Genomic DNA, 56,570 nt, shown 5'->3' with positions numbered 1-56,570 from the left:
CCCCACTTCTACGCCGCCGATCCGCACCATCTGGTCGGCTTTGAGACCGCTCGCACTGGAGAAAACCGCGCTGTACGAATCGCGATCGTCGAACCGGAACTGTCCGAACACCGCGATCATGGTGAAAATTCCGAACAGGCACACCGTGACGAAGACGGCGAGACGCCACACCGTACCCCGTAGGTTTTCTCTCATCCGGATTCCTCTCGAGCGTCGGGTCTGTGGTCACGGGTGCGGTGGCGGCGGTGGCGGCGGTGGTGGCGGCGCCACCGGTAGTCCCGGCGAAGGTGGACCCTGGCACCGGACACTCGCGGGTTCGGGCGCGGCTCTTGTGACTGGCAGATAGTTCGCATAGCAGGGGTGCCCCAGCCCTGGATTCGGGCGGATGTCGATTCCGGTGCTCCAACCGGTGTTTGTGACCAGTGCCCGAACCGGGAAGTTCTTGTGTGCATGGGGAAGTGACCCACAGCTAGGCCGACCATCTGGCCCACCTTTTGCGGCCACGATCGGCAGGTTGTTCGGATGAACGTACGGATCGTTTCCGAGGAGAACCGCCGCGTCCACCAACAGCGTCCGGCCGTTACCTCCCGCGCCTGCGTACCCGCCGTTGTCCAACCACCACTTCGCTCCGACCAACAGACACGTGAATGTGGGTTGATACTTCATCAGCAGCCCCGTCGTCGGTCTCAAGAGATTCACGAGGTCAACGACGTTCTCGGCATTCGGAGCCAGCATGGCCGTTCCGGAGTTGGCTAGTCCGATAGCGTTCAACAGCAGCGCGTCCATCGCCCGCGCCCGATCAGTGATCGAGGCACCCGTGGTTGCCGCCGAATCCAAGATCGACAGGATGTTCTGCGCCGCCTCACCGTAGGTATCGCTAAAGGCCGCCAGTTCACGCCAATTCGCGTTGATCACTTCCGACCGAGCATTCAACGCGGCCAGAACTGAGTTCGCCCCAGCGAATGCTTCGCCGAGCTGTTGACCACGCCCGCGCAGTCCCTCCGCGAGTGCGGACAACACGCCATTGAGCTTGACAGGGTCGATCCTCTGGATGAGTGTCACGAGGTTGTCGAAGACGGTGTTCACCTCGGTGCTCACATTCTGGGCATGCAGCACCGTCCCGGCCGACAACCTGGCCGCACTCGGTTTCTGCGGCAGCGTCAGATCGATGTACTTCGAGCCGAATGCGGTGTTCGCGGTGATCTCGGCACCGACGTTTGCGGGGATGTAGTGCAGCTGAGATTTCAGGATCTCCAGTTCGAGCCGGACTGGGGAATTGCCGGTGCTGACGATTTTCCGGACACGGCCGACGTCGACCCCACGGAGTTTTATCCGTCCACCCGGTTCCATCATGAGACCTGCGCGATCGGATGCGAGCGTCACCGGTACGTACGAGGTGAAGACGCGCTCGAAGGCCAGCCAACACGTGGCGGCATAGGCCACCATGACGGCGACCAAAATGACGGCCCACCAACGCCGAGGGATCCTCTTTTGGTTATCGCGGTTCTTCATTGCGTCATCCCGAGAAGTTGAAGTTGCCCGACGGGCCGTAGATGGCCAGCGAGACCAACAGATTCGAGGCAATGGCCATCACCAGCGAAGCGCGCACCGCCCGGCCGACAGCCTCGCCAACCCCGGCCGGACCACCACTGGCGGTATATCCGTAGTAGGTGTGGATGAGCATGATCACCACCGAACATGCGATCACCAGAAGGAATGACCAGATGAGGTCCGCCGGTGACAGGAACGTGTCGAAGTAGTGGTCATACACGCCCACCGACTGTCCGTAGAGCAGCACGGTCACCTTGGCCGCGGTGAACGCAGTCATCGACGCGACGCAGTAAAGCGGAATGACCACGATGACACCCGCGATGACTCGGGTCGAGGCGAGGTAGGCGACCGACTGGACGCCCATGACCTCTAACGCGTCGATCTCCTCGTTGATCTTCATCGCGCCGATCTGTGCGGTTGCCCCCGCACCGATTGTGGCCGCCAACCCGACAGTGGAGACCATCGGTGCGACCACTCGCGTGTTCAGGTACGCCGAGGCGAACCCCGTGAGTGCCTCGACGCCGATCTGAGACAATGCGTCGTATCCCTGCACCGCCAGTACCGCGCCTGCGAACAGCGTGAGGAACGCGACGATGACGACGGTACCGCCGATCAATGCCAAAGCCCCTGTGCCAAGGCTCATACCAGCAATCGCCCGCACCAGCTCAGCCCGATAGCTCATCAGCGCATGACCTGTGCGCCCCATCGTCTGGGCGTAGAACTCGCCCTGCCTGCCCAGTTCGTCCAGGACGGCGGTGACTCCCCGGAGAGGACGAAGCGCCAACGCACGACCACTGTTCAGCACCGGGGATTTCATCGGTTTATCACCTGCAGTCCGATTGCCGTGGCCACCACGTTGATGACGAACAGCGCCATGAAGGTGTAGACGACTGTCTCGTTCACGGCATTGCCGACACCGGCGGAGCCACCACCCACCGACAGGCCCTTGTAGCACGCGATCAGGCTGGCGGCGAGGCCAAACAGCATCGCCTTGACCATTGCCACGATTACTTCCGGAAGCCCCACCAGCAGAGTGAGATTCGCGACATACGCACCCGGCGTCACGTCCTGGATGTAGACCGAGAAGATGAACGAACCGCCTAGACCGACCGAAGTCACGACGGCAGTGAGCATCAACGCGACAAAGGTTCCCGCGACAACCCGCGGGACGACGAGACGCTGCACCGGATCGATCCCGAGCACCCGCATCGCGTCGACTTCCTCACGAATCGTGCGAGCGCCGAGATCCGCGCACATCGCCGTGGCGGCCGCGCCGGCAACGACCACCACGGTGACGACCGGACCAATCTGGTTCACGGTGGCCAGCGCGGCCCCGCTGCCCGAGAGGTCCTTGGCGCCGATCTCACCCAACAGGATATTGATCATGAACACCGTCAGGGTGGTGAAAGGTATCGAGAGCATCATCGTCGGCAGGAGCGAAACCCGAGCCACAAACCAGGTCTGCAGGAGCAGCTCACGCCACGCGAAGGGCGGCTGCACCGCGAGCACGACGGCATCCAGCGACATGGCGAAGAACTCACCCACGCCGCGCACGGGTTTCACCGCAACAGTGGCGAGTGTCATCAGATCCTCACCTCCTTTTCCCAGCTATTGCTGTCTCCCGGCTTTCCCATTCACTCGGCGGACCGGAGTTCGCACACCGGGCCCGGGAAGCCCTATCTGTGATCAGCTATTTACATAATCTAGCGCCTATCTGGTCATCGGCGCGGCCGAATCTATAATCATGATTATGATTTGCGCCACAGTAGCAAGGCGACTCGCGACATGTCCAGCGCCACCGCGAGTACTGTCTCGCTTCGCGATCACGAGCCAGGCTCAACCCAGCAGGCTGTAGCCCCCGTCCACCCTCACCACTTGGCCGGTGACAGCGGTGAGATCCGGTCCGACAAGCGCGCACGCGACCCTGGCAACGTCGACGGGTGTTACCAGCTTGTGACGCAGGGGCGTCCGCTTTGCGACCTGCTCCAAATGCGGAAGCACGGTAGGCGCTTCGTCGAAGTGCTGGACGTCGTCGATCAAGCAGGGACTGATTCCGTTCACCGTGACACCGTCTCGACCGAATTCCACTGCGAAATAACGGATCATCGTCTCGAGTGCGCTTTTCGCCGGTGCGATGGCGCCGTAGTAGGCGGCATATCGTTCCGATCCCAGGCTGCTGAAGGCCACGATGCTGCCGGCAGCCTCGGCCAGATAGGGCCTGGCGGACAGTGCAATTCCACGAAAGCCGTGGACAGTGACCCCGATCGCGCTGTCGATATCGGCATCGGACAGTTCGCTGAGCCTGCCCGTGACGATCGGCACCGCCGTGAACAGCACCGCGTTCAGGCCACCGAGGCCGTCCACTGCCCGTGCCACCATGTCGGCCGCATCGGTGGCCACGTCACCCTGCACGAGAACCGAGCGTGCGTCCGTATCGAGTTCGGATGCGACCGTCTTCGCGAAATCCTCGTTTCTGCGAAATCCGAGGGCGACATCCCAACCTCGAGCCGCCAACTCAAGGGCCGCTGCTCGACCCACACCTCGGCTTGCGCCTACGACGAAGGCGCACTTCCGCTTAGCCATTGTCTTCCTCCTGTAGCTGGACCATTGGCGCATAGAACTTGCCGCCCGGTACTGGACGGACCGAAAGACAAACCTCGTCCCCGATATTCAGCTCATGTGCGGACGGGGCCTCGTCGCAAGGAATACATGCGATCCGGATCCCTTCCTGTTCGATGAGTTCAACGATGACGATGTAATAGGGCACCTCCGGCCCAGGTACAGAAGAGCGGTCGACACGTATCCAGCTGTGCACTCGTCCCTTCCGTGACACTTCCTCGAAGGACGTCTCCTCACCGCACCGCCGGCACCGCTCCAGCGGCGGATGCATCCAGAGGCGACACACCCGGCACCGGCAGATCGCGAGGCCACCGGCACGGGTAGCGCTCCAATAGCCCGCGGAGTCGGTGTCCGGCATCGGCTGAGGCCAGAGGGCTTGACTACTCATGCCGGCTCCGAGGAGTAGACGATTGCGCCCCCGTAGGGGCCCGCGCCGGCGGTGGCCAGTGCGAGTCGCGCCCCTGCGACTTGACGGTCGCCCGCGTCGCCACGCAGCTGCACCGCCGCCTCATGGTGGTGATTCAGACCGTGTAGATACCCTTCCGACAGCAAGCCACCGTGTGGGTTGATCACCACGTCGCCCCCAAATGTTGCTCGGCCGTCGCGATAAAAAGCGCCGGCTTCGCCCTTCCCACAGAAGCCGTAGTCCTCAACCGTCGCCAGCACCGTGTAGGTGAAGCAGTCGTACATCAGAGCGACGTCGATGTCGCTGGGCCGCAGCCCTGTCCGGTCCCAAAGCCGAGGCGCGGCAACTCTCGAGTACATCGATGTCATGTCCTCCCATCCCAACCACCCGGAGCCGGATGCGGAACTCGCGTGTCCGACGATGTACACCGGATCTGATGCGCAGTCGCGCGCGCGCTCTTCCGACGTGATCAGCAGGGCCACCGCACCGTCGACTTCAAAAGCGCAGTCGTTTACTCGAAACGGTTCGCAGATCCACCGACTCGCCAGGTAAGCGTCCATGTTCAGGGGCTCGCGCATGGCCGCGTCCGGGTTGAGTTGGGCATGCCTACGCTGAGTTACGGCGACCTCACCGAGATCCGCTGATGTGCCTTTACACTCAGCCAGATACCGGCGCGCCCATACCGCGATGAACTGCGGCGGCACGAGCAATCCCGAGGGGGCATCGAACTGGCCGGCGCCGCCGACGGAGATCGCCTCGCTCATCGTCCCGAATCGCATACCAGACCTGCCGTTGAGTGACCTGTAAACGAGAACCGCTTTGCATACGCCGTTCTCCACCATCGCCGACGCATTGGCGATTACCTGGACGGCAAGATCTCCGCCCCCCAGAGGAGCGGACGCCCAGGCGATCTCGTCACGTCCAAGTGCCCACGCGACGTCGATCGGCATTGCCGAGTCGTTGTACTGAAAGCAGGCAACGCCATCCACGTCAGCGGGATTGAAGTCTGCGTCGCTGAGCGCCGTGCGACAGGCGTCGACAGCCATGGCCAACGGCGTCCTGCCTGACGAACGGCTGAAGGCTGTGCGGCCGATTCCGACAATTGCCGTCGTCATCTACGGTCCCGCCGTTTCACGATGTATCCCGCCGATTCGCGGTCGTAGGTGTCTGGGCCAACCCCGCGGGACCGAAGTTCGTTCTTCAGGATCCGGCCCACCGGCCCGCGAGGCAGCGAGCCGGCGAATTCGACGTACCTGGGCACCGCGAAGTACGGAACGTTGGCCACGCAGTGGTCAATGAACTGTTCGTAGGTCAGCCGCGACCCTGGCGCGAGAAGCGCGGTGACCATCACCTCGTCTTCACCGAGTTCGCTTGGAACCCCGTAGACGGCGCAGTCGTCAATGTCTGGATGCGCATTGATTGCCTGTTCGAGCTCGAAGGACGAAATGTTCTCGCTGCGCCGCCGCAGGTAGTCCTTCTTCCGATCGAAGAATGCGATCTCGCCCTTCTCATTCATGCGGCCGAGATCACCGGTGTGGAACCACTGGTTGCGCCACGACGCGATTGTCGCCTCGGCGTTGTTCCAGTAGCCCTCGAACATGACATGCGGTTCGAGGGGCCGACAGACAATCTCGCCGACTTCGCCGGGTGCGACCTCGGCGTCGTGCTCATCGAACAACTTGATGTCGAAGACCGGATTCGGCCGCCCCGAAAAGCCCGGTTCTGGCGGATCTTCGGCTGAGTACAACAACATCGGAACACACTCGGACAGCCCGTATGACAGCACGATACGGATGCCGTAACGGTCCTCAATGGCGCGGTGGAGCTCCTTGGGAACCGGCACCGCGAGGCAGATGCGCACCTGGTTGTCCCGATCACTTTCTGTCTCCGGGAGATTCCACAGCATTTGCAACATCGGGCCCAGGATGGACAGCTGGGTCGCTTTGTGTCTTCTCACACGATTCCAGAAGTCCGACACCGAGAAGTGTTCGTCGATCACGGTTGTCGCACCGCGAAGCAACGGCCCCAATGCTCCTAGGAGCATGGCGTTCTGATGGAAGAGCGGTAGCGGGGTGTAGTAGATGTCGTCCTCGCGGCCGTCCTTTATCTCGTCGATCTGTTGTGCTGCCCGGACGAGGTAGTTGTGTGTCGCGACCGACCCCTTCGAAGGGCCGGTGGTGCCGGCGGTGAAGACAACGGCGTTGTGATCCGTCCACTCCGGCCGGTAGGAGCTCTTGAGCCGAGTGGAGTCGGTTGCCCGAAGCGCCGACATCTGATGCAACGACACCCCGGCCAGACCGGGCAGTGCCCGCGTGCCACCGCGGACGATGACATGGCGTAGCGACTCTATCCGCGGCAACACGTCAAATGCTGTGTCGGCCAGGTGCTCATCGACGACAAAAACCGGCGGTGCCACCACGTTGAGTTGGTGCTCGAGGAACATGCCGGTGTAGGCAGTGTTGATCGGCACGAACACTGCACCGAGTAGTGAGGCGGCGAACCAGGTCGTCAACTGCTCAGCCGAGTTGCGCATCATCACTGCGACACAGTCGTTTCGTCCCACACCGAGCTCGGTCAAACCGTTGGCGACGGCGACGGTCTGATCCCACAGCCGCGCATAGGTAAGTTCTTCGTCGGGAAATATCACCGCCGTCTTGTCCGGATGAGCATCGACGACGGAGTGCAGGGAATCGGGAATGGTCAATCGAGCCGGGGGACGCCATACTGACCGGGCGCTCACCATCATTGATCACCACCTAGGTCAATCGCGCTGTGGAACATGGAATGCTCATTCCTCCTTGCGGGTCTCGCCTGAGCACGCACAGGGCTTGCCGACGGAAATTGTTCACGCTGATGTTTCTCTCACCGGCCGGCGAATTCCGGCCGTCGTCGTTCAACAAAGGAGCGCAACCCTTCTTTGGCATCAGCGGAGCGCATGCAGACGTGTTGCGCCAGTTCCTCCCGCTCAAGACAGTCCTCCAGAGACGATCCGGTCGCCGAATTGAGCAGGTCCTTCGTGATCGAGAGGGCCATGGGCGCTGCGGCGGCCAGATTCACCGCCCATTGCAGGCCCGCCCCTTCGAGCTGGCCCTGATCGACAACTTTGTTGATCATGCCCAGCCCCAGCGCTTCCCGACCCGTCACGGGGGTGGCAAGAAACGCCAACTCCTTTGCCTTTCGAAGCCCGAGTGACTGAGTGAGAAGCCAACTGGCCCCGCCGTCCACCGCAAGGCCGCGCTCTGCGAACGATTGACAGAACGTGGCCGACTCGTCGGCGATGACCAGATCGCAACCGAGCGCCAGACTCGACCCGATCCCGTAGGCGGAGCCTTGCACGCATGCCAGGGTCGGCTGCGGCAGCGCCGCGAGCGCGAGGCACATCTCGGTGATCCGGCGCAAGAACCAGACTCCGTCATGTACCGGAACAGCCGTCAGGTCAATGCCTGAGCAGAATGAGGCACCCTTCCCGCAGAGCATCACGACTCGAATGTCTCGGTCAGCGGCCGCACGTCTGAGCTGCCCGGTCAGCTCGTCAATCATGGTGCCCGTTAGTGCATTCAATCGTTGCGGACGGTTGAGAGCGATCCGCAGGATGCCGTTCTGGCAGTTGTGTACGACGCCGATGTCGTCTGACCGGTCGTTCACTTTCGACCTCCCTGAGTCGGGGTTGTGCGTGAACATGGCTCAACTCCCTGGTTCCGCGAGTGAGCCAATTCTTGGGGCGTGCGTAGTCCTACTGACGTGGTAGCCGATCGCTGCGTCGAGCTGTCTTGTCGAGCCGGTGAGCGCTGCGAGCGCCCAGCCACGTCGCATGAACCGGTGCAGGCCGTACTCGGCCGTGAAGCCGATGGCCCCATGCGTCTGCAACGACGCATCACCGCAGTGTCGGTGGGCGTCTCCCGCCATTGCGTTGGCGACAGCCAGATGCAGCGGATCACCGGTGTCCCAGGCGGCCTCAGCGGCAAGGCTCGCGGATTCGACCGCTACGTGAGCCTCTGCGAGCTGGTGTCGTACCGCCTGAAACGATCCGATAGCGCGCCCGAACTGCCGCCGTTGGGCCACGTGCTGCGTGGCCGCGGTGAGCAGAGCCCGGCCCAAAGCGATCAGTTCATAAGACAACGCGTGGCGGACAAATGCGGTGGTTGCCTTCCACGCAGCCGCAGCGGCGTCCCCCGCCAGCAGGATCCGTGGAACGCCGCTCACCGAGACGTCATACCACCCCAGCGACCCGTCAATACCGGTGATCTGACTGACACGCACGTCTGCTCGCGGATCTAGGTCCACCAACATCATGGTTCCAGATCGCATGACCGGAACGATCAGCCGCTTGGCGTCACTGAACCCGGCGAGCGCAATCCCTCGTGCATTGACGGTATCCGATGTGAGCGTGCCGCATACCGGGCTCAGGTAGTGTTCGGCATCCGCATGCACCGGATGAAGGATTGCCGTCGCCGATGCACCGTCGAGGATCTCGTTTGCCCTGATGTGTGCGGACAACGCGTGCAATGCAACGAGATCGAGGGCTGGCGACGCATCCGCTAGCACCTCGCCCTGTAGGTCGAACATCTCGCGTAGTACCGATTGAGGTTCCTCGTCAACCATGTCGAACCAACCGTCATCCAACAGTCGGGCCTTCAATTCCGTTCCCGTGAGGCCCGTGGCGAAGAGTCCGGCGAGACTCTCGCGGATTACCGCTGCTGCGTCGGGTTCGCTCATGACTTCTCCCCGGGTAGCTGCAGTACTCGGTCGGCGAGGATGGTGCGCTGAATCTCTGCGCTGCCGCCGTAGATCGACGCGGCCCTCGCATAGAAGTAGTCGGCGCGAAGGACTTGGTCGGTCAGCCGGTCGCCGAATTCGAAGGCGGGGTAGTGAAGTTCACGCGCGACCTCGAAGATCGCGTGCTCAGCCTTCGACAACAACAGCTTGTCGACCGAGATGTTCGGGCCGGGGTTGACGGCGTGGGCCAGTTTGGTCAGTGTTCTGCGAGTGGCCATCCGCAATGCGTGAAGTACTCGGTATGCAGCACCGATGCGTTCGGCCGCTGCTGTGTTGACGTCGAGTTCTGCGCTGGCCAGAATCTTGCCGAGAGAGCTGTGTAAGTCCGCCTGGCGTTGCCACGCGTACATGCCCCGCTCCCATTGCAACAGGTACATGGCCGCTTCCCAGCCCAGTCCGACATCACCGATGCGCCTGTCCTCGGGTACCTCGACATCTTGAAAGACGATCTCTGCGAATTCATTGCGACCACTCGCAGCGAGGATCGGCTGCACGGAGACCCCCGGCGCGTCGAGGTCGACAAGAAAGAAGGTCAAGCCACGATGGCGCTCCTCGGGGCGCCCAGTGCGCACCAACAGCAAGCAACGGTCGGCGAGGTGGCCGGAACTGGACCAGATCTTCTCACCGTTGACGACGTAGCCCTGGCCGCAGCGCTCAGCTCTGCACCGGAGACTCGCTAGGTCGCTGCCCGCCTCCGGCTCGGAGAATCCCTGCGCCCATGTTTTTTCGCCACTGAGAAGTTCCGGTAGAAAGCGCCTGGCCAATGGCTTATCGTACTCAATGACCATTGGCCCGAGCGTTTCCAGCAGAAGCATTGATTCGGGCACTCGTACACCGAAGCGGCAAAGCTCGTCATGCAGAACGCCGCGCAATAGGACCGACCCACCGAATCCGCCGATGTCCTTCGGCCAGCCCCAGCGGAGCCATCCAGCTTCGTAGAGCAGACGATGTAGGGGACGCAGCTGTTCGTCGCGCGATTCGATGGTGACCGCCGTTGCTTCACGAAAGCCGGACAACTCGGCGCGGTGAGTGGTCAGCCAGTCGCGGAGAACGGCAGCGAACTCTTCGGTGCAAGGAGCCGATGCCAGTCCACCAGCAGTGGTGCCGACGCTGGTCGCGGTCATCGCAAAGTCCCCACTTTGACGTCCCGAAATGCCACACCGCGATCGGGCGACAGCTCACGGGGCAGGCCGAGCACGCGTTCAGCAAGAATGTTCCGCTGGATCTGGTCGGTACCGCCATAGATGGAGGCGGCGAGGTTGAACAACACGTAGTCGACGACCGCGCCGGCCTCCGGTGAGTCCGCCCCCGCTACCGTCGCATCCATCCCGAGGACATCACTGATGATCTCGTTGGCGAGTCGGCTGATGCGACTGGTCTGCAGCTTGCTGGTCAACGCATCGGTGCGACTGGCGGGAGCGCTTTTTCGCTCTGCGCGTGCGCGCATGGCGTTACCTTTCAGAATCGCTTGGTAGATGTGGAGTTGAGCGACTTTCTGGCGTATCGCGGGGTCTCGGTCGCGCCCGTATCTGCGGACCAATCGAAGGACAAGGCTTTCCCCTCCACCGCCGAGTGACATCGCGGTGCCACTGACGCGGCGCCCTGTCGCAAGGTCTCCGGCCCGGCGGTCGAGGTAGCCGGCTCTGCGGCCGCCGGGCACCCCGGATAGGGCGTTGCCACCTTCGCCAAACCCTGAGCGCTCCGCTGCCAGCGTTGTTTGAGCGATCTTCCAGCCGTCGCCGGGCTGACCTAGTAACGCGGTTTCAGAAACAACCGCCTCGGTGATGAAGACCTCATTGAACATTGTTCGTCCGGTGAGCTCCCGCAGCGGTCTCACGGTCACCGCTTCGGCTTGTTCCATTGGGAACAGGAAAAATGAGATGCCTTCGTGCTTGGGAACATCCACGTCGGTGCGCGCCATCAGCAATCCGTAGTCGGCATGATGCGCGTTGGACGTCCAGACTTTCTGACCGTTGATGACATATTCGCCTTCGCGGCGTACTGCGCTGGTTTGTATCGCTGCCAGGTCTGATCCCGCACCCGGTTCGCTGAACAACTGGCACCACGCGTGCTGGCCCGTGACGATCGGCCAGAGATACCGCTGTTTTTGTTGTGGGGTGCCGTGCGTGAGGATGGTCGGTGCGGCCAGCGCGACGCCCAGGCCGGCCGGGGGACCCAGCGCACCAATTGCTGCGCGCTCCTCGTCGACGATTTTGGCCTCCGCTGCCGAGCACCCGCGGCCGTACCACTCGAGCGGCCAGCGGGGCAGCCCCCACCCGCTACTCGCGAGCCGTTCCCACCACTGAGCCGCCCTCAGGTGCGGATCCCAGTTCTCCTCAAACCAGGACCGCGCAGCCCGGCGTATCGCATCTTCGTCAGTCACGATGACGACTTCGTCAAGAAGGCGCTGACGATTGCCTTGTGATCGCTGCGGTCGAAGGATTTGAACTCCTCGGCGAACGAATAGTCAAGCAAGCCGCCTGCCGCCGAAATCAGATGCAGGTTGAGTGATCGTCTGGTGGATTGGATCGCTTGTGGCGGCAGTGCGGCTAGACGCTGCGCGAAAGCTACTGCGTGCGAGAGGAGTTCGTTATCGCTGACCACCCGGTTCGCGATGCCCAGTGCGACGGCTTGCTGCGCCGGGATCCGGTCCCCTGTGAGTAGATACTCCTTGGCCCGAAGGAGACTCGTCATGAACGGCCAAGCGAGAGGCCCTCCGTCTCCCGCGGTAAGGCCCACGGCGACATGCGGGTCCGCCATGTATGCGTTCTCGGCAATGAATACCATGTCGCTGAGCACAGCCAAGCTTGCCCCCAAGCCGACGGCCGCGCCGTTCACCGCTGCGACGATCGGCAGCGGGAAGTTGAGCATCTGTTCGACGATCGTTCTGGCCTCGATCAGTAGTCGTGAGCGACGTTCGGGATCGCCTTGCATTTCCTGAACCAGCCGCAGATCACCACCGGAGCAGAACAGTCGGCCGGCACCGGTCATGACTACTGCGCGGGCGTCACCGTCCTCGGCGATGTGTTTCCACACCCACGCAAGGGCGTGATGCAGATCGGCGTCGACAGAGTTCAACGAGTCCGGATGATTGAGTGTCAAGATCCGGATGGGCCCCGACTCCTCGATGACGAGGTGCGGATCGAATGGATTGGACAAGAGGCTCACTTCCGTTCCGGCTAATGGGAGTTCAGTGGTCGCGTCGTCTGGTTCAGGCCAGCCCGCTCGGTGATGGGAGTCCCGGGCTCGGGAAACCTGCGGCTCGCCTCACCGAGGACCTTTTTGAGAATCAAGACAGACCGTCGATAGCTGAGAACCTCGACGCCGTCTTGATTGATACCGCGGGTGAAGCACGTCAATATGCCGGCATCGGGCCGACTTCGAGATTCTCGTACGCCGGTCACGACGCTCTCCGCGTAGAGGGTGTCGCCGACGAACACGGGTGCAGACAACCTGATCTCGTCCCACCCCAGGTTGGCCAATGCGTTCTGGCTGATATCCGAGACCGACATCCCGAGAATCAGCGCAACCGTGAAGCCCGAGTTCACGATTGGTCGCCCGTGCTCGGAGAGAGCAGCCACCTCGTCGTTGAAGTGCAGTTCGTTGGTATTCAGCGTCAACAGGGTGAACCATGCGTTGTCGGCGCCCTGTATTGTTCGGCCGAGTGGATGCCTGAATACATCCCCCACGGCAAAGTCGTCGTAGAAGAGGCCCAGATTTCTGCGGATGACGCTATGCATGACGCACCTCCTGCCTGGGTGTCGAATCCAGGATGTCGTCGGTCACCGTCGAGCCGTCGCAGTTGCCCTGTGCTTTGATGTCGCGAATGACGTCATCGTTGTCAGAGCCGACACCGCCTGCGGGGCGCAATGTTGCGGCTCGCTCGTCGACAAATCGCACTGCGGGATTCGCCTGCCTCACTCGTCCCACGACCGGGTGAGTGAACTCGTCGATGAGGTCGGCAGCCTGAATCTGCGGATGCTCGTGCAGGCTGTCCAGCTCGAGTACGGGGGCGACAGGAATATCCAAGCTCGAGAGAAGGTCAACCGCTTCGCGGGTGGTCAGCGCCCTGACTCTGCGCACCGTTTCGGCGAAGACGTCACCACCGAGCCTGTGGACCCCGACAGTCGGCAGATCGCTTGCGCCTGGCAAATTCAGGCCCTCCGCGAGGCGTTTGAATGCCGCTGCCTTGACCAGGATGAACGCGATCAAGCCGTCGGCGGTTTCGGTGAGCTGGAAGCTCTGTGCGATCGTCGGTTGAGCGTCATGTGGCTCCAGCAAGGTGTTGTTCATCATGGCGTCTGGCCACAGCGTCGCGACAGCCACGTCCAACATCCGCACCTCGACAGTGCGCCCAATACCAGTGCGGCTCCGTTCCAACAGAGCCGCTGTCGTAGCCTGCGCGGCAACCAGCCCGGTGAGCTTGTCGATGATGCCTTGCCGTACCAGTGCCGGTTGTGACGATGCGTCTCTGGCGAGCTTCTGATTGGCGGCGAATCCTGACATCGCCTGGATCACATGGTCATACGCGGGCCGATTGGCATATGGGCCTACGGTCCCGAATCCGGTGATCTCGACGTAGACCAGCTGCGGACGAGCGGCCCGCACTGTCTGCGCATCCAGCCCGAGCCGCTCTGCGACTCCCGGCCGGAAATTGTGGACCATGACGTCTGCCCAGTCCAACAACTCGTGGAGCAGCTCCGCTCCCTCTGACGACTTCAAATCGGTTGCCACGAAACGCTTGGAACGATTGAGATTCGCGAAGTACGCCGACATGCCGTTCCGGGCCGACCCCAAACCGCGGATGACGTCACCTTCGGGCGGTTCGACCTTGACCACGTCGGCGCCCTGATCCCCGAGGATCATCGTGGCCAGCGGACCGGACATGTTCGCCGTGAAGTCGAGTACTCGAATACCGGCCAGGGGTCCCGCGGTCGCGGTTTTGTTCACAGCTGCACCTCGGCCAGCATGCGCTTAGCGATCACTACACGCTGGATTTCGTTGGTGCCCTCTCCGATGCACAACAACGGCGCGTCACGGAAGTAGCGCTCGATGTGACCCTCGGTCGAATAGCCGTACGCGCCGTGTATCCGCATTGCGTCGGTCGCATTGCTCAGCGCGGCCTCTGTCGCGGTCAACTTCGCCATTCCCGCTTCGAGGTCGCAACGACGCCCGGCGTCGAACGTGGCCGCAGCGTTGCGCGTCAACAGTTCGGCAGCGCGGGCGCGGCATCCCATGTCAGCGAGCTTGAGGGCGATCGCCTGGTGCTCTCCGATCGGCTTGCCCATGGTTCGACGGACTTTGCTGTATCGGAGCGCCGCGCGTAGTGCCGCATTGGCGATACCGCATCCACGGGCCGCGACATTGATCCGGCCCAGCTCCAAACCCCCGAGAGCATGGAGGAACCCCTGTCCTTCGCGCTCTCCGAGGAGCCGGTCTGACGGCACTTCGACGGCGTCGAACTCGACTTCCACCGTGTCCACTCCGCGATATCCGAGCTTTCCCAGCTTTGGCCCCGCCAGGTAGCCGTCAATTTCTTTTTCCACCAGGAACATTGACGTGCCAGCGTGGCGTGGTTGGGTGGTCGGGTCAGTCTTGACCAGGACAGCCAGACAGTTGCCGTACCGTGCGTTGGTGATCCACGTTTTGCGACCCGTGATGGTGTATGCAGTATCAGATGTCCGGGTGGCAACTGTTCTGATGGCCTGAAGGTCTGTGCCGCAATCAGGTTCAGTCAGTGCGAGTCCGCCGCGTAAGATGCCGGCCGCCAGCCGCGGCAGGTAGGCGGCCTGTTGGGCGGGCGTTCCGAACTTCTCGATGAGGTGCGCCATCATCAAATGGGAGTTGAGTACGCCGGTCAGCGACATCCAGCTCTCGGAGATCAGCGCGACAATACGGCTGTAGGCGGTAGCAGACAGGCCCAGACCACCGTTCTCACGGGATATCGTCGCACCGAACAGACCGAATTCGGCGAGCTGGTCGACTATCTGGGCCGGGTAGGTGTCGCTGTGCTCAAGCTCCAGCACATGGGGTTCCACCTCTTTGACCAGCCATCTCCTGAGAACCTCCAGCATCGGCTCGACGTCACGGTCGCGCGGTGGCGATTCGGTTTCCGCTGTCATGCGAGAGCCTTCTTCAGGGCTCGGAAGTCGTCGTTCATCTCCTGAGGAAGCGTGAATTTCGACGAGTCGTTGATGTCGGTCCAGTGGTCCCGGACATCTTCGGGCGTCAAGTTGTCGTCCTTTCGGGTCCAGCCCTCGGTCATGGCGACGAAGAACTTCGCCACCCGACCGCCTCCGACCGTGTACACGCTGCCTGTCTCGGCGCACTGTTCGCTCGCCAGGTAGGCAACCAGGGGCGAGACCAGTCCCGGACGGACTCGGGGGCCGAGCGGTCCGATGATCGACTCCGTCATACGGGTGACGGCGAACGGTGCGATGGCATTGGCCGTGATGCCATATTTCGCACCCTCGATGGCGAGGGTCTTTGTCAGGCCGATGAGGCCGGCTTTCGCCGTTCCGTAGGTGGCTTGACCGAAGTTGCCGAAGATGCCCGCCGGAGACGTGGTGTTGAGGACGCGTCCGTACTCCTGCTCGCGGAAGGTCGGCCAGGCCGCACGCGTCACATTGATCGCGCCACCGAGGTGCACGGCGAAAACCGCGTCTACCACGTCCGGGTCCACTTTGGCGAAGCTCTGATCTCTGAGTATTCCTGCGTTGTTGATCACCACGTCGAGCCGTCCGTAATGCTCGACGGCCATGGTGACGATCTCCGCACCGCCTTGCGGCGTCGCCACTGAACTGAAGCTGGCAATCGCGTCACCGCCAAGAGCCTCGATTTCGTTGACCACGCTCTGCGCGGGTGAGGTGTCGCATCCGGACCCGTCGACCGCCCCGCCCACATCGTTTACCACCACTCGCGCGCCGCGGGCGGCCAACAAGAGGGCATGCTCACGCCCCAGTCCTCCACCTGCTCCGGTCACTACGGCCACGCGCCCGTCGAACCTGACTTCCGGCGAGACGGTCACGACACCCGCTCCAAGAGCGTTCCGGTGGCCTCGCCACCGCCACAGCACATCGTCACCAGCGCGGTCTCTTTGTCGGTGCGCTCGAGTTCGTATATGGCTTTTGTCACCAGAACACAGCCGGTACTGCCCAGTGCGTGCCCGTGCGCGATGGCGCCGCCGTTGGGGTTGACCCGATCCGGATCCGGCTTGATCTCCCGTTCCCACGCAATGACGACAGACGCGAATGCCTCATTGATCTCGACGACGTCAATATCGTTGATTGTCAGTGCGTTTCGTTTCAGAAGAAGTTCCGTCGCCGGAATGGGACCGGTGAGCATCAGCGTCGGATCGCTTCCGACCAGGCATACGTCCCGGACGCGAGCCCGGGGAGTCAAACCAAGCTCGGAAGCCCGCTTTGCAGTGGTCACCACAACTGCGGATGCCGCGTCGGCGATCTGCGACGAGCTGCCTGCGGTGTGGATTCCGTCGTCACCGACAACCGGCTTCAGGGCGGACAGCCCCTCCATCGTCGTCGCCCGTAGGCATTCGTCTCGCTCGAAGCGCCGGGTATGGCCTGTCGGTCGGCGATTGTCATCGAGTCGCGGGACATCCACCGCAACCAACTGTGCGTCGAACCGTGAGTCTGCCCAGGCATCGGCGGCACGAGTCTGGGACTTGACTCCCAGTTCGTCGGCGTCGCTTCGAGTGATGCCCCACTCCTTCGCGATGAGCTCCGCGGCCTCGAACTGTGTCGTGTAGTTATGTTGGGCAAAGTACGACCGGGGAATGCCCTTGCCGAACTCTCCGCCGGCCAACGCCGCACCGAGAGGTACCCGGCTCATGACCTCGACGCCACAAGCGACGGCGACGTCGACCACCCCGGCCTTGAGCAGGCCATACGCGAGAGTCAAGGCCTGTTGCGACGAACCACATTGGCTGTCGACGGTGGTCGACGGGACCGAAACGGGTAGTCCGGCGGTCAGCCATGCGGTGCGCGTGACGTTGAAGGCCTGCTGGCCGACTTGGCCGATACAACCGCCCACGACTTGGCCGACGAGCGCGGGATCAATTCCCGAACGTTCGATCACGGCTGCCTGCGCCACGGCGAGGAGGTCGGCCGAGTGCATGGTCGAGAGCGCCCCGTGGCGCCTACCTATCGGAGTTCTCACCGCCTCGACGATCACGACGTCGTCGCCTGGCTGCTTCATGAATTCAACTCTCCTTCTTCGGTCACACCTATCGGGCTCGTCCGATCGGCGATCGACCCAGTGGTGGCAGCGCGGCTTCAGAACTCCGCAAACCGACTGGCCCGAACAACATCTAACTATGAACATAGATAGTGCAGACTCCTTGCATCTGTCAAGCATGTACTGCATGAAAGAGAAGCTCTTGCTATCACGATGCGCATTGATGCGACCGGACCTATAAGGTGGTAGACACCTGCACAGGCTTCGCAGAAAGGAAGAATGCTGAACGATGAGCGGACCATGAGACCCGATCCCAAGCGCCGCGCGCCGGACTTAGACGCCGAGCCGCAAGCCGGTGACGACGGAGGTAAGCGCCCCAAATTGGCCGAGGTGGTGGCGCGTTCGTTGTTGGGGCAGCTCTCCAGCGGCGACCTTGCGCCGGGAGATTCACTACCGAACGAACGCGTGATGATCGAGTCGTTCGGCGTTGGGCGCAGCACGGTGCGGGAGGCGTTGCGGCTGCTCGAGCACCAAGGCGTGATTTCGCTGCGCACAGGCCCTGGCGGTGGCCCGGTGATGCTGGCCCCGGATCCGGAGCGTTTCGGCCGTGCGCTCACCCTGCAGATGCAGTACTTCGGGGTCACTTTCGGGGAGATCGTGGACTCGCGGGTGGTGATGGAGCCCGATATCGTCGCCGCTGCCGCGCTCGCCAGAAACGAACAGGACTTGGCAGCGATGGAATCGCACATGGTCAAGCTGTCGCAGGCGATCCCCGACACGGTGTCATCGCGCCTTGCCTACAGCGACTTCTACGATGCACTGGCCGAAGCCACCCACAACAGCCTTCTTCGTCTCATCTGTATCGTCATTCGACGGATCGGCGACGAATTCCACCGAGAGGTGGTCATGCGCCCGCGCGGCATGCGACGCACCGTGGATCTTCACGAAGAGATGTTCGCGGCGATCAAGGCCGGTGATGCCGACACCGCCCGCACGATCAGCAGCACGTATCTGCAAGAACATCGCCGTTCAATCGAGTCGCTCACGCCGTACCTGCTCGAACGCACGGTCACCTGGTCGATCGGCTAGGCCTTCCATGATCACGGTTTAACCCGTCGGTGGGCGCGCGCACGCTCGCCGCCGCGGTGAGGCCGACGGGTGCGCCCACGTCGACGGGCATTTCGAGGGCAGAATCTTCGCACGATGGAACCGCGGCCCGCTGTCTGCCTCAGCTCATCCGCGTTGACAACACTCGTAATTATGATTATGAATAAATCATGCCCGAGGCTCCTCCCCGCACCTCGACATGGTCGCAGCGGGTCTACTGGTTCGCCGAACAGGAACGCCCGGCCATCGTCACGCCGACCAAAGCGATCTCTGGGCCGAACTTGCTGGAGCGCGTCGGCGGCGCCGCCACGGTGCTGTCAGGGATCGGTGTGCCGGCCGGCACACCGATCGTGGGTTTGATCGACGATCTCGAAACCTCCATCGCGTTGGTCCTCGCCGGGTCGGCACTTGAGCGGCCGTATGCCCCGTTGGGCACTCGATTGACCGCGGCCGAACTCGCGGCGGTCGTAGCAAGGCTTGGCACCCCTGTCATCATCACCACCCCGCGCTGCCGGGCACAGGCCGCAGACATCGCTGATCGAGTCCGCGTCGAGATTGTCGAGATATCGTCACTTCCGGCGGCTTCACCCCCGGCACCGGCCGCGGACCCCGGTGCCGTCGCGGCAATCCTGCACACATCGGGAACGACGGGCGCGCCCAAGGCAATTGCCTACACGGAAGCCCGGCTGACGGCACGCTTGAACACCTGGAACGGCATCGTCCCTCTCGGCCCCCGGGACGTGTACCTCTCGTGCGCATCGTTTCACCATGTCGCCGGATTGGGTGCCGCCACCATGGCGTTGGGCAGCGGAGCGGCGGCGAGCCAACTCGAGCGATTCGATCCCCAGAGCTGGCACGCCTTCCGGACCTGCGGTGTCACCCACGCAACCGTGGTCCCCGCCATGCTCGACAGCCTGCTCAAGCACGGTGTGCTCGCGGACATGCCGTCACTGCGATACCTGATCTACGGCGCCAGTCCCATCGACTCCGGCCTGCTCAAGTCCGCCATGGCCGCTCTGCCTGACACCCGCTTCGTCCAGATCTACGGACAGACCGAGGGAACTCCGATCACGATCATGACGCCGGACGACCATCTGTCCGCCGTCGCCGACCGGCCTGAACTTGGTCGAAGCTGCGGGCGCGCCGCACCCGGCGTTGAGCTGCAAATCGCGGCACCCGACGACCACGGTGTCGGCGAGGTGCTGGCGCGTGGAGATCATCTGTCGGTCGATGGCGACGGCTGGCTGCACACCGGCGATGTCGGTCGGCTGACCGACGATGGCTACCTGCACTTGTCAGGACGGCTGGGCGACACCATCATTCGCGGTGGCGAGAACGTCCGCCCGCTGGAAGTCGAGGCGGTGCTCCGCATGGACCCCGACGTCGCGGACGTCGCGGTGGTGGGACTTCCAGACCCGGCAATGGGCCAACGGATAGCGGCCCTTGTGGTCCCGGCGTCGACCTCGATGCCCGACTGGTCCAGAGTCCGCCGGGCGGCGAGGTCACAACTGGCCGGGTTCAAGCTGCCCGAGGTGTGGTTGACCGTCGACCGCCTACCTCGCAACGCCAACGGAAAGATCCTGCGCCGAGAGGTGGTCGCGGTCTGCCTCAAAGAATCGGCCAGACAGCCGTCCCCCTAACAGATGTCGATCGGATTCATCGAGCCGCAGAGGAGAACATGTCACAACCATTTGAGATGCGGATCGAACTCGGCAAGGTCCGCGAGTTCGCCCGCGCCACTCGCTCCCAGCGGGCCGAGCACTACGACGCGGACGTGGGCATCAGTCCGGTGACTTTTCTGGTGTCGTCCGCCTTCTGGCAGGCACCCGAATCCTCACCGGTGCGAGGCAAGATCGACCTGGCTCGGGCGCTGCACGGTTCGCAGGAGTTCGTGTTCCACGACCAACCGCCTGCGGTCGGCGCCCTCCTGACCGGCCACATGCACATCGGCAATCAGTACGAGAAAGACGGGAAACGCGGCGGAACGATGACTTTCACCGAGATTGTCACCGAGTTCACCGATCAGAACGGAAGGCTGGTCGCGGAAATGACCTCGACACTCATCGAGACTTCACGCCCGGCAGCGGGCTCATGACCTCGGTCGTTTCTTGGGCGGACTTGGCGATCGGGTGCGAAGGCGAGCCGTACTCCGAGCCGCCGTTGAAAATCACGGATTTCGTCCGTTACCAAGGCGCTTCCGGCGATATGAATCCAATTCACCACGACGCGGCGTTCGCCAAAGCGGCAGGATACCCGGCCCCTTTTGCGGTGGGCATGCGCCAAGCGGGTGTTCTTGCGGCGTGGGTGACCAACTGGTTCGGGGCCAGCAGTGTCCGACGGTTCGGAGTGAGATTTCGTGAGCAGGCCTGGCCAGGCGACATCCTCACCTATAGCGGGCGTGTGACCGACAAGCGCGTCGTCGACGGGGAGCGGCAGGCGGATCTCGAGCTGACCTGTACGCGGCAGACAGGTGGTGTGCACCTGGTCGGCTGGGCAACGGTGGTGGTGCCGTGACACTCGACGACGTATAGCGAGGGAAGCCGCAGTTCACCTGCTAAATTGACACCTGTTCTGAAACGTGTTCTATGATCGCCGGTCATGAAGACCAAAGGCGCGCTGCTGTGGGAGCTGAACTCGCCGTTTCGCATCGACGAGATCGAGATCGGTGATCCCGTCGCCGACGAGGTGCAGATCCGCGTACACGCCGCGGGCATGTGTCACTCCGACTATCACCTGACCACCGGTGCCACCCCGATCGGACTGCCGGCGCTAGGCGGCCACGAGGGCGCGGGCGTCATTACGAAGGTCGGCCCTAACGTCACCGGCCTGCAGGAGGGCGACCACGTCATCTTGGCGTTCATTCCCGCCTGCGGCGAGTGTCCGCCGTGCCTGAAGGGCCACCGGTCGTTGTGCGACCGGGGCGCGGTACTGCTCGGCGGCAAGGCCATCGCCGATGGCACCTCGCGCGTGCATGCCGGCACCACCGAGGTGTCGCCGATGAACCTGCTCGGCACGTTCGCGCCGTACATGACCGTGCACAAGGACTCGGTGGTCAAGATCGATTCCGATATCCCATTCGAGACGGCAGCGATCATGGGGTGCGCGGTGCCGACGGGCTTCGGCTCGGCCACCAACGTCGCCGAGGTCCAGGCCGGCGAGACCGTGGTGATCGTCGGCGTCGGCGGCATCGGCATGAGCGCACTGCAGGGCGCGGTGCTCTCCGGGGCCCGCAACGTCATCGCGATCGACCCCAACGACTGGAAGCGCGACCAGGCGCTCAAGTTCGGCGCCACCCATGCCTACCCGTCGATGACCGAGGCCATCGCCCCGGTCATCGATCTCACCCACGGCGTCATGGCCGACAAGACGATCATCGCGGTCGGTGACATGAAGGGCGAGTACATCGAAGAGGCGATGACGCTGACCACCAAGACCGGCACCTGTGTGGTGACCGGCATGGGCTCGATGATGGACGTCGACGTCAAGCTCAACCTGTTCCTGTTCACCATGTTGCAGAAGACATTGAAGGGCAACATTTTCGGCGGCGGCAGCTCACATATTGAGACGCCGAAGCTGGTGGGCCTCTACAAGTCCGGACTACTCAAGATCGACGAGATGGTGACCACCACCTACCGGCTCGAGGACATCAACGACGGTTACGCCGACATGCTCGACGGCAAGAACATCCGCGGTGTCATCACGTTCGACGAGTCGGACTGGTAGCCAGGCGCGCCAGCACCGCCTCGGTCCAGGACCCCACGGCGCGCAACTGCGTCTGCGACATCCCCTCGAACACCACCGAGCGCACCAACTCGGCGTGCCCGGCCGACGCCGCCCGCAGCGCCGCGTGACCGTCCTGGGTGAGATCGGTGGTGGCGCCGCGCCGGTCGTCGTCGCTGCTCGTGCGTGTCACCAGGCCGCGCTCGCGCATCCGCCGCAACTGGTGAGACAACCTGCTCTGCTCCCAGGCCAACACGTCGGCGAGGTGAGTGATGCGCTGCGCCCCGCGCTCGGCGAGCACCACCAGCACCTCGTAGTCGGCCAGCGACAACCCGCAGTCGCGCTGCAACTGCCGGTTCATCGCAGCCTGCAATCGCCCGGTCATCGTCAGGTACCGCCGCCACACCCGCTGCTGTTCCTCGGTCAACCACACGGAATACATGACACATCATCTATGTTGTCGTGTCCAGGGCCACCCACCTAGGCTGGTCCACGATCGGAAGGACCGCGATGACCGCCCCCACCGTCGACATCCGACGCGCCGACGACCGCGCGAAGACGAAGATCTCCTGGCTGGACTCCAAGCACTCCTTCTCGTTCGGCGACCATTACGAACCCGACAACACCCACCACGGTCTGCTACTGGTCAACAACGACGACATCGTCGCGCCGGGCACCGGCTTTGACACCCATCCCCACCGCGACATGGAGATCGTCACCTGGGTGCTGCGTGGTTCGCTGGTGCACCAGGACTCCACCGGTCACTCCGGGGTGATCTATCCCGGTCTGGCCCAACGGATGTCGGCCGGCCAGGGAATTCTGCACTCGGAGAAGAACGACTCGTGGACGCTCACCGGTGAGCGATCCCACGACGAACCGGTCCGGTTCGTGCAGATGTGGGTGGTTCCCGACGAATCCGGGATCACCCCGGGCTACCAACAACTCGAGATCGACGACGAGTTGCTGCGCGGCGGCCTGGTGACCATCGCGTCCGGGATGCCGAAACACAGCGACCAGACCGCGATCACGATCCGCAACAGGTACGCGGCCCTACACGGCGCCCGGATGCAGGCCGGCGACGTCGTCGAACTACCGCAGGCGCCGTTCCTGCACCTGTTCGTCGCCCGCGGTGAGGTCTCGCTCGAAGACGCGGGCGCACTGCGGGAGGGTGACGCGGTGCGGTTCTCGGCATCGGGCGGGCAGCGGGTGACGGCAGCCGAACCCGCCGAGATCCTGGTCTGGGAGATGCATGCGAGGTTGGGTGCGGCGTAAGCGAATCCCGGCGGGCTTGGCCGCAGTCACGCTGTTGGCCGGCTGCGCCGCCACACCGACGCCCGACGACGAGCCGCCTCCGCCGCCGACCGTCGCCGAGGTGGGCGCGGGACTGACGCCCGTGGGGGTGCGGGCGAGTCGCGGCCTGGCGCAGGCCCCCTTCGATGAGGCGCGCGAGGCATTGGTGCCGGCGGGCTGGACGCTGTCGGTGTGGGCCCGAACGCCCGGACCGCGGTTGGCGGCATGGGCACCCGACGGCGCCCTGCTGGTTTCCGTGCCCAGTGAAGGTGAAGTGCTGCGCATGCAGCCCACCGACGGTGACGAGCCGGACATCGCACCACTCCTCGAGGGCCTTGAGCAACCACACGGGCTGGCATTCGTCGGCGATACCCTCTACGTCGCCGAGAGCGACCGGGTCGACACCTATGACTACGTCGACGGCGCGGCCGTCAACAGACGTCCCGTCGTCGACGGTCTGCCCGACGCGAAAAGCGCCGACCTGCGCGGGGCCTACTCGCACGCGCTCAAGAGCGTTGCCGTCGGCCCGGACGGAGCGGTCTACTTCTCCATCGGATCCACCGGGAACATCTCGGCGCGGGACCGCGACGCGACCCCGCCTCGGGCGACCATCATGCGCGTCCCGCCGGGCGGCGGGCCCGCGCAGCCGTTCGCCACCGGGGTGCGCAACGGCACCGGGCTCGCGATCGCCCCGGACGGCTCGGTGTGGACGGCGGTCAACAACCGCGACAACGTCGCCGACCCGCAAACGGGCGAGGTCGAGATGGGTTACGTCAACGATCATCCGCCCGAGTCGATCGCCCGGTTGACGCCGGGACGTGAATTGGGCTGGCCGTACTGCAATCCCGACGGTGGGCCGGCGAATCTTCGGCTGATCCGCGATGTCCAGACGAACGCCGACGGCAGCAAGCTCGACTGCGCGTCGCTGCCGCCGATCGAGCAGAGCCTCGGCGCGCACGCCGCCCCGCTGGGGATGAGTTTCACCGACGGTGTGCTGCCCGCTCCGTACGCCAGCGGGGCACTGGTCGGTGTGCACGGTTCATGGAACCGCAAGCCGCCGCGGAAACCCGAGGTGGCGTTCTTCGAGTGGCGAGACGGCCGGCTGGGCGATGCGCAGACGCTGGTCGGCGGTTTTCAGGCCGCGGACGGCACACGGTGGGGCCGTCCGGTCGCCGCAGTGGCGGGACCGGACGGCGCCGTGTACATCACCGACGATTACGCCGATGCCGTCTACCGACTGGCACCGCCGGGGCGTTAGCGCACCGTGGGCGCGTTCGTCCCCTTGCGACCGGTGATCGCGACGTAGATCGCGATCAGCACGATCGCCACGACGATGCCGACGAGGAACGGAATGACTTCCCATCCACCGTTGGAGTTGGAGTAGCCGAGCTGATAGGTCAGCCAGCTGCCGATGAAGGATCCGAGCGCGCCCAGAGCGATCGTCATGATCACACCGATGTTCTGCTTGCCCGGCATGATGAGTCGCGCGAGCGCGCCGACGATGAGTCCGATGACCAGCGCGCTGATGATGGTTCCGATCATTACTGCTCCTTGATGTAGTGCCGACGCACGCGGATTACCCACTTCTCGATGACGAAACCCCAGTCGTCACCCCCGATATGCAAATGTGATGCATCTGTGACGGAAGTTGACTGTGTGTCTGTTGGGATTACTGTGGTGATCCGTTAACGGACTCCCGTGAAAGGGCAGCCTTGTCGACTCCAGTGCCACACATTCGTCGTTTCGCGGCATCCGCGGCGGCGCTGCTGTTGTGCGCGGTGCTGTCGACGACGGCGGGCGTGCCGACCGCGCATGCGGCGAGCGCCCGCGAGTTGCTCGCCAATGCCATCGCCACGACCCGTGGGTCGTATCTGGTGTACAACTTCGGCGGCGGCCACCCGGCGCCGATGCTCAACGCCGGCGGAGGTTGGTACGAGTCCAACGGCGGCGGCCGGCTGATGATCATCAAGGGGGCCTCCAAACGGTTGGCGCCGCGCCTTCTGGTCGACACGCACACCGGCTATCAGGCCCGCTGCGAGCGTGATCCGCGGGCGCGCACGGGCGAGGGGCTGTTCCAGGCATCCGAGATTTATCCACCCCTTCAAGCCTGGCAGGCGTTGGGGCAACCAACGATTGCGATCAACGCCAACTTCTTCGACGTGCGCGGGCAGAAAGGTGGCTCGTGGAAGTCCACGGGCTGCAGTTCGCCGCTGGGCGCCTATGTCGACAACACCCGCGGGCACGGCCGCGTCAACGCCGCCGTCACCGGTACCGTCGCCTACGCCGGTAAGCAGGGACTGTCCGGTGGCAATGAGAACTGGAAGGCGCTGTCGACGATGATCCTGCCCGTCGGCGGCGCGCCCTATGTGGTTGCGCCGAAGAGCCCCAACGACTATGACGCCGCGTCCCCGGTGATCTCGAGCCTGCTCGACAAGGGTGCGCGGTTCGTCGCGGTGGCCGGCATCGGGCTGTTGGCTCCCGGCGACACCGGACAGCTCAACGACGGCGGGCCCAGCGCCGCGCGCACGGCGATCGCCTATGCCCGTGACAAGGACGAGATGTATGTCTTCCAGGGCGGCAGCTATACGCCCGACCAGATTCAGGATCTGTTCCGCGGCCTCGGCAGCGATACGGCCGTGCTTCTCGACGGTGGCGGTTCCTCGGCGATCGTGCTGCGCCGCGACACCGGTGGCATGTGGGCCGGCGCCGGTTCGCCGAAGGGGTCGTGCGACACGCGACAGGTGTTGTGCGACTCCCGCGAACGCGCGCTGCCCAGTTGGCTCGCGTTCAATTGACCCGGCGGTGCGCCGCCGGTGACCGGTCAGGCGGCCGCTGACCCCTCGCCGCCCGCGCTGCCGGTCACCGAACCACCGCTCACCGGTCCGTCGGGGCTGTCGCTCGGTGAATCGTTGTCGGGCTTGATATTCGACGGCGCCGTCACACCTGTCGAGTTCCCGCCACCCGTGGTGGGGGTGGTCTCGTCGGTCGTCCCGTCGTCTGCGTCGAGGTCGTCGCCGTCCAGATCGATGTCGAGGTCGTCGAAGTCGTCGTCGCCGTCGAGATTCGCGTCGCCGAGATCCCCACCGCCGAGATCCCCATCGTCGCCGTCCACGTCGTCGAGATCGATGTCGCCGATATCGCCGTCGTCGAGATCGTTGTCGTCGAGATCGTTGTCGTCGAGGTTGTTCTGATTGGTCCCGCCCTCGACCGGCTTGCTGTCGTCGATCTTGCCTGTGTCGGAGGGCTTTCCGCTCTCGTCGGAGAATGTCGACATCATCAGCGAGCGCGCGCCGAGGTCGGGGATGTCGGCCGCGCCGGCCGGCATCGTCATCTCCTCGGTCTGGGTCGCCGAGCTCAGGTCGCCGACGAGGCCGCCGAGCAGATCCTCGAGGCCGAGCCCGCCGAGAATGTCGCCGAGGCCGCCGAGACCGGTCAGCAGGTCGAGCAGGCCGGTGATCGCGTTCGGCGTTCCGGGGGTCGGGTTACCGCTGAAGAATTCCTTCTGAATCCCCTGCAGCAGTTGGTTGAACAGCACCGCGGGCACCTGTCCCCAGTTGATGTCGGGGAAAGACATGAACGGGACGGCTTCGCCGGCTTCGGTCAGCGTGCGCTCGTATGCACCGGTCTCCTCGTTGAACACCACATCGGTGTATCCGAGGTTGGTCAGGCTGGTCAGCACCGGCGCGAACGCGTTGGCGACGAGGTTGAACGGGTTGACCGGCAGCGCGCCCAGCGTCGCGAGGTTCAACACGTCAGACGCCAAGTAGAACGGCTCGAGCAGTGGCAGCGTGCTCGCCGGCAACGTGAGATAGATGTTGAGCCCCAACGGTTCTCCCGCCAGGATGTCGGCCAGGATGTCGCCGACCTGGGTGGTGACCTGCTCGTCCACCCGGGAGGCGTCGATGCCGCGCAGCACGTAGGTCGGCAGCAGCAGGGCCGCGAGGTTGTTGGCCAGCGAGACGGGGTTCGGCCACGCCGCCACGTCCGACGAGGGGTGGAACTCCAGGCCGATGTCGAGCAGGATCGGAACGAGGTTCGCGCCGCCCAGGGACAGGCCGGTCTGCAGGATCGGGAGACCACCGTCGCTGGTCACCTCGGTGTCGGGGTTGACGGTGTCGATGCCGAGCAACCCGAACAGCGGATAGGCACGGGCCAGCGGACCGCCGTTGGGCCGGGCCGGGTTGAACAGCAACACCATGGGCAGAACCGTGAAGCTGCCGAGCAACGGATGCGACGACGACTGCGTGCCGCCGGGCTGGTTGGGCAGGTCGGCGACGACCTTGTCGTAGCCGGTCGCGATGGCGAACGCGCCCAGGCCCGCACCGATGGTGACCGGCACCCGCAGGTCGAGCACCTCGACGTTGGGCAGGGTGTTCACCGCGGCGGACAGGATGCCCTTGAGGGTTCCGCCGAGCCCGCCGTCGGGCAGCAGGTCCACCACGTCCTGCACGAGACCGCGGGTGCTGACGTCGAGGTATTCCGAGTTGATGATGTCGTTGGCGACGGAGTTGGGCAGCGCCGGCGTCCACCCGACGTCCAGCCCCAGCAGTTTGAGCAGGGTGAACGCGGGTCCGGCGGTCAGGATGTTGACGCCGGGCACATCGAGGCTGGACAGGTTCAGCGGGTCGCTCAGGTCGATGCCGACCAGTCGGAGCAAGCCGCCGAGGCTGTCGGCGCCGAGCAGCTGCAGGGCAGAATCCAGGACGGGCCCGAGGGTCAACTCGCCGATCGGTCCTAGTAGCTCGCTGACGAGTTGGCCGGTGTCGATCGGGATCTCGTCGAGGATGTTCTGCAGCAGCGGACCGGGTAGCCCGTCGAGCAGGCCGCCGAGCAGGCCGTCGATCACGCTCTCGGGGTCCAGGCCGGCCGCCGCCGCCAGCGCACCGAGGTTGAGGTTGTCGACGATCGCCCGGATGAGGACGTCGGCCGCGGTCTGGCCGAGGTCGTAGCCGACCGAGCCGAGCCCACCGGTGATGTCGGGGATGTCAGCCGGTTGCGGGAACGGGTTGATGGCGGCGGCGAGGTCGACGTCGGCGCCGACCATCTTGCGGTCCTGCGCCTTGTCGGGAAGCGGGGTGGCGCCGACCGTCAGCGCGGTGGCCGTGACGGTGGCGGCGCTCAGGGCCGTGATCTGTTTGGCCCGGCGACTCCGCTTGCGATGCTTGCCAGCCATGTAACCCGTCCTTCCGGTCGCCGCGCCGCTTCGTATTGACGTGACCGTAACACGAACACACCGCAGGGTATGGGGAATCCTGGCAAATTATGGCTTGCGTCGAATTCGCCAGCCACACCGGTAGGCCGAGACGGGGCAACGTACTTAGCCGTCCAAGAGCGTTCGCGGACGGGCTTGAACTCAGGTGCTGCGCTAAAGCGCTTGCACCTGCAACTATGCCGGGTCACCGGCGATATTACCGGCGATCAGGCGATTGTGAGCAACGCGGATCGGACCGCGGCCGCCGTCTGGCGCGCGTAGCCGCCGCCGAACAGGACGACGTGTGCCAGGAGCGGGTAGAGCTGATGCAGGCCGACACGGTCACGCCAGCCGGTACGCAACCGTCGGTGGGACTGATAGCCGTCCAGGACCGCGTCGGCATGCGGGCAGCCGAACAGCGCCAGCATCGCCAGGTCTGTTTCGCGGTGACCACCGTGGGCCGCCGGATCGATCATCACGGCCCCGTCCGGGGTCCACATCACGTTGCCGCTCCACAGGTCGCCGTGCAGACGCGCGGGCGGATCGTCGTCGTCGAAGCGGCCCGCCTCGCAGTGGGCGATGAGGGTGTCCAGGTTGTCCCGAGTGGTCGCGTCCAGGTGCCCGGCCGCCTCGGCGCCCATCGGGGCGAGGCGCTCGCGGGCGTAGAAGGCGCCCCACCGGTCGTGTCGGGTCAACGACATCGGCAGTGGTTGGTGCAGCGGGCCGAAATAGCCCGGACCACTCCAGCCGTCCGGCGGCGCGCCGAACGCGTCGGCGCCGGCGTCATGAGTGCGGGCCAGTCGTCGGCCGAATTCGTGGGCGGCCGCCGGGGTCGGCGTCACGGACGTCAGCCGTTGCAGGGTGAGGCTGCCGTCGTCGTATCCGAGGACCGCAGCGCACGGCACACCTCCGTCGGCAGCCGCAAGCCATCGCAGGCCGGCGGCTTCACAGGCGAAGAACCCGCTGGGCGCGTTGGGGTTTCGTTTGACGAAGCCGGCCATGCCTAAGGTTGACCGGAGACCCGCCGCAACAACCGATCGCGAAGCCGGGTCGGAAGATTGGTCGCGACCGCCACCTGCAGCTTGGGCCCGGCGCCGACGACATAGCGCGCCTTGGGGCGACGGGCGCTCAGCGCCTGCTCGACGACGGCGGAGACCTTTTCGACGGGTACCGCGATCCGCTGGGATACCGGGACCATCTTCTTCATCCCCGCGATGTGCCTGGCATACAGGTCGCGGTGCGCCGGGGCCATCTGCGACTGGAGTTCCTCGACCATGTCGTCCGCGGTGCGCCACATGTCGGTGTCGGTCTGTGCGGGCTCGATCAGGACAACCCGAATCCGCCACGGCGCCAACTCATCCGCAACGCGTCGGCGGCGGCTTCCAGCGCGAACTTGCTTGCCGCGTAGGCGCCGATGAGCGGCATCGACAGCCGGCCGTTGACACTCGAGACGAACACGATGCGGCCTCGTGACTCGCGCAGCCGTGGCAGCACCGCCTGGGTGACGGCGAGTTGGCCGATCACGTTGATCTCCAATTGGTTTCGCCAGTCTTGCGGGCTGACTGTCTCCATCGGGCCGCCGACCACGACCCCGGCGTTGTTCACCAGCGCGTCGAGGCGGGGCGGAAGCGACTCCTGCAGAGCGGCGATGTGGTCGGTCGAGGTGACGTCGAGCAGGACCGACGAGATGCGCTGCGGGTTGCGCTTGGTGATCGCTTCGGCATCGGCGTGACTGCGCACGCCGGCGATGACGTCCCATCCGGCGGCGGCCAGGCGCTCGACGATGGCCCGGCCGATGCCCCGCGATGCGCCGGTGACGAGTACTGACCGCATGGCAAGAAGACTAGAGCGTTTCAGGCCCGCCGGCGTGGCGAGCGTCGCGCCCCGAACCAGAAGATCGCCGCGCTGGCCGCCACCATGCCCGCGGCCAGCGCGATCACCGGCGCGACGGTCACCCGGGTCAGGGTGGCGCCGAGCACCGCTCCGGCGCACATCGTCAACACCACGCCGTATCGCAGCCGTTCGCGCTCGCCGGTGCCGCCTGCCAATCGGCTGTCGAACCCGATCGCGGAGATGGTGCTGGTCAGCACCGTGGTGGACAGTTCCTGGATGCCGAATTGGCGCGCGGTGACGTTCTGGACGCCGAACGTCACCGCCAGGCCCGCGATCAGGATCAACTTCGTGTCGTCGTGGTAGTCGAGCACCCCCGTGCCCGCCAGCACGGCCAGGGTGACCAGGGCCAGCACCTCCAGCGAGAACGTGATGCCGAGCCAGCGCCGGACGTTGCCGTCGAGATGGCGGGCCAGCCGGCCGCCGAGCATCGCGCCGGCCACGAAGCTGACGAACGCGACGAGCGCCGCGGTCAGGTCGACGCCGGAGTGTGGCACGAACCAGAACCCGAGGAAGATGACGTTTCCGGTCATGTTCGCGACGAAGACGTGGCCAAGCACCAACACACTGACCGCGTCGATGAGGCCGGTCGCGAACGTCAGGCTCAACAGGCTGATGACCGTCAACCGTTGGGAGACCGGTGATTCGACGGCCACGGCCGGAGTCGTCCGTCCTACAGTTGCGGCGTCAGGTCGAACGCCGTCACGGTCGACATGCGGGTGATCAGCCACTCCGAATCGTGCCGGGTCATCGTCAGCCGGTAGGACAGATAGCGCAGCGACGGAATGTTCTTCGTGACCGGACTGGTGGCGACGGAGTTGGTGTAGACGATGGCGGTCGCCTCCGTGGGCGTCAGCGTCTCGACCGCCGCGCCCATCACCTGGGTCGTGTTGGTGACCTGCGCCTGCTTGTTCGGCGCGACGATGGCGTCGATGTACTTGCGGTACTCCTCGGCGAAGTCGCCGCCGAGGTAGGCGGCCGACCGGTCCGGTAGCGACTCCATGTCGTCGGGTGTGTAGGTCCACAGCGTCGAGATCGCCTTGGCCGCAGTGCGCGCCACGTCCAGCTTGACGTCGACGGTCGCGCGGTCGACCAGGTACGGCTGCAGGGTCGCGCCCGCGTACCCGGCGGCCCCTACGAACAGCGCCGCAGCCACCAGCGCCGCGATCATCAGCCGCCGTCCGGCGGGCCGGTGCGGAACCAGGACCGGCGGCTCCTCCTCGACCGACTCGTCGGTGTCGGGTTCGGCCGTCTTGGCGGCCCGGCGCGCCTTGCCGACCGGCCGCGGCGGCGCGGGGTCGGGCTCTGCGGCTGCCTCCGTCTCGACGGTCGCGTCCGGCACTGGCTCGCTGACCGTCTTCTTTCGGCGCAGGCCGAACCAGCGTCGCCGCGGCTTGGCGGCGTCGGTGGTATCGGCCGGCGGTTCCGGCGAATCGGGGCCCGTGGTCAGATCACCTGAATCAGCTGGCTGATCTTCCACTGTTGTCCTTCCTTGATTGCCGTTGCCACCCAGCGGTTTCCGCTCTCAAATGTCGTCTTACCGTCCGGTGACTTGCTGCTGATCTTGGTCGCGACAAGGATCTCGGCGCTTCCGTTGTCGTTCCACCGCTGCAAGCCCGCCTCGACCACGGTGCCCGTGGTGGGTTCGGCGCGGGCGACCTGTATCAGGATCTCGTTCTGCTTCTCCTTGAACATCTTCTCGAAGTCGCCGGTGGCCTCGGCGAGAATCCCGTCGGCGTATGCGTTGGCGTGGAATGGGTCCAGCGTGGTGTAGTCGGTCATGAACTCGCGCACATAGCCCAGCGCCGCAGCCGCCTCAACCGTTGCGCGGCGGTCCTTTTCGTGAGCGATCAGCATCAGGGTCCCGGCGGCGATCGCGGCGGCGATCAGCAGCGAAGCGGCGACGGCGAGCAGGGGCAGGCCCCACCGGCGCGGCGGCTTGGGAACGGTGTCGAAGAAGCCGGTTTCGTCGGCTTCGACTTTGCGTCGGGGACTCATTGGCCTGCCACATTCATCAGCGGCTTCTTCAGCACCGTGAGATTGGCCACCCGCCACTGCCCCTCGTCGGACTTCTCGAAATCGACCCGCACCGTGGCGGTGATGAACTTCAGGTCCTTGGGGTCCACGCCGCGCTGGCCCTGCATCGCCAGCAGCATCGCCGCGTTTCGCGGTGTCGCCGAGAGCACCGCGCTGCTGACCGCCCAGTATTCGTTGGACGACGCGCCCGCCTCCTGCACCGCCTGCTGCTGAGCGATCAGCTGCGGTCGGTAGGCGTCGGTGGTCAGCGACTGGGCGTGCGAAAAGTCCTGCTGCAGAGTCTCTTTCTGATAGCTGAGCATCTGCTCGACGATCCTCGGCCCCTGCTCGGCGACCTGCTGGCGCGCGATGTCGACGGCACGCTCTTGGCGATACACCACGAGATAGCTCAGCCCGACGGCCAGCACGCTCACCAGTGTCGCGGCGATCAGCACCCACGCGGTCGGCCTGCGCACATCGCGGGTGGGCCGGTCGACCGTGTGCACCTCGGTGCGCAGCAACAGATCGGCGAACGTGCGACGGCGACGATCCCACAGCGGCCACAGCCAGCCGAGGAACAACGCGGCGGTGTCCAGGACATGCGCGACCTCGCGGGCCGACAGTCGCCAGACCCCGACCGGCGCCCCGCCGCGAGTGCGCACCGTGATACCGCACAGCGCCCTGCCCAGGCTGAAGCCCGTGATCGTCGGCAACAGCAGCCGATTGACCGCCATCGCCAGCAACGTCACCGCCAGTGCGGCGATGTACACCCACCACAGCCAACTCATGAACGTCGCGGTCAAACTGCCGACCGCCAGCGTGGCGAGCACCGCGGCGCCCAGCAGCACGTCGACGGCGAACGCGCCCGCCCGCGCCCGCCACGTCGCGAGCGGCGGGCCGGGCGCCACCTCGGTGATCGGCGCGTCGGCGTCGTCAAGAACCGGGGTAACCGACGTCACGAGGTGACCTGATCCAACCTGGCGACCTTGTAGGTGCCCTCGTCGGGCGCCATCTGCACGCGGAGACGGTAGCCGTGTTCCTGGTCGGCGGTCTCGGAGTTGGTCACCTTCACCCGCACCGCGACCAGCACGTTGAACGAGCCGTCGTCGTTTCGCTTCTCCACCGCCGCGCGCATGTCCGACACCTGCACCGAGACGTTGGCCGCCTGGTAGGCATCGACCAGCACCCCGCTGTAGAGGGTGGCCTGGGCGCCGAAGTCACCGGTCGAACACTCGATGATCTTGGTCTGCGCAGCGCTCATCGCCGCCGTGTCCGGGGCGTGGGTGGCCGCCACACAGTCCTTGGCGGCCTGCACGGCGGCGGCTTCGTCGGCCGCGACGGCCTCGCTGCGCTGGTGGGAGCGCAGCGTCCAAGTGCCCGCCACCGCGGCGCCCACCGCCAGCACGAGCAGCGTGGCACACACGGCGACCGCCCACCCGCGGCCGATCCGAGACGGCCGCCGCGCGTCGGTGTCGCCCTCGGCTGGCTGGGATTCTGCGGAATTCTCTTCGGTCTGGTCGGTGGAAGATACTGCTAACGACTCGTCGGGCGTCTCATCAGCATCGGTGGGGTTCAGCTGGCGGGTGCCAGCATCTCCTTCCATCCGTCGTCTCCTGGGTTGCTCGAGTTGCTGACGTTGTACCTGACGCCGTCAGGCCCCACCACCTCACCGCTGGTCGGGGTGTACACCGCCGTGGCGCCGGGTGGTCCTGGTGCCGGAGTGTAGATGCAGGGGTTGGGTTGTTGTCCACTGCACGTCACGCTGCCGGTGCCCGGCGGGCTGAGCGGGTCGCTGACCGGCATCGTGGACTGCGGCGCGGGCAGTTCGTCGGCCGGCAGTGGGTTGATCCCGTTGTTGACGGTGGGCGCCGGAACCACGCCGCGGCCCGGGTTCACGCCCTGGTCGCAACGCGCACCGGCGGCCGGGCACGACAGCACCTGGTTCGGATCGCCGTACCACGGGTTGGTACCCAGCGGGACATACGGTTCATCGCTGCGGCACTCCATCGGGGTGGCCGCGCGCTTACCCGGCACGTCGACGCACGGGTAGTTGCGCGCCCCGCGAACGACGTTGGCCTGGTAGTCCTTCGGGATCTTGCAGTAGGTCCCGGTGGGCAGCGGTCGCAGGCTGGTGTCGGCCGGCGAGCGCCATTCCGAGGCCGGCAGGAAGCCGGTCAGGCACGGCGGCGGCTGGTTGATCGACAGCGCCAGCGGCAACTGGCCGACGTCCTCGAACAGTGTGCCCGCCTGGCTGGCCGCGGCGCCCTGCGGCAGGATCACCAGCGTCTGTTCCAGCCCCTTGTGGTAGCGCTTGAGCATGTCGATCACGATCGACAGATTGGCCAGGGTCTGCGGCAGAGCGTCCTGCACACCGCCGAAGACGGCGTTGACCTGATCGAGGGTGGGGGCGGCCTGTTCGAGACCGCTGCGCAGCGCGGCGTCCTGTTCGGCCGACTGCGAGGCGATGACGTTGAGGTTGCGTGACCACCGCTCGATGTTGTCGCCGGACTGCACCTGGCTGTCCAGGATGGGCGCCGCATTCGCGATGATGTCGTTGACCTGCGGCAGGTTGTCCTTGAAGCCCTGCGCCAAGACGGTCGTCGAGTCGACGAGCCGCTGCAGGGCCGGCCCCAACCCGCCGACAGCGTTCGAGGTCTCGGTCAGCAGGGCGTCGATCTTCTCCTTGGGCAGCACCGCCAGCCCTTCGTTGGCGGCGTCCAGCGCCGGGCCCACCTCGGCGGGCACGGTGCTCTCGGTGATGGTGTGACCGGGGCTCAGGTACTGGCCCGGATTGCCCGTCGACACCAGGTCCAGATACTGCTCACCGATCGCCGACACCGAGTGGACGTTGGCGGTCGCGTCGGCCGGAATCTTGTACCGGTCGTCGATACTCATCACGGCCAGCGCGCCGTCCTCCGTCGGCTCGACCCACTTGACCTTGCCGATCTGCGTACCGCGGTAGGTGACGTTGGCGGTCGCGTACAGCCCGCCCGATCGCGGCAGTTCGGCCTTCAGCTCGTACTGTCCGATGCCGATCAGGCTGGGCACCCGCAGGTAGTACCAGCCCAGCACGACGAGCGCGACGATCGTCAGGATGGTGAACAGCACCAGCTGAATCTTGATGAACCGGGTCAGCACAGCTCACTCACCCCTTTCCACCAGCGGACCGCCGGGCGCGTTGTGCGGGTTCGGGGTGAACCGCACGTCGGGGATCATCGTCGCCGGGTCACGTCCCCAGGCCTGCTCGAGTGCACGCAGCATGCCCGAGACGCCAGTCCCGGTCAGGATCCCGTTGTCGACGGCCGACAGCGTCAGGTCCACCATCAGCGACACGTTGAGGTAGTCACCGCGCACCACCTTCGGCACGTTCTCGATCGAGAACGGTGCGGTGAGCATCAGCTTGAGCGCACCGACCAGGTACGGCGAGGACCTGCCGAGCTGCTTGAGCGGCCGCTGCAGGTTCTGCAGGTTGGTGTGCAGGTTGTCGCTGGCCGGTGCCAGCGCGTCGTCGGCCGCGCCACTGATCCGGCCGACCGCCACCACCGCGTCGGAGAACAAGTCGCGGGTCTCGGCGAAATGCTTGATCAGCGGCGGGAACTCGGTCAGCACCCGGTCCAGTGTCTGGGTGCGCTGACCCACGATCGACAGCAGCCGGTCGGTGGAGTCGATGGCCCGGGTGATGTCCTCGCGCTGCTGGTTGAGCTCATTGGTGAACGTGTCCAGCTGGTTGAGGAACTCGCGGATCTGGTCGGCCCGCCCGTTGAGGATGTTGAAGATCTCGGTCTGGATCGTCTCGAGGTTCTGCACCCCGCCGCCGCGCAGGATGGTGGCGATGCTGGCCAGCACCCGCTCGGTGCTCGGGTACGCCGAGGCGTTTTGCAGCGGGATCGTGTCACCGTCGCGCAGCGGCTCCGGCGACGGATCCGGCGGCGGCTCGAGTTCCACGTGCTGCGAACCCAGCAGGCTGGTCTGGCCGATCTTGGCCAGCGCGTTCGCGGGCAACTGCACACCGGGCTGCAGATCCAGGGTCAGCGTGGCGACCCAGTTCTTCAGCTCGATCGCGCGCACCCGACCGACATAGACGTCGGCGACGCGCACCCGGCTGTTGACGTTGAGCGCCAACGTATCCGGCATCTGCACGTAGACGGTCGTGGCGTCCGAACCGGTGCCGGGTCCGCCGGGCAGCGGCACGTTCGAGATACCGCGCCATGAACCGCATGAGGTCAGCACGAGCGCGACCGCGGTCAACGCGACGGCCCGTCGCGCGATCCGGCTCCATGTGCGCTTCATGTCATCCACCTGCCTCGGCTGGTAGCGCCGGTCCGCTGGGTGCGGCCGGGGCCGGTCCCGGTCCCGGTGCCGGCATGGGCCCGCTCATCGCGGCACCGCCCGGATCGCCGGGGATCACCCCTGGTGCGGGCGCAGGCGGCGGTCCCGGCTGCGGGTACCACGGTGGCGGCAGCGGGGTGTTCTCGCTGTACGCGTTGGGCGGTCCGGCCTGATGCGGTCCGCCGAAGGTCGGCGGTGCCGGCGGGATCACACAGTCGGGCCCCCCCATCAGTTCCGAAAGACACTCGGGGGTCATCATGTTCGCGGTGAACGGCTGCACATCGATGCCCTGCATTCCCGGCGCGGCGACCCAGCCCTGCTCGTGGTTGCCGTGCGAGAACAACGTGTCGCGCGACCAGATGCCCGGCACGGTGGTGTCCTTGTAGCCGGCCGGCGGCTGCAGCCTGGGCTCGGAGTAGGCGATGTGCTTGGGCAGCGTCATCGCCGACGCGAACTGGTTGACGCCGAAGGGCGGGAAGTTGAACTTGATCGCGTCCAGGATCGGCGCCAGGTACTGCGCGCACATCTCGGCGGACTCCTGGTAGCCCAACCGACTGCCCGCCTGGATCGAACTGCAGACGAACTGGATCGGGTTGGCGAAGTTGTTGATCACCGGGATGCCCATGACGCCGCCGGTGACCGGGGAGATCATGTTCATCAGGTTGGCACCCAGCGTCGGGAACACGTGTAGTGCGGTTTCCAGGCCGTTGCGCGAATCCGGTTGCAGGATCGCGTTTGTGGTGTCCGCCAGGTTGTTGATGTCGTGGGTGAGCACCTCGGCGTTCTCGTCGAGGAACTGCCGGGTGGTGGTCAACAACTGATTGAGGTCACGCAGCGCATTGGCGACTTCGCGGTCGGTGTTGGTGAACGCGTTGGTGAACTGCGCCAGGTTGTCGTTCAGCGCGACGAACTGCTGATCGCTGCGGTACAGCGCGTTGACGAACAGCGCCAGGCTCTTGACCACGCTGAAGAAGTCGTCGCGGCCCTCGTTGAGCGCGAACAGCGCTTCGGACAATCCGGTCAGCGTCTTGTTGAGCTGCTCACCCTTGCCCGCGAAGCCGTCGGCGGCCGACTCGATGATGTCGCCGAACGGGCCCTTGGGCTGCTCGGGGGTGGGCCCCAGGTCGGTGAGGATCTGGCTGAGCGAGTCGCGTAGCTCGTCGTACTCCACCGGCACCTGGGTGCGGTCGAGTGGGATGACCGCGTTGTTCTCCATCACCGGGCCACCCGTGTAGGGCGGCGCCAACTGAATGGTGCGCGACGCGACCAGGCTCGGGTTGAGGATCGAGGCGGTGGCGTTGGCCGGCACCTTGTACTTCTTGTCGTAGTGGAAGGTGACCTTCATCTTGTCGCCCGCCGGATCGATCGAGTCGATCGTGCCGACCTGCACACCCATGATCTGGATCTTGTCGCCGGGATAGAGCGCCAGTGTGTCGGTGAAGTAGGCGACGACGGTGTTGGTCGTCAGCCGCTTGAACAGCGTGAAGCCGACGAACCCGGCCACCAGCGCCAGCACCACGATCAGGGTGCCGATGATCACCGCCGCGCGAGACACCCGCGGCAACTTGAAGTTTCGGACGTTGAAGATCGTCGTCATCTGTTATCCCCCTAGCCCTGCTGCGATCCAGGCGGCAGGAACGGCGGGTTCCCGGGCAACGGCGGTGTGCCGGCGGGGGCCAGTTGCTGGCCGGGCCCAGGCGGCGGTGGTGGTCCCGTCAGCGCCGGTGGCAGCGGCGCGATACCGGGGGTGAAGTCCGGCGGTCCCGGCACGGGGCTGAGCGGAACCGTGCGGGATCCCGGTGGGCCCTCGGCGATCGGCGCGTGCGCACCGGGGACGTTGGGCGGAAGCTGACCGGGGATGGCCGCGGCGGGCGCCCCCGGCGCGGGCTGCGGACCGTGCGCGTTCGGGTCGGAGGTCACCACGTCGACCGGACCGTATGCCGGGCCGCCGAACGGTCCGACGGACAGGTCGGCACACGGCAGCGGGTTACCGGGCCGCGGCGCACCGTCGGCCGGCGGGGTGTACGAGCAGGGATGGCCCTTGAGCACGCCCGGTCCAGGGTGCTCGGGGGTGCCCTCGAGGACGGCAGGCCCCGGCGGCGGTGCGCCGTTCTCGAAGCCCTGCGCGTTGGGATCGGGCCAGCGCCAGGCCGGCAGGCCCGCGTCGCGCCAGAACTTCTCCGGATCGATGCCGCGCTTCTTGAACGCGGCGTCGACGAACGGCTGCAGGATCTGGCCGGGCAGCAGGTTGACCAGCATCACCTTGAAGTACGGCCCCGAGGCCACGGCCTCACCGAGGGAGGCCACGAACTTGGCCACCGTGGTCAGGGTGTCCATCAGGTCGAACCGGCGGTCGTGCAGGATGTCGCTGACCACCCGCAACTGCTCAAGCACCTTGTTGAGGTTGGGGTTGTCGTCGATGAGGCCCTTCACCTGCTGACTGAAGCTGCTCACCCGCTCCAACAGCGCGCCGACCGCGTACTGGCGTTCGTTGATCGCGGCCAGCAGGGTCTGGGCGTTGACCAGCAGCGCGTTGATCTGGCCACTGCGGTCGCCCAGCACTCCGGCGATCTTGTTGGCGTTGGCCAGCAGTTGCTTGACCTGGTCGTCGCGTTTACCGATGGTGTCGGAGAACCGGGCCACCCCGTCCAGCGCTGCGCTCAGGTGCGGATAGGTCTGATCGATGGTCTCCGACAGCACGTTCAGCGACCGCTTGACGGTGTCGGTGTCCCAACCCGATGCCGCCTCGGTCACGTCGAAGAAGGCGTCGTAGATCTGATAGGGGGTGGTGGTCTGGCCCAGCGGCAGAATCCCGTTGGACCGCAACGGATCCGAGCCGCGCGGCTCGATCTCGATGTTGCGCCTGCCGAGGATGGTGTCGGTGCGGATGGCCGCGCGGCTCTCGGTGCCGATCTGGGTGCCGTCCAGCGAGTAGCCGATGACGACCTTGTCGCCGTCGATGTCCATGCTGCGCACCAGGCCGACGTCGACCCCGGCGATCCGCACCTTGTCACCCTTGTTCAGCCCGCCCGTGTCGGCGAACTGCGCGTAGTAGGTGGGCGTCGCGAACAGCATCGGCACGCTGGCGAAGCTCTGCCCCACCCCGATCACCAGGATCAGGACGAGGATGCCCACGACCCCGTTTCGGACCCGGTCCGATCCCTCCAGAGTTCTCATTGCGGCGTGCACCTACCCGACGGCTGGCTGAACAGTTTGACGGTGCGCACCGGACCGCCGGGCTGCAATCCGTTGAGCTTCAACGAGATGTCGCAGGCGTAGAAGTTGAAAAAGTCGCCGTAGATGCCACCTGCGCGGCCGATGATCTTGAAGGCGGACGGCAGCCGGACCAGGATGTCGTTGAGCTGCTCCTTCTGGTCGATCAGCGGCTGCTGGGTGACCTCGAGGTGACCGATCGTGCTCTGCAGCAGCGGACGGTTGTCGGCGAGCAGATCGGCGACCGTTCCGGCGGCGTCGCTGATCTCACCCACCGAGGTCGCGATCGGATCGGCCCGGTCCTTCAGCCCGGTGATCAGCGCCTCGAAGTCCTGCAGCGTCTCGTCGAACTGCTGTTGATGCTTGACCGTGGTGTCCAGCACGGCGTTGAGGTTGCGGATCACCTCGCCGATGGCCTGGTCGCGGTCGGCCAGCGCCGACGTGAGCGACGCGGTGTGGTCGAGGATATCGTTGATCGTGCCGCCCTGGCCCTGGAACACCGTGATGATCGACTGCGCGATGCTGTTGACCTTGTCGGGGTCCAGCGCCCGGAACACCGGGCGGAAGCCGCCGATCAGCGCGTCGAGGTCGAGTGCGGGCTGGGTGCGTTCGATCGGGATGGTGCCGCCGGCCGCCAGCCGCTTGTCGCTGTCCCCGCGGGTCAGCTCCATATACCGGTCACCGATCAGGTTCAGGTACCGCACCGAGGTCGTGGTGCCCTCGAACAGCGGCAGCGAGCGCTCCACGTTGAAGTCGACCTTGACCTGGGAACCACCGTCGATCAGTTCGACCTTGGAGACCTTGCCGACCTCGACCCCCGATGCGCGGACGAACTGACCCGCCCGCAACCCACTGGCACTGGAGAACACCGCGCTGTATCCGGTGGTGCGGTCGAAGCGCACCTGTCCGAAGACCACGACGATGATCGCGGTGAACAGCAACAGCACCACTGAGAAGGCGCCGAGCTTGATGGCGGTACCGGTGATTTTCATGGATTGATCGTGTTCTCCCCAATCTGGCGTCCCCAGACGTACTCGATCAGGATCGGCTGCCCAAGCTCGAAGTGGTTGTACGGCGCGATCGACGCGCCGGTGTCCATCACCAGGTACGGCGCCGGCCACAGATCACGGGTGATCGGCTGCCAGCAGCCCGGCCTGCCTTCGGGCCCGCCGCGGGCGTTCACCCGGGGCAGGTTGTCCGGGTACACGTAGGGGTTGCCCGCGCCCATCAACTCCGAGAGCGTGCGCAACGAGTAGCCGTTGCCGCCCAGCGAGGCGGCCACCTTGGGCTCCACGTCGTGGAAGTTGCGGATCGTGCAGAACAGCGCCGGGCTGTGCTCGTCGAGGATCTCCGAGGGCCGGATCAGATCCTCGGCACCACGCACCAGGTACGGGCCGCCGCGTTCGAAGATGTCACCGCCGGTGTTGCCGAACCCGATGGCCGCCATCAACGCCTGGTCGATGTTGCCCTGCTGCTGGTTGAGCGTGCTCGCGGTGGTGACCGCGTTCTCCAGGCCGTCGAACAGATCCGGCGCGGCGTCGGCGTAGACCTCACCGAGGTCGGCCAGCAACCGGTTGTCCTCGCGGATCTGCGGCATCTGCGGGTTGATGTCGGCCAGAATCTCGTTGCCGTTGACGATCGACTGCCCGAACCGGTCGCCCAACCCGTCGAACGCCTCGGCGGTGGCCTGCAGCGTCTGGTTCAGCTTGATCGGATCGACCTGCTCGGACAGCGACACCACCGTTTCGAACAGCGTGTTGAACTCGGTGGTCACCGTCGTCACGTCGATGACGTCGGCGCTGGTGATCCTCGCCTTGTCGGGGTTCTCCGGCGACGAGAAGTTCACATACTTGTTGCCGAACACCGTGGTGGCGTCGATGCTGGCGTCGACGTTGCGCGGCATCAGGTGCAGGTACTTGGGGTTGACGTCCAGGGTGATCTTCGCGCGGGGCTGACCGCCGACGGTGACCTCGTCGACGGCGGTCACCCGGCCGATCTCCACGCCGTTGTAGGTGACCTTCGAACCGGGATCCATCGACAGGCCCGCGCGTGCCGAGATCAGCGTGAGCTTCTCGCGGTCCAGGAAGTCGCCGCGGAATTGCATGAACACCAGCACGATGGCGATGACGGTCAGTACCGCGAGCACCAACCCGGCCAGCTTGTAGGGCGGGGTGCGAGACGAGTTGAGGGGGGCCGTCATTGCGCTACACCGTCAGGTTGAAGTTCGGGTCGACGCCGTAGAGCGCCAACGAGGCGAACAGGACCACACACACGATCGCGACCAGCGAGGCGCGCATCGACCGGCCGACGGCCTCACCGACGCCGACCGGTCCGCCGCTGGCGAAGTAGCCGTAGTAGCAGTGGTTGAGCATGACGATCACCGAGATGATCACCGCCTGGATGAACGACCAGAACACGTCGTCGGGTCGCAGGAACGTACGGAAGTAGTGTTCGTAGGTGCCGATCGACTGCCCGTAGAAGATCGTCGTGGTCACCTGCGCGGACAGGAAGCTCATGATGATCGCCATCGCGTACAGCGGGATGATCACGATGAAGCCGGCCATGATCCGGGTGGACACCAGATACGAGATGGACTTGATGCCCATCACCTCCAGTGCGTCGATCTCCTCGCTGATGCGCATGGCGCCGAGTTCGGCGGTGGCGCCGGCGCCGACCGTGGCGGCCAGCGCCTGCCCGGCGACGACGGGTGCGGCGATGCGCACGTTGATCAGCGCGGCGAAGAACCCGGTGAACGCCTCGACGCCGATGTTGCCCAGCGAGGCGAACCCCTGGATCGCGACGAGCGAGGACCCGGACAGCGTGACGAAGCCGACGATGGCCACGGTGCCACCGATGACGGCCATCGCGCCCGTCCCCATGCCGATCTCGGCGATCAGCCGCAGGGTCTCCCGGCGGTAGTAGCGCAGCGCGTGCCCGATCTGCCCGACGGCGGTGACGACGAACCACGCCACGTGGCCGATGCTGTCCAGCCCGCGGGCGGGGGCGGTGACGATGCCCTGGCCGCGGGCATAGGCCCGCGGGAACCGGCTCTGCAGGACCTGAGTCGTCGTCACGTCAGCTCCCCGTTCCGAATCGCACACCGATCGTGGTCAGCACCACGTTGACGGCGAACAGCGCGATCACGCACAGCACCAGGGTCTCGTTGACCGCGGTCCCCACGCCCTTGGCGCCGCCGGCCACGGTGAGCCCGCGGTAGCAGCCGACCAGACCGGCGATCAGGCCGAACGTCATCGCCTTGATGATCGAGATGACCACCTCGGGCAGGCCGGTGATCAGCGTGAGCGTGGAGACGTAGGCACCCGCGGAGACGTTCTGCAGGTACACGCCGAAGATGAAGCCGCCGACCAGGCCGACGGTGATGACCGCGCCGTTGAGCAGCATCGCGACGAACGTCGACGCGATCACCCTGGGCACCACCAGCCGGTGGATCGGATCGATGCCCAGCACCTCGAGGGCGTCGATCTCCTCGCGGATGGTGCGCGCACCCAGGTCGGCGCAGATCGCCGTCGAACCGGCCCCCGCGACCACGAGCACGGTCACCAGGGGCCCCAACTGGGTGACGGCGCCGATCGCCGCGCCGGCTCCGGAGACGTCGGCCGCGCCGAACTCGGCCAGCAGGATGTTCAGGGTGAAGATCAGCAGCACGGTCAGCGGGATGGACACCGCCAGGGTCGGCAGGAACGCCACCCGCATCAGAAACCAGCTCTGAAGGATGAACTCGCGCCACTGGAACGGCGGTTTGAAGGTGGCCTTGCCGGTGAGCACGCACATGCGGACGAAACCGCCGACGGCGGTGAGCCCGGGCCGGATCTGGTCGCGGACGTAACCGACCATGTCGGTCGACGCCGTCACCGCTGTGCTCCCACGCCGAAACCGCGACCGTCGTGGCGCACCGCCAGCAGCTGTCGCAGTCGCACGCCTCCTCCTTGCCCGACCGCCGTACGTGTGACCAACGTCTCCCTACTCGCGGGTAGTAAGACGGACCTCAGGACTGTACCCGATGCGATCGGAGCCGTGCATCGCATCGGCAGGATTGTGTCCTTAACCGTTAGCAAACCCGCTGACCTCCCGCTAGCCCCGCTGCGCCCCGGCAGAAACCGTTGGCGGAGTAGAACTTTCGCCTGCGTCAATCGGTTTTGTCGCTCCGAAACGCTTCCGAAGTTCTGTTTTCAGCACTTTGCCAGCCGGGTTGCGTGGCAGCGCGTCGACCACCTCGATGGCCTTGGGGTGCTTGTACCGCGCGAGGCGATCGGTGAGGAATCGGTCGAGATCAGCCAGGTCGAGATCGCCGTCGGCATCCGTACCGGCGTCGGCGTGCAGGGCCACCACGGCCACCGGGACCTCGCCCCACCGTTCATGCGGACGCCCGATCACCGCTACTTCGGCGATCGCGGGGTGTGCGGCCAGCACGTTCTCGACTTCCGCGCAGTAGATGTTCTCGCCGCCGGAGATGATCATGTCCTTCTTGCGGTCGACCACCCAGACGTAGCCCTCTTCGTCCTGGCGGACCAGGTCACCGGAGTGGAACCACCCGCCGGCGAACGCCTCGGCGGTGGCCTGGGGGTTGTTCCAGTAGCCGGCCATCAGCGTGGGTGCGCGGTAGACGATCTCGCCGACCTCGCCGACCGGGACGTCGTTCATCTCGTCGTCGACGACGCGCGCCGCGACCGTGGGGATCACCTTGCCGACCGAGCCCAGTTTGCGAATTGCGTCCTCCGCCAACAACATACAAGTGACCGGCGACATCTCCGTCTGCCCGAACGCGGCATAGATCTGGGTCCCGGGGAAGGTCTCGAACATGTCCCGCAGCAGCGTGTCCGACGCCGGCGCGGCACCCCACGACAGGGTCCGCAGGGCCAGCTTGCGCGGATGGATCTTCTGCTCGGCGCACACCGCCTGCCACTGCGCGGGCACCAGGAACATCGACGTGACCTTCTCGGCTTCGAGCACGTCGAGCAGTGCGCCCGGGTCGAACGCGCCGAGCGGGTAGACCACCGTCGGCAAACCCAACTGAAGCGGGCTGATCATGTTCCCGACGCCCGCGATGTGAAACAGCGGCACACCGATGAACCCGACATCGGTGGCCCGCGGGTGTGTGGTGAACAGGTTCGTCATCGCCTGCCCGGCGATGTTGGTGTGGGTCAGCACGGCACCCTTCGGGCGGCCGGTGGTCCCCGAGGTGTACATGATCAGCGCGGGCGAGTCGTTGGGGATGTCGACGGGGGCGGGCGCGGGGCCGTCCTCGGCCAGCAGGTCGTCGTAGTCGAGCACATCCGCACCGTCGTCACTGCCGCCCACCACGATCACGGTGTGCAGCGTGGGGTCGATGTCACGGACCGCGGTGGCGACCGCGGCCAGCACCGACTCGGTGATCACCACCCGGGCCTCGCAGTCGCTGACCAGGTAGGCGATCTCGGGCGGGGTCATGCGGAAGTTGACCGGCACCGCGATCGCGCCGAGCTTGTTGGCCGCCAGGAACGCTTCGATGAACTCGGTGCGGTTGAGCATCAGGATCATCACCCGGTCACCGAACGCGACCCCGCGACGGCTCAACGCGCCCGCCAGGGCCGTCACCCGACGGTCGAGTTCACCCCAGGTCGTGGTGTGGCCGAGAAACCGCAGCGCGGTGGCCTCGGGCTGCATCAGCGCGTGCCGTGAGAGTTGATTAGTCCAGTTCTGCCGGCGCGCCAGATATGGCTGCGCGGTGAGGTCGGGCTCGGTCAACGCTCAACTGCTCCCCTCTGCCTGGGTTGCGCCGTCTTGATATTTGATCAAACATGGTGTTGCCCCGGTCACACTATGGCCTCGGTGGCTCCGGGACAAGCCCGGGGTCGGACAGACCGGAGACGCCGTGAACGCCCCCGCCAAGCCCCGCCCACGACCGCGGCGCGAGCAGCTGTCAGACGAGGTGGCCGCACGGTTGCGGGCAGACATCATGACCGGGGTGCTGCGCCCCGGCACCTTCATCCGGCTCGACGAGAGCGCGGCCCGCCTCGGGGTCAGCATCACCCCGGTGCGCGAGGCGCTGCGCACGCTGCGCGGCGAGGGCATGGTGCAGTTGGAACCGCACCGCGGTCACGTGGTGGTGCCGCTGACCCGGCGCGATATCGAGGACATCTTCTGGCTGCAGGCCACCATCGCCGCGGAGTTGGCGGCCACGGCCGCCGGGCGGATCACCGACGCGCAGATCGACGACCTCGAGCGGCTCAACGACGCGCTGGCCGTCGCCGTCGAGAACACCGATCTGCAGGAGATCGCCGCCGCGGAGTTCGCGTTCCACCGCGCGTTCAATCGCGCCGCCGGCCGGCTCAAGTTGGCGTGGTTTCTGTTGCACGTCGCGCGGTATCTACCCGGCGACATCTACGCCGGCGATCCGCGCTGGGGCGCGGGTTCCGTCGCGGGTCACCGCGAGCTGATCGCCGCACTGCGCCGGCGCGACGTCGACACCGTCGTGCGACTGACCCGCGCGGAGTTCACCGACGGGGCCCACCGGTTGATCGCCTGGCTGGAGGAAAGGGGCCGGTGGGACTGACGGCTAGGGCTTCGCCAGTTGCTCGGCGCGGGACTTGAGGTTGTCGGCCAGGTAGTCCAGCGTGTCGCCGATCGCCTTCTTGACCATCTGGTTCGGGATGGGCAGCTTGGTCTCCACCTCGAGATCGACGGTCAGCAACGACGAGGCGCCGATCGGCACCACGGAGAACTTCTGCTCCTGCTTGGCGAAGTGGTCACCCTGCTGCAGCACCGTGTAGATCTGGTTCTCGCCGGGGTAGTACACCGCGGTGATGAAGGTGCCGGACTGGCCCTGCACCACCACGTCGAGGCGCAACTGACTGGGTCGGCCGTCGTCGTAGCGCGCCAGCACCCAGCAGCCCTTGATCTCGGAGTTCCACAGCGGGTACGACTCGAAATCGGCGACGATCCCCATGATCGCGTCGGCGGGGGCGGCCACCTCGACCGTCTTGCTCACCAGCGGCATCGCACGAGCATATCGACGCCTCCGGACGGTCTAGCGGGCGGCTTTCTGCACGCCGTCGATGTCGCCGATGTCGTCGATGTCGCCCAAGTCGATGCCCAGTGGGGAGGCGACCCGCACCGTCTCGTCGCGGATGAGTCCGCGCAGCAGCGCGGTGCTGAACTCCACCGCGATCTCGGGGGCCGTGCGCCGGCCTTGGGGCCGCAGCCACCGGTAGGAGCCCAGCGTCATACCGATGTAGCCGAGGGCGAGCACATGGGAGTCACAGTCGTAGAACTCGCCGCTGGCGATGCCGCGGTCGATGACGTCGCGCACGTGCTCGTAGACCTGGGTCTCCTTCTCCCGGATGTAGGCCACCTGGTCCTCGGTGAACCACTCGGTGATGTAGGGGCCCTCCTGGAAGTACACCGCCGCGCGTTCGACGTTGCCTGCGATGCCCACCAGCAGACGGCGGGTGAAGTGATAGATGGTCTCGCGGGCCGAGGCCGTCGGGTTGTCGTGCAACGCGTCGACGGTGAAGTCGGCGGCGCCCTTGTAGATGTCGTACAGGATCAGCGATTTGCTCGCGTAGTAGTGGTAGACGGTGGCCTTGTTCAGGCCGACGGCGTCGGCGACGTCGTCCATCCGGGTGCCGTGATAGCCGCGGGCGGCGAAGAGCTTGGTGGCGACGGCCAACAACTCTTCGCGACGCGACATCCCGTTAGGGCTCGACGAAGCTCCGGGTGACGAGGCGGGCATGATGACTCACTCTATGTTCAATCAACTGGTTGGCAGTCTAAGTGCTCGGGCTATCGCCGCGACGACGGCCGGTCTAGACTCCAATCAAAACCGGCCCGTTGCGCGAGAGGTGATGACGTGGATCCCAACCCCGACTATGACGCGAGCGACGAGTTGGAGTACGGCATCAACTGGTTCGCCTGGATTCTGCGCGGCGTCTACCCGCCACCCGCCTACCCCCCGGTCTAACCACGCCCCACCACGTCGCAACGTCGCTCTCGACGCGGTCTGACCCGGCCCGTCACCGGCGCGAACCGACACCGCAGGAGGGGCACGCGCGCCGCCGAAACGCAAATGGCACACTCTCCGGATGATCATCGGGATACCGCGCGAATCCCACGCGGGTGAGACGCGCGTCGCCGCCACGCCGCAGACCGTCGGCCAACTCGTCAAACTGGGCTACTCCGTCGTCGTCGAGTCGGGTGCCGGCGCCGCCTCCAGCTTCACCGACACCGCCTACGTCGAGGCCGGCGCCAGTGTCGGTACCACCGAAGAGGCGCTGGCCGCAGACGTCGTGCTCAAGGTCAACGCACCCACCGATGCCGAGATCGCGGCCGTGCGCGACGGTGCGACGCTGGTCAGCCTGATCTCGCCGGCGCTGAACCCGGACCTGCTGGAGAAGCTGTCCGCACGGCCCATCACGGTGCTGGCGATGGACGCCGTTCCCCGTATTTCGCGGGCGCAGTCGCTGGACGTGCTGTCGTCGATGGCCAACATCGCCGGATACCGCGCGGTCGTCGAGGCCGCGCACAGCTTCGGGCGGTTCTTCACCGGGCAGGTGACCGCGGCGGGCAAGGTGCCGCCGGCCAAGGTGCTCGTCGTCGGCGCGGGCGTGGCCGGGCTGGCCGCCGTCGGTGCGGCGGGCAGCCTCGGCGCGATCGTGAAGGCCACCGACCCGCGGCCCGAGGTCGCCGACCAGGTCAAGTCCCTGGGCGGGGAGTACGTCGCCGTCGACCCCGAGGCGGCTGAGATTTCCAAGACCGGCTACGCCAAGGAAATGGGCGAGGACTACAAGGCCCGCGAGGCCGCGCTCTACGCCGAGTTGGCCGCCGACGTCGACATCATCATCACCACCGCGCTGATCCCGGGTAAGCCGGCGCCCCGCATCATCACCGCCGACATGGTGGCCTCGATGAAGCCGGGCAGCGTGATCGTCGACATGGCCGCATCCAACGGCGGCAACGTCGAGGGCACGGTCAAGGATCAGGCCGTCGTCACCGACAACAACGTGACGATCATCGGCTACACCGACCTGGCCGGCCGGCTGCCCGCCACCGCCTCCCAGCTGTACGGCACCAACCTGGTCAACCTGCTCAAGCTGCTCACCCCGGAGAAGGACGGTCAGCTCACCCTCGACTGGGACGACGTCGTCCAGCGCTCGGTGACCGTCGTCCGCGACGGCGACGTCACCTGGCCGCCGCCACCGGTGCAGGTTTCGGCGGCGCCTGCGGCGGCCCCCGCCGCCGCGGTCGAGGCCAAACCGGCCAAGGAACCGATGTCCAACGCCCGTCGGCTCGGCCTGACGTTCGCGGCGGCCGCGGCGGTGTTCGCGCTGATCGCGGTGTCACCGGCGGCGCTGCAGGTGCACCTGACGGTTTTCGCGCTGGCGATCGTGATCGGCTACTACGTGATCGGCAACGTGCACCACGCGCTGCACACCCCGCTGATGTCGGTGACCAACGCCATCTCGGGCATCATCATCGTCGGCGCGCTGCTGCAGATCGGCCACGGTGACATGGGCAATGGCACCGTGATCACCGCGGTGTCCTTCGCCGCGATCCTGCTCGCCAGCATCAACATCTTCGGTGGTTTCGCGGTGACCCGCCGCATGCTGTCCATGTTCACGAGGAGCTAACCCAATGTTCAGTCTCGAGACCACCGCCACCGCGGCGTACGTCGTCGCGGCGCTGCTCTTCGTGCTGTCCCTGGCCGGGCTGTCCAAGCACGAAACCTCCCGCGCCGGCATCAGTTTCGGCATCGGGGGCATGGCGATCGCTCTGGTCGCGACCATCGCGCTGGCCGTCAACCACCAGATCGAGCCGCTGGGCCTGGGTCTGCTGGTGGTGGCCATGGCCATCGGCGCGGCGATCGGGTTGTGGCGCGCGCGGATCGTCGAGATGACCGCCATGCCCGAATTGATCGCGTTGCTGCACTCGTTCGTCGGCCTGGCGGCCGTGTTGGTCGGCTGGAACGGCTACCTGCACGTCGAGGCCGACCCGGCCGGCGCCGAAGCCGTCCAGATGGGCCAGGAAGGCATGCTCGGCATCCACTCCGGAGAGGTCGTCATCGGCGTGTTCATCGGTGCCGTGACGTTCACCGGTTCGGTCGTGGCCAACCTCAAGCTGTCGGGCCGGATGAAGTCGGCCCCGCTGATGCTGCCCGGAAAGAACATCCTCAACGTCGGCGCCCTGGTGGTGTTCGCGGCGCTGACCGTCTGGTTCGTGATCGACCCGCAGCTGTGGGTTCTAGTGGCGGTCACCGTGCTGGCGCTGCTGCTCGGCTGGCATCTGGTCGCCTCGATCGGCGGCGGCGACATGCCGGTGGTGGTGTCGATGCTCAACAGCTACTCGGGGTGGGCCGCGGCGGCGGCGGGCTTCCTGCTCGGCAACGACCTGCTGATCGTCACCGGCGCGCTGGTCGGCTCCTCGGGTGCCTACCTGTCCTACATCATGTGCAAGGCGATGAACCGCTCGTTCATCTCGGTGATCGCCGGTGGTTTCGGGATCGAGGCCGGGCCCGCCGACGACAAGGATTACGGCACCCACCGCGAGATCGACGCCGAGGGCGCGGCGGAACTGCTCGCGTCGGCCAGTTCGGTGATCATCACGCCGGGCTACGGCATGGCCGTCGCCCAGGCCCAGTACGGCGTCGCCGACCTGACCCGCAAGCTGCGCGACCGCGGCGTCAACGTCCGGTTCGGCATCCACCCGGTCGCGGGTCGCCTGCCCGGCCACATGAACGTGCTGCTGGCCGAGGCCAAGGTGCCCTACGACATCGTGCTGGAGATGGACGAGATCAACGACGACTTCGGCGACACCGACGTCGTGCTGGTCATCGGCGCCAACGACACCGTGAACCCGGCCGCATCCGAGGACCCGGGCAGCCCGATCGCGGGCATGCCGGTGCTGACGGTGTGGAACGCGGCAAACGTCATCGTGTTCAAACGGTCGATGGCGTCGGGCTATGCCGGCGTGCAGAACCCGCTGTTCTTCCGGGAGAACACCCAGATGCTGTTCGGCGACGCCAGGGACCGGGTGGACGCCATCAACGCCGCGCTGTCGGAAGCGGTGCACGCCGGTCACTAGGGTCTGTAGGCATGCCGGTCGATCGACTGTTACCCACTGACGAAGCACACGACCTGATCGCGCTGACCCGCGACATCACCGACAAGGTGCTCGACCCGATCGTCGATGAGCACGAGAAGGCCGAGACGTACCCCGAGGGCGTGTTCGCCCAACTCGGCGAGGCCGGGCTGCTGAGCCTGCCGCAGCCCGAGGAGTGGGGCGGTGGCGACCAACCCTACGAGGTGTACCTGCAGGTGCTCGAGGAGATCGCGGCACGCTGGGCATCGGTGGCGGTGGCGGTCAGTGTGCACAGCCTGTCGTCGCACCCGCTGCTGGCCTTCGGCACCGACGAGCAGAAGCAACGCTGGCTGCCCGGGATGCTCGGTGGTGATCAGATCGGCGCCTACAGCCTGTCCGAACCCCAGGCCGGTTCGGACGCCGCCGCCCTGCAGTGCAAGGCGACCCGGGGCGAGGACGGCTACGTCGTCAGCGGCTCGAAGTCGTGGATCACCCACGGCGGGCGCGCCGACTTCTACACGCTGTTCGCCCGCACCGGCGAAGGGTCGCGGGGAATCTCGTGTTTTCTGGTCCCGGGCGGCCTGGACGGGCTGAGCTTCGGCAAGCCCGAGGAGAAGATGGGGCTGCACGCCGTGCCGACCACCTCGGCGTTCTACGACAACGCCCGTGTCGATGCCGAGCGGCTGATCGGCGAGGAAGGTCAGGGGCTTCAGATCGCCTTCTCGGCACTGGATTCCGGGCGGCTGGGCATCGCCGCCGTCGCGACGGGTTTGGCGCAGGCCGCGCTGGACGAGGCCGTGACGTATGCCAACGAGCGAACGACGTTCGGCCGCAAGATCATCGACCATCAAGGCCTGGGGTTCCTGCTCGCCGACATGGCCGCCGCGGTGGCCAGCGCCCGGGCGACCTACCTGGACGCCGCGCGCCGCCGCGACGCCGACCGGCCGTACTCGCAACAGGCCAGCGTCGCCAAACTCGTCGCCACCGACGCCGCGATGAAGGTCACCACCGACGCGGTGCAGGTCTTCGGCGGCGTCGGCTACACCCGCGACTACCGCGTCGAGCGCTACATGCGCGAGGCGAAGATCATGCAGATCTTCGAGGGCACCAACCAGATTCAGCGGCTGGTCATCGCCCGCGGCCTCACTTCCTAGCGCACCCCCTTTTACATGCGCGAGCAGACGCAAAGTCCGCCAAACTGGGCCGAATTTGCGGATTTTATGTCTGCTCGCGGGGAGTTTCGCGGGGTGAGGTGACCGTCACCTGTGTGCCGTAGCCCGGCACCGAGCTCACCTCCATCGCGCCGCCCATCGCGTGGAACCGCGCAAGCAGCGATCCCAGGCCGATGTGTCCGTCGGCGACGTACCGCTCGAGGGTGGAGGCGTCGAAGCCCGCGCCGTCGTCGGAGACGGTCAACACGATGCGGTCGCCCGACCGTGTCAATCCCACCCGAACATTCGTCGCGCGGGCGTGCTTGTGGACGTTGGCCAGTAGCTCACGGGCGGCCCGGTACAACAGCTGCTGGGACTCCGGCTTGCCGACCTCGTCGAGATCGGCCACCACCGAATAGTCACCGCGAGCCTCGAACTGGCGCACCAGTTCTCGCACCGCGGCGGTCAGGCCGAGCTGGGCCAGCACCTGCGGATGCAGCTCGGTCACCGTCGAGCGCAGCGTGGCCGCGGTCTGCTGCAGCGCGCTATGCACGGACTCCAGCGCAGGGTCCCCGGTGCGCTCGCGCACCTCGTCGAGGTCGAGCCGGGCGGCCAGCAGGGTCTGCAGCGGGCCGTCGTGCAGATGCTCGGCGACTTCGCGGTTGTGTCGCTCGTCGGCTTGCATCGCCTCGGAGACAAGTTGACGGCGAACGTGTTGCAGCTTTCTGACCCGCGCCTGCCTGCGCACCAACACCAGGCACAGGCCGGTGGCCGCGGCGGCCGCCCACAACAGGAAACCCACGTGGGTGTAGACGAAGTCGGGCAGGCCGACGCTGTCGTCGCGTTTGGAGTAGACGATCCACACCGCCAGGTAGCCCAGCGCGGTGCCGGTGCCGAGGATCGCCGTCAACCCCGGGCGGTCCTGGAACGCCACCGCGATCGGTAGCACGAAGAACACCGGCAACAGCGCCGCTGTCGCGCCGCCGGACACCAGACACAGCACCAGCACCACCAGCATGTCCACCGCGGTCGAAGACCAGCCCGCCCAGCGCGGCACCGGGCCGCGCAGCACGACGGCCAGCCACACCAGCGCCGCGGCGGCGTAGGCCCCCAGCACCACCAGGTACACGACGGGCAGCCAGTGGTCGACCTCCCACAACCACACCAACAGCGCGATCAATCCGATCAGCGGCAGGCGCAGCACCGCGGTGACCCGCACCGGCTCCGCGGTGAAGAAGTCTGCGACGCGGTCCGTCCGGTCCCGCACGTCAGTCCAGCAGCTTGCGGCGCATCGCCTCGGCAACCGCCGCGCCGCGGTCGTTGACACCCAGCTTCTCGTAGAGCCGCTGCACATGGGTTTTGACGGTCGAGGGGGCCAGGTAGAGCTCCTTGGCCATGGCGGGGACGCTGCTGCCCGCGGCGATGAGCCGAAGGACCTCGCGCTCACGGGGACTGAGCATCGGGCCCTCGGGTTCGGCCCGCCTGCGGATCTCGCCTGCCAACCCGGCGGCGAGGCTGGGAGCCACCACATCGCGGCCCTTGGCGCAGTTCAGCACGGCGTCCACCAGTTCGGCCCTGCTGGACTCCTTGGGCAAAAACCCGGCCGCGCCCTGCTGCAGCGCCCCGAACACGATCGCCGATTCGTCATGCGCGGACACCAGCAGCACCCGGGTGGGCAACTGGTCGCGGTTCACCGCGGCGGCTACCTCGGCGCCGTCCATGCCCGGCATGCGGTAGTCCAGCAGGGCGACCTGCGGCTGATGCGCGCGGATGGCCGCCAGCGCCGTCGTGCCGTTCTCGGCCTCGGCGACCACCTCGATCTGCCCGCTCGACGTCAACGCCCGCACCACGCCCTCGCGGAACATCGGATGGTCGTCACCCACGACCACCCGCACCTTTTCACTGGTCACCCCCGACGCCACAACGTTCAGCTTGACATAGCAAATGCCCCGCGTTCCTCCGATTGGGGGACACCGGATTCATCCGTCACCACCCCCCATCGCCCGACATACAAACGGTTCGCCGTGCCGCAACCTTGAGTCATCGCCGGAACACCGTGGCAGACAACCGAAAAACCCACTCACACAGGAGAACCGAAATGACCACCGACACCACCACCCAGACCGCTCGCTTCGCCCGCTACTTCGCCCTGCCGGTCATGGCGGCCGGGATCATCGGCGGCGCCGCCCTCGGACTGGCGGGCACGGCCAGCGCAGGCACCTACTCCCAGCCGCACCCCAACATCGTGGCCACCCCGCAGGTGCACGCCCATCCCGCGCCGCAGGCGCTGCCCGGCACCCACCACCACAACCGCATCGTCCATCTGATGAACCTGCAGCCCGGATACCAGCCCTGAGCCACTCTCCAAAGAGGCCCTCCCCGACCGTCTTCCCGGGGAGGGCCTCGCCGCACAAAAAGCGGGGGCACCCATGGGTGCCCCCGCTTCTGTGGTGTCGTGATCAGACCCCGGTCGGTACCTCTGCGGTCTGCAGCGCCTGAGCGACGCCGGAGACGATCGCGGCCAGGCGGATCGCCTCGAAGATCGCCGTCCGAGAGACGTCCGCGTCGCGGAGGGTCTTCTCATGCGCGGTCACGCAGTGCCCACAGCCGTTGATGGCCGACACCGCCAACGACCACAGCTCGAAGTCTTCCTTGGCGACACCGGGGTTACCGATGATGTTCATTCGCAAGCCGGCCCGCAGATCGTCGTAGGCCCCGTCGAGCTGGCCCTTGGTGCGGTAGAAGACGTTGTTCATCCCCATGATGGCCGCCGCGCCGAGCGCGGCGTTGTAGGCCTGCTCGCTGAGGATGCCCAGCGCGTCTTCGTTGATCTCCCGCTGCAGCCGTTCGGATTTGGTTGCCGCCGCGGTTGCCACCAACGCACCCCACAACTGCTGTTCGGACAGCTCGGTGGTCTTGACGATGCTGCTGAGATTGAGCTTGAGATCCTTGGCGTACTCCGGCAGCGCCTCCTTGATGTTGTCGATGCTCACGGTTACACCGCCTCGGCGAGAAGCTCGGCCGGCTTGATCGTGGGATCGCCCTTCTTCCAGTTGCAGGCGCACAGCTCGTCGGACTGCAGGGCGTCGAGCACCCGCAGCACCTCGTCGACGTTGCGGCCCACCGACCCGGCGGTCACCGACACGAACTGAATCTCGTTGTTGGGGTCGATGATGAAGGTCGCCCGGTCTGCCACACCGTCGGCGTTGAGCACACCCGCGGCCTGCGACAGCTCACGCTTGAGGTCGGAAGCCATCGGGAACGGCAGCTTCTTGAGATCCTCGTGCTGGGCGCGCCATTGGAAGTGGACGAACTCGTTGTCGACGGAGACACCGATCACCTTCGCGTCGCGGTCCTCGAAATCCTCGTTGAGCTTTCCGAACGCGGCGATCTCCGTCGGGCACACGAAGGTGAAGTCCTTCGGCCAGAAGAAGACGATCCGCCACTTGCCCTCGTGATCTTCGCTGGTCACACGGGTGAAGTAGTCGTCGGGCTGCTTCGCGTCGACCTGTGACAGGTCGCCACCGATGACCGCCGTCATGTCGTAACGGGGAAACTGGTCACCGATTGTCAGCAACGCCATAGTTGACACACCGTCCTTTTGTCTAGTTTGGAGTCAGTCCAGATTACCTGTTCAATTCTCGGTGTTGTGCGGTGTAAAGACAAGCTAACCGAACGTGATTGTGGCCACACTCCCGGCCCCGGAATCGTTTCCGTTTCAGCCGATTTCGTCGACGGGGGCCTGCGCGCACGGGCCCACGTGATCGGCGGCGCTACCGTGAAGAGATGTCGAACATCTCCCGCGACGACCGCATCGATGACGTGGCGCCCGGCGACGTGGTGCTGGTATCCCGGGGCTCCGAGGACGCCCGGCCGTACAAGGTGGTGCACAAGGAAGCGTCCGGCGGCCCCGCGACGTTCGTCGTCACCTTCGAAGCCGACAACGGCGAGACGTTCCAACTCGACTATCCCGCGGGCACTCGTGTGACCCGCGCGCTGCAGGCGAAGTGGGAGTCGTCGCAGAGCCCCACGGACAACCTCCCCG

58 protein-coding genes and 1 pseudogene (1 of these 59 running past the window's edge) are annotated in these 56,570 nt (G+C 65.8%); 15 read left to right on the top strand and 44 right to left on the bottom strand.

All coding sequences use genetic code 11. The annotated features are described in order from the left end of the window. The 18 genes from ABQE89_RS24075 to ABQE89_RS23990 all read right to left on the bottom strand — a co-directional run. Nucleotides 1–195: the 5' end (the start) of an MCE family protein gene (locus ABQE89_RS24075; protein ID WP_448421346.1), read on the bottom strand. It extends 831 nt beyond the left edge of the window; only the first 195 of its 1,026 coding nucleotides appear in the window; it begins with the start codon at nt 193–195; the stop codon falls past the left edge of the window. Nucleotides 196–225: 30 nt separating this feature from the next. Next, nucleotides 226–1,512, bottom strand: a complete 1,287-nt coding sequence (locus tag ABQE89_RS24070) for an MCE family protein (protein WP_448421344.1) — start codon at nt 1,510–1,512, stop codon at nt 226–228. 4 nt (nt 1,513–1,516) lie between these two features. After that, nucleotides 1,517–2,368: an MlaE family ABC transporter permease gene (locus tag ABQE89_RS24065; protein WP_448421342.1), complete on the bottom strand. Its 852-nt coding sequence runs from the start codon at nt 2,366–2,368 to the stop codon at nt 1,517–1,519. After that, nucleotides 2,365–3,135 carry an MlaE family ABC transporter permease gene (locus ABQE89_RS24060; RefSeq protein WP_448421340.1) on the bottom strand — a complete coding sequence of 257 codons (771 nt, stop codon included), beginning with the start codon at nt 3,133–3,135 and terminating at the stop codon, nt 2,365–2,367. The genes ABQE89_RS24065 and ABQE89_RS24060 overlap by 4 nt, the downstream gene beginning before the upstream one ends. A gap of 252 nt (nt 3,136–3,387) precedes the next feature. Beyond that, entirely contained in the window at nt 3,388–4,134 is a 747-nt protein-coding gene (locus tag ABQE89_RS24055) for an SDR family oxidoreductase (protein ID WP_448421338.1), read from the bottom strand. Further along, nucleotides 4,127–4,441, bottom strand: coding sequence for a Zn-ribbon domain-containing OB-fold protein (locus ABQE89_RS24050; protein ID WP_448421393.1), 315 nt, complete (start codon nt 4,439–4,441; stop codon nt 4,127–4,129). The genes ABQE89_RS24055 and ABQE89_RS24050 overlap by 8 nt, the downstream gene beginning before the upstream one ends. Nucleotides 4,442–4,554: 113 nt before the next feature. Next, complete coding sequence (locus ABQE89_RS24045) at nt 4,555–5,691, bottom strand: thiolase C-terminal domain-containing protein (protein ID WP_448421336.1); 1,137 nt, start codon at nt 5,689–5,691, stop codon at nt 4,555–4,557. Then, the gene (locus ABQE89_RS24040) at nt 5,688–7,316 is read right to left on the bottom strand and encodes an AMP-binding protein (RefSeq protein ID WP_448421334.1); all 1,629 of its coding nucleotides are present in this window, start codon (nt 7,314–7,316) and stop codon (nt 5,688–5,690) included. The genes ABQE89_RS24045 and ABQE89_RS24040 overlap by 4 nt, the downstream gene beginning before the upstream one ends. 122 nt (nt 7,317–7,438) lie before the next feature. Further along, nucleotides 7,439–8,257, bottom strand: a complete 819-nt coding sequence (locus ABQE89_RS24035) for an enoyl-CoA hydratase/isomerase family protein (RefSeq protein ID WP_448421332.1) — start codon at nt 8,255–8,257, stop codon at nt 7,439–7,441. A gap of 3 nt (nt 8,258–8,260) precedes the next feature. Next, entirely contained in the window at nt 8,261–9,292 is a 1,032-nt protein-coding gene (locus ABQE89_RS24030; protein ID WP_448421330.1) for an acyl-CoA dehydrogenase family protein, read from the bottom strand. Continuing rightward, nucleotides 9,289–10,476, bottom strand: a complete 1,188-nt coding sequence (locus ABQE89_RS24025; protein ID WP_448421328.1) for an acyl-CoA dehydrogenase family protein — start codon at nt 10,474–10,476, stop codon at nt 9,289–9,291. The genes ABQE89_RS24030 and ABQE89_RS24025 overlap by 4 nt, the downstream gene beginning before the upstream one ends. Then, entirely contained in the window at nt 10,473–11,735 is a 1,263-nt protein-coding gene (locus tag ABQE89_RS24020; RefSeq protein WP_448421326.1) for an acyl-CoA dehydrogenase family protein, read from the bottom strand. The genes ABQE89_RS24025 and ABQE89_RS24020 overlap by 4 nt, the downstream gene beginning before the upstream one ends. Further along, nucleotides 11,732–12,511, bottom strand: coding sequence for an enoyl-CoA hydratase/isomerase family protein (locus ABQE89_RS24015; RefSeq protein WP_448421391.1), 780 nt, complete (start codon nt 12,509–12,511; stop codon nt 11,732–11,734). The genes ABQE89_RS24020 and ABQE89_RS24015 overlap by 4 nt, the downstream gene beginning before the upstream one ends. A gap of 20 nt (nt 12,512–12,531) precedes the next feature. Continuing rightward, entirely contained in the window at nt 12,532–13,092 is a 561-nt protein-coding gene (locus ABQE89_RS24010; protein WP_448421324.1) for a MaoC family dehydratase, read from the bottom strand. Beyond that, nucleotides 13,085–14,302 carry a CaiB/BaiF CoA transferase family protein gene (locus tag ABQE89_RS24005; protein WP_448421322.1) on the bottom strand — a complete coding sequence of 406 codons (1,218 nt, stop codon included), beginning with the start codon at nt 14,300–14,302 and terminating at the stop codon, nt 13,085–13,087. Before ABQE89_RS24005 ends, ABQE89_RS24010 begins: the two co-directional genes overlap by 8 nt. Then, complete coding sequence (locus ABQE89_RS24000; protein WP_448421320.1) at nt 14,299–15,474, bottom strand: acyl-CoA dehydrogenase family protein; 1,176 nt, start codon at nt 15,472–15,474, stop codon at nt 14,299–14,301. Before ABQE89_RS24000 ends, ABQE89_RS24005 begins: the two co-directional genes overlap by 4 nt. Then, on the bottom strand, nt 15,471–16,379 hold the full coding sequence (locus ABQE89_RS23995) for an SDR family NAD(P)-dependent oxidoreductase (protein ID WP_448421318.1): 909 nt from the start codon (nt 16,377–16,379) through the stop codon (nt 15,471–15,473). The genes ABQE89_RS24000 and ABQE89_RS23995 overlap by 4 nt, the downstream gene beginning before the upstream one ends. Next, nucleotides 16,376–17,566 (bottom strand): steroid 3-ketoacyl-CoA thiolase, encoded by a 1,191-nt coding sequence (locus ABQE89_RS23990; RefSeq protein ID WP_448421389.1) that lies wholly within the window; start codon nt 17,564–17,566, stop codon nt 16,376–16,378. The genes ABQE89_RS23995 and ABQE89_RS23990 overlap by 4 nt, the downstream gene beginning before the upstream one ends. Before the next feature lie 258 nt (nt 17,567–17,824). Here ABQE89_RS23990 and ABQE89_RS23985 point away from each other — a divergent pair, with 258 nt between their 5' ends. The 5 genes from ABQE89_RS23985 (at nt 17,825) to ABQE89_RS23965 (ending at nt 22,375) form a co-directional block, all read left to right on the top strand. Then, nucleotides 17,825–18,634 (top strand): FadR/GntR family transcriptional regulator, encoded by an 810-nt coding sequence (locus ABQE89_RS23985; RefSeq protein WP_448421316.1) that lies wholly within the window; start codon nt 17,825–17,827, stop codon nt 18,632–18,634. 188 nt (nt 18,635–18,822) lie between these two features. Beyond that, nucleotides 18,823–20,292 (top strand): class I adenylate-forming enzyme family protein, encoded by a 1,470-nt coding sequence (locus ABQE89_RS23980; RefSeq protein WP_448421314.1) that lies wholly within the window; start codon nt 18,823–18,825, stop codon nt 20,290–20,292. A 56-nt stretch (nt 20,293–20,348) separates the two neighbouring features. Further along, nucleotides 20,349–20,747 carry an FAS1-like dehydratase domain-containing protein gene (locus tag ABQE89_RS23975; RefSeq protein ID WP_448421312.1) on the top strand — a complete coding sequence of 133 codons (399 nt, stop codon included), beginning with the start codon at nt 20,349–20,351 and terminating at the stop codon, nt 20,745–20,747. Next, a complete protein-coding gene (locus ABQE89_RS23970) occupies nt 20,744–21,166 on the top strand; it encodes a MaoC family dehydratase (protein WP_448421310.1) in 423 nt (140 codons plus the stop codon). Before ABQE89_RS23975 ends, ABQE89_RS23970 begins: the two co-directional genes overlap by 4 nt. An 84-nt stretch (nt 21,167–21,250) precedes the next feature. Continuing rightward, a complete protein-coding gene (locus ABQE89_RS23965) occupies nt 21,251–22,375 on the top strand; it encodes an NDMA-dependent alcohol dehydrogenase (RefSeq protein ID WP_448421308.1) in 1,125 nt (374 codons plus the stop codon). On the opposite strand, the gene ABQE89_RS23960 is transcribed toward ABQE89_RS23965, so the two are convergent. Then, a complete protein-coding gene (locus ABQE89_RS23960) occupies nt 22,350–22,814 on the bottom strand; it encodes a MarR family winged helix-turn-helix transcriptional regulator (protein WP_448421306.1) in 465 nt (154 codons plus the stop codon). The two genes, ABQE89_RS23965 and ABQE89_RS23960, sit on opposite strands and share 26 nt — an antisense overlap. A 68-nt stretch (nt 22,815–22,882) precedes the next feature. On the opposite strand from ABQE89_RS23960, the gene ABQE89_RS23955 reads away from it, so the two are divergent. Then, on the top strand, nt 22,883–23,644 hold the full coding sequence (locus tag ABQE89_RS23955; RefSeq protein WP_448421304.1) for a pirin family protein: 762 nt from the start codon (nt 22,883–22,885) through the stop codon (nt 23,642–23,644). Then, entirely contained in the window at nt 23,622–24,920 is a 1,299-nt protein-coding gene (locus ABQE89_RS23950; RefSeq protein ID WP_448421302.1) for a PQQ-dependent sugar dehydrogenase, read from the top strand. Before ABQE89_RS23955 ends, ABQE89_RS23950 begins: the two co-directional genes overlap by 23 nt. On the opposite strand, the gene ABQE89_RS23945 is transcribed toward ABQE89_RS23950, so the two are convergent. After that, nucleotides 24,917–25,204, bottom strand: coding sequence for a GlsB/YeaQ/YmgE family stress response membrane protein (locus tag ABQE89_RS23945; RefSeq protein WP_448421300.1), 288 nt, complete (start codon nt 25,202–25,204; stop codon nt 24,917–24,919). The two genes, ABQE89_RS23950 and ABQE89_RS23945, sit on opposite strands and share 4 nt — an antisense overlap. Before the next feature lie 110 nt (nt 25,205–25,314). On the opposite strand from ABQE89_RS23945, the gene ABQE89_RS23940 reads away from it, so the two are divergent. Continuing rightward, on the top strand, nt 25,315–26,457 hold the full coding sequence (locus ABQE89_RS23940; RefSeq protein ID WP_448421387.1) for a phosphodiester glycosidase family protein: 1,143 nt from the start codon (nt 25,315–25,317) through the stop codon (nt 26,455–26,457). Between the two features lie 26 nt (nt 26,458–26,483). Here the strand turns inward: ABQE89_RS23940 and ABQE89_RS23935 are convergent, their stop codons facing one another. From ABQE89_RS23935 to fadD5, 18 genes are all read right to left on the bottom strand, one after another. After that, the gene (locus tag ABQE89_RS23935; RefSeq protein WP_448421298.1) at nt 26,484–28,835 is read right to left on the bottom strand and encodes a hypothetical protein; all 2,352 of its coding nucleotides are present in this window, start codon (nt 28,833–28,835) and stop codon (nt 26,484–26,486) included. 245 nt (nt 28,836–29,080) lie between these two features. Continuing rightward, complete coding sequence (locus ABQE89_RS23930) at nt 29,081–29,854, bottom strand: fructosamine kinase family protein (protein ID WP_448421296.1); 774 nt, start codon at nt 29,852–29,854, stop codon at nt 29,081–29,083. Nucleotides 29,855–29,856: 2 nt separating this feature from the next. Further along, the gene (locus ABQE89_RS23925) at nt 29,857–30,150 is read right to left on the bottom strand and encodes a Rossmann-fold NAD(P)-binding domain-containing protein (RefSeq protein ID WP_448421294.1); all 294 of its coding nucleotides are present in this window, start codon (nt 30,148–30,150) and stop codon (nt 29,857–29,859) included. A 26-nt stretch (nt 30,151–30,176) separates the two neighbouring features. Beyond that, complete coding sequence (locus ABQE89_RS23920; protein ID WP_448421292.1) at nt 30,177–30,686, bottom strand: SDR family NAD(P)-dependent oxidoreductase; 510 nt, start codon at nt 30,684–30,686, stop codon at nt 30,177–30,179. Nucleotides 30,687–30,706: 20 nt separating this feature from the next. Beyond that, entirely contained in the window at nt 30,707–31,399 is a 693-nt protein-coding gene (locus tag ABQE89_RS23915; protein WP_448421290.1) for a YoaK family protein, read from the bottom strand. A 17-nt stretch (nt 31,400–31,416) separates the two neighbouring features. Beyond that, nucleotides 31,417–32,223, bottom strand: a complete 807-nt coding sequence (locus tag ABQE89_RS23910; protein WP_448421288.1) for a mammalian cell entry protein — start codon at nt 32,221–32,223, stop codon at nt 31,417–31,419. After that, nucleotides 32,190–32,741, bottom strand: a complete 552-nt coding sequence (locus ABQE89_RS23905; protein ID WP_448421286.1) for an Rv1363c family protein — start codon at nt 32,739–32,741, stop codon at nt 32,190–32,192. The genes ABQE89_RS23910 and ABQE89_RS23905 overlap by 34 nt, the downstream gene beginning before the upstream one ends. Then, the gene (locus tag ABQE89_RS23900; RefSeq protein WP_448421284.1) at nt 32,738–33,718 is read right to left on the bottom strand and encodes an RDD family protein; all 981 of its coding nucleotides are present in this window, start codon (nt 33,716–33,718) and stop codon (nt 32,738–32,740) included. The genes ABQE89_RS23905 and ABQE89_RS23900 overlap by 4 nt, the downstream gene beginning before the upstream one ends. After that, complete coding sequence (locus tag ABQE89_RS23895; protein WP_448421282.1) at nt 33,715–34,362, bottom strand: Rv1363c family protein; 648 nt, start codon at nt 34,360–34,362, stop codon at nt 33,715–33,717. The genes ABQE89_RS23900 and ABQE89_RS23895 overlap by 4 nt, the downstream gene beginning before the upstream one ends. Beyond that, complete coding sequence (locus tag ABQE89_RS23890; protein ID WP_448421280.1) at nt 34,332–35,897, bottom strand: virulence factor Mce family protein; 1,566 nt, start codon at nt 35,895–35,897, stop codon at nt 34,332–34,334. Before ABQE89_RS23890 ends, ABQE89_RS23895 begins: the two co-directional genes overlap by 31 nt. A 3-nt stretch (nt 35,898–35,900) precedes the next feature. Next, a complete protein-coding gene (locus tag ABQE89_RS23885) occupies nt 35,901–37,049 on the bottom strand; it encodes a virulence factor Mce family protein (RefSeq protein WP_448421278.1) in 1,149 nt (382 codons plus the stop codon). 1 nt (nt 37,050) lies between these two features. Next, complete coding sequence (locus tag ABQE89_RS23880) at nt 37,051–38,685, bottom strand: virulence factor Mce family protein (RefSeq protein ID WP_448421276.1); 1,635 nt, start codon at nt 38,683–38,685, stop codon at nt 37,051–37,053. 11 nt (nt 38,686–38,696) lie between these two features. Continuing rightward, a complete protein-coding gene (locus ABQE89_RS23875; protein WP_448421274.1) occupies nt 38,697–40,265 on the bottom strand; it encodes a virulence factor Mce family protein in 1,569 nt (522 codons plus the stop codon). Then, entirely contained in the window at nt 40,262–41,293 is a 1,032-nt protein-coding gene (locus tag ABQE89_RS23870) for an MCE family protein (RefSeq protein ID WP_448421272.1), read from the bottom strand. Before ABQE89_RS23870 ends, ABQE89_RS23875 begins: the two co-directional genes overlap by 4 nt. Continuing rightward, entirely contained in the window at nt 41,290–42,501 is a 1,212-nt protein-coding gene (locus ABQE89_RS23865) for an MCE family protein (protein ID WP_448421270.1), read from the bottom strand. The genes ABQE89_RS23870 and ABQE89_RS23865 overlap by 4 nt, the downstream gene beginning before the upstream one ends. 4 nt (nt 42,502–42,505) lie before the next feature. Beyond that, the gene (locus ABQE89_RS23860) at nt 42,506–43,375 is read right to left on the bottom strand and encodes an MlaE family ABC transporter permease (protein ID WP_448421268.1); all 870 of its coding nucleotides are present in this window, start codon (nt 43,373–43,375) and stop codon (nt 42,506–42,508) included. A 1-nt stretch (nt 43,376) separates the two neighbouring features. Beyond that, a complete protein-coding gene (locus tag ABQE89_RS23855) occupies nt 43,377–44,156 on the bottom strand; it encodes an MlaE family ABC transporter permease (RefSeq protein WP_448421385.1) in 780 nt (259 codons plus the stop codon). Nucleotides 44,157–44,393: 237 nt separating this feature from the next. Then, complete coding sequence (fadD5, locus tag ABQE89_RS23850; protein ID WP_448421266.1) at nt 44,394–46,046, bottom strand: fatty-acid--CoA ligase FadD5; 1,653 nt, start codon at nt 46,044–46,046, stop codon at nt 44,394–44,396. 127 nt (nt 46,047–46,173) lie between these two features. Between fadD5 and ABQE89_RS23845 the strand changes: the two genes are divergently transcribed. Next, complete coding sequence (locus tag ABQE89_RS23845; protein ID WP_448421264.1) at nt 46,174–46,854, top strand: GntR family transcriptional regulator; 681 nt, start codon at nt 46,174–46,176, stop codon at nt 46,852–46,854. 3 nt (nt 46,855–46,857) lie between these two features. On the opposite strand, the gene ABQE89_RS23840 is transcribed toward ABQE89_RS23845, so the two are convergent. After that, nucleotides 46,858–47,298 carry an SRPBCC family protein gene (locus ABQE89_RS23840; RefSeq protein ID WP_448421262.1) on the bottom strand — a complete coding sequence of 147 codons (441 nt, stop codon included), beginning with the start codon at nt 47,296–47,298 and terminating at the stop codon, nt 46,858–46,860. A 30-nt stretch (nt 47,299–47,328) separates the two neighbouring features. Next, complete coding sequence (locus tag ABQE89_RS23835; protein WP_448421260.1) at nt 47,329–48,033, bottom strand: TetR/AcrR family transcriptional regulator; 705 nt, start codon at nt 48,031–48,033, stop codon at nt 47,329–47,331. 120 nt (nt 48,034–48,153) lie between these two features. On the opposite strand from ABQE89_RS23835, the pseudogene ABQE89_RS23830 reads away from it, so the two are divergent. The 4 genes and pseudogenes from ABQE89_RS23830 to ABQE89_RS23815 all read left to right on the top strand — a co-directional run. Then, nucleotides 48,154–48,261: pseudogene (locus ABQE89_RS23830) on the top strand (CAP domain-containing protein); the annotation flags it as partial. Between the two features lie 121 nt (nt 48,262–48,382). Beyond that, nucleotides 48,383–49,927: a Re/Si-specific NAD(P)(+) transhydrogenase subunit alpha gene (locus ABQE89_RS23825; RefSeq protein WP_448421258.1), complete on the top strand. Its 1,545-nt coding sequence runs from the start codon at nt 48,383–48,385 to the stop codon at nt 49,925–49,927. 4 nt (nt 49,928–49,931) lie between these two features. Next, nucleotides 49,932–51,377: a Re/Si-specific NAD(P)(+) transhydrogenase subunit beta gene (gene pntB, locus ABQE89_RS23820; RefSeq protein ID WP_448421256.1), complete on the top strand. Its 1,446-nt coding sequence runs from the start codon at nt 49,932–49,934 to the stop codon at nt 51,375–51,377. A gap of 11 nt (nt 51,378–51,388) precedes the next feature. Then, the gene (locus ABQE89_RS23815) at nt 51,389–52,528 is read left to right on the top strand and encodes an acyl-CoA dehydrogenase family protein (protein WP_448421254.1); all 1,140 of its coding nucleotides are present in this window, start codon (nt 51,389–51,391) and stop codon (nt 52,526–52,528) included. Nucleotides 52,529–52,592: 64 nt separating this feature from the next. Here ABQE89_RS23815 and ABQE89_RS23810 read toward each other — a convergent pair whose 3' ends face one another. Then, nucleotides 52,593–53,792, bottom strand: coding sequence for a sensor histidine kinase (locus ABQE89_RS23810; RefSeq protein ID WP_448421253.1), 1,200 nt, complete (start codon nt 53,790–53,792; stop codon nt 52,593–52,595). 1 nt (nt 53,793) lies between these two features. Beyond that, nucleotides 53,794–54,447: a response regulator gene (locus ABQE89_RS23805; RefSeq protein ID WP_448421251.1), complete on the bottom strand. Its 654-nt coding sequence runs from the start codon at nt 54,445–54,447 to the stop codon at nt 53,794–53,796. A 176-nt stretch (nt 54,448–54,623) separates the two neighbouring features. Between ABQE89_RS23805 and ABQE89_RS23800 the strand changes: the two genes are divergently transcribed. Beyond that, the gene (locus tag ABQE89_RS23800; RefSeq protein WP_448421249.1) at nt 54,624–54,881 is read left to right on the top strand and encodes a hypothetical protein; all 258 of its coding nucleotides are present in this window, start codon (nt 54,624–54,626) and stop codon (nt 54,879–54,881) included. A 103-nt stretch (nt 54,882–54,984) separates the two neighbouring features. Here the strand turns inward: ABQE89_RS23800 and ahpD are convergent, their stop codons facing one another. Together ahpD and ABQE89_RS23790 are read right to left on the bottom strand one after the other, a co-directional pair. Beyond that, a complete protein-coding gene (gene ahpD, locus ABQE89_RS23795; RefSeq protein WP_448421247.1) occupies nt 54,985–55,518 on the bottom strand; it encodes an alkyl hydroperoxide reductase AhpD in 534 nt (177 codons plus the stop codon). A 2-nt stretch (nt 55,519–55,520) separates the two neighbouring features. Further along, nucleotides 55,521–56,108, bottom strand: coding sequence for a peroxiredoxin (locus ABQE89_RS23790; RefSeq protein WP_448421245.1), 588 nt, complete (start codon nt 56,106–56,108; stop codon nt 55,521–55,523). A gap of 203 nt (nt 56,109–56,311) precedes the next feature. On the opposite strand from ABQE89_RS23790, the gene ABQE89_RS23785 reads away from it, so the two are divergent. After that, the coding region (locus ABQE89_RS23785; RefSeq protein ID WP_448421243.1) for a hypothetical protein at nt 56,312–56,570 on the top strand (259 nt) is incomplete at its 3' end.

The sequence above is a fragment of the Mycolicibacterium sp. XJ1819 genome, assembly GCF_053483675.1.
This window is presented reverse-complemented; position numbering and strand designations above follow the sequence as displayed.

Bases quoted from the DNA above. Each gene is read 5' to 3' on its own strand.
- ABQE89_RS23840 (WP_448421262.1), bottom strand. From the start codon at position 47,298: ATGCCGCTGGTGAGCAAGACGGTCGAGGTGGCCGCCCCCGCCGACGCG.
- ABQE89_RS23895 (WP_448421282.1), bottom strand. From the start codon at position 34,362: ATGGAAGGAGATGCTGGCACCCGCCAGCTGAACCCCACCGATGCTGAT.
- ABQE89_RS23980 (WP_448421314.1), top strand. From the start codon at position 18,823: ATGCCCGAGGCTCCTCCCCGCACCTCGACATGGTCGCAGCGGGTCTAC.
- ABQE89_RS23800 (WP_448421249.1), top strand. From the start codon at position 54,624: ATGACCACCGACACCACCACCCAGACCGCTCGCTTCGCCCGCTACTTC.
- ABQE89_RS23825 (WP_448421258.1), top strand. From the start codon at position 48,383: ATGATCATCGGGATACCGCGCGAATCCCACGCGGGTGAGACGCGCGTC.
- ABQE89_RS24025 (WP_448421328.1), bottom strand. From the start codon at position 10,476: ATGACCGCGACCAGCGTCGGCACCACTGCTGGTGGACTGGCATCGGCT.
- ABQE89_RS23925 (WP_448421294.1), bottom strand. From the start codon at position 30,150: ATGTGGCGCACCGCGGACGACATGGTCGAGGAACTCCAGTCGCAGATG.
- ABQE89_RS24050 (WP_448421393.1), bottom strand. From the start codon at position 4,441: ATGCATCCGCCGCTGGAGCGGTGCCGGCGGTGCGGTGAGGAGACGTCC.
- ABQE89_RS23875 (WP_448421274.1), bottom strand. From the start codon at position 40,265: ATGAGAACTCTGGAGGGATCGGACCGGGTCCGAAACGGGGTCGTGGGC.
- ABQE89_RS23990 (WP_448421389.1), bottom strand. From the start codon at position 17,566: ATGAAGCAGCCAGGCGACGACGTCGTGATCGTCGAGGCGGTGAGAACT.
- ABQE89_RS24035 (WP_448421332.1), bottom strand. From the start codon at position 8,257: ATGTTCACGCACAACCCCGACTCAGGGAGGTCGAAAGTGAACGACCGG.
- ABQE89_RS23930 (WP_448421296.1), bottom strand. From the start codon at position 29,854: ATGGCCGGCTTCGTCAAACGAAACCCCAACGCGCCCAGCGGGTTCTTC.
- ABQE89_RS24045 (WP_448421336.1), bottom strand. From the start codon at position 5,691: ATGACGACGGCAATTGTCGGAATCGGCCGCACAGCCTTCAGCCGTTCG.
- ABQE89_RS23885 (WP_448421278.1), bottom strand. From the start codon at position 37,049: ATGAAGCGCACATGGAGCCGGATCGCGCGACGGGCCGTCGCGTTGACC.
- ABQE89_RS23950 (WP_448421302.1), top strand. From the start codon at position 23,622: ATGCGAGGTTGGGTGCGGCGTAAGCGAATCCCGGCGGGCTTGGCCGCA.
- ABQE89_RS23965 (WP_448421308.1), top strand. From the start codon at position 21,251: ATGAAGACCAAAGGCGCGCTGCTGTGGGAGCTGAACTCGCCGTTTCGC.
- pntB (WP_448421256.1), top strand. From the start codon at position 49,932: ATGTTCAGTCTCGAGACCACCGCCACCGCGGCGTACGTCGTCGCGGCG.
- ABQE89_RS23920 (WP_448421292.1), bottom strand. From the start codon at position 30,686: ATGCGGTCAGTACTCGTCACCGGCGCATCGCGGGGCATCGGCCGGGCC.
- ABQE89_RS23865 (WP_448421270.1), bottom strand. From the start codon at position 42,501: ATGACGGCCCCCCTCAACTCGTCTCGCACCCCGCCCTACAAGCTGGCC.
- ABQE89_RS23790 (WP_448421245.1), bottom strand. From the start codon at position 56,108: ATGGCGTTGCTGACAATCGGTGACCAGTTTCCCCGTTACGACATGACG.
- ABQE89_RS23970 (WP_448421310.1), top strand. From the start codon at position 20,744: ATGACCTCGGTCGTTTCTTGGGCGGACTTGGCGATCGGGTGCGAAGGC.
- ABQE89_RS23935 (WP_448421298.1), bottom strand. From the start codon at position 28,835: ATGGCTGGCAAGCATCGCAAGCGGAGTCGCCGGGCCAAACAGATCACG.
- ABQE89_RS24060 (WP_448421340.1), bottom strand. From the start codon at position 3,135: ATGACACTCGCCACTGTTGCGGTGAAACCCGTGCGCGGCGTGGGTGAG.
- ABQE89_RS23960 (WP_448421306.1), bottom strand. From the start codon at position 22,814: ATGTATTCCGTGTGGTTGACCGAGGAACAGCAGCGGGTGTGGCGGCGG.
- ABQE89_RS24010 (WP_448421324.1), bottom strand. From the start codon at position 13,092: ATGCATAGCGTCATCCGCAGAAATCTGGGCCTCTTCTACGACGACTTT.
- ABQE89_RS23870 (WP_448421272.1), bottom strand. From the start codon at position 41,293: ATGAAAATCACCGGTACCGCCATCAAGCTCGGCGCCTTCTCAGTGGTG.
- ABQE89_RS24065 (WP_448421342.1), bottom strand. From the start codon at position 2,368: ATGAAATCCCCGGTGCTGAACAGTGGTCGTGCGTTGGCGCTTCGTCCT.
- ABQE89_RS23975 (WP_448421312.1), top strand. From the start codon at position 20,349: ATGCGGATCGAACTCGGCAAGGTCCGCGAGTTCGCCCGCGCCACTCGC.
- ABQE89_RS23985 (WP_448421316.1), top strand. From the start codon at position 17,825: ATGCTGAACGATGAGCGGACCATGAGACCCGATCCCAAGCGCCGCGCG.
- ABQE89_RS24030 (WP_448421330.1), bottom strand. From the start codon at position 9,292: ATGAGCGAACCCGACGCAGCAGCGGTAATCCGCGAGAGTCTCGCCGGA.
- ABQE89_RS23955 (WP_448421304.1), top strand. From the start codon at position 22,883: ATGACCGCCCCCACCGTCGACATCCGACGCGCCGACGACCGCGCGAAG.
- ABQE89_RS23905 (WP_448421286.1), bottom strand. From the start codon at position 32,741: ATGAGTCCCCGACGCAAAGTCGAAGCCGACGAAACCGGCTTCTTCGAC.
- ABQE89_RS24070 (WP_448421344.1), bottom strand. From the start codon at position 1,512: ATGAAGAACCGCGATAACCAAAAGAGGATCCCTCGGCGTTGGTGGGCC.
- ABQE89_RS23880 (WP_448421276.1), bottom strand. From the start codon at position 38,685: ATGACGACGATCTTCAACGTCCGAAACTTCAAGTTGCCGCGGGTGTCT.
- ABQE89_RS23855 (WP_448421385.1), bottom strand. From the start codon at position 44,156: ATGGTCGGTTACGTCCGCGACCAGATCCGGCCCGGGCTCACCGCCGTC.
- ABQE89_RS23945 (WP_448421300.1), bottom strand. From the start codon at position 25,204: ATGATCGGAACCATCATCAGCGCGCTGGTCATCGGACTCATCGTCGGC.
- ABQE89_RS24055 (WP_448421338.1), bottom strand. From the start codon at position 4,134: ATGGCTAAGCGGAAGTGCGCCTTCGTCGTAGGCGCAAGCCGAGGTGTG.
- ABQE89_RS23815 (WP_448421254.1), top strand. From the start codon at position 51,389: ATGCCGGTCGATCGACTGTTACCCACTGACGAAGCACACGACCTGATC.
- ABQE89_RS24000 (WP_448421320.1), bottom strand. From the start codon at position 15,474: ATGACAGCGGAAACCGAATCGCCACCGCGCGACCGTGACGTCGAGCCG.
- ABQE89_RS23835 (WP_448421260.1), bottom strand. From the start codon at position 48,033: ATGCCCGCCTCGTCACCCGGAGCTTCGTCGAGCCCTAACGGGATGTCG.